Source organism: Sphingobacterium sp. UBA7855 (assembly GCA_002500745.1).
Lineage (GTDB): Bacteria > Bacteroidota > Bacteroidia > Sphingobacteriales > Sphingobacteriaceae > Sphingobacterium.
Window position 1 is genome coordinate 1 of sequence record DLST01000011.1, and the last position, 57,671, is coordinate 57,671.

At 39.5% G+C, this 57,671-nt stretch carries 54 protein-coding genes, 1 tRNA gene and 1 pseudogene (1 of these 56 running past the window's edge); 26 read left to right on the top strand and 30 right to left on the bottom strand.

Going from position 1 to position 57,671, the window contains the following annotated elements:
- Positions 1 to 134: 134 nt before the first annotated feature.
- Positions 135 to 893, bottom strand: a complete 759-nt coding sequence (locus tag B2107_RS08775; RefSeq protein ID WP_293955092.1) for a Mu transposase domain-containing protein — start codon at positions 891 to 893, stop codon at positions 135 to 137.
- A gap of 89 nt (positions 894 to 982) precedes the next feature.
- On the opposite strand from B2107_RS08775, the gene istA reads away from it, so the two are divergent.
- From istA to B2107_RS08795, 5 genes and pseudogenes are all read left to right on the top strand, one after another.
- Positions 983 to 1,921, top strand: coding sequence for an IS21 family transposase (istA, locus tag B2107_RS08780; protein ID WP_293955094.1), 939 nt, complete (start codon positions 983 to 985; stop codon positions 1,919 to 1,921).
- 23 nt (positions 1,922 to 1,944) lie between these two features.
- Positions 1,945 to 1,992: pseudogene (locus B2107_RS21900) on the top strand (hypothetical protein); the annotation flags it as partial.
- 66 nt (positions 1,993 to 2,058) lie between these two features.
- Positions 2,059 to 2,424: a hypothetical protein gene (locus B2107_RS08785; RefSeq protein ID WP_293955096.1), complete on the top strand. Its 366-nt coding sequence runs from the start codon at positions 2,059 to 2,061 to the stop codon at positions 2,422 to 2,424.
- 10 nt (positions 2,425 to 2,434) lie between these two features.
- On the top strand, positions 2,435 to 3,259 hold the full coding sequence (istB, locus tag B2107_RS08790; protein ID WP_293881655.1) for an IS21-like element helper ATPase IstB: 825 nt from the start codon (positions 2,435 to 2,437) through the stop codon (positions 3,257 to 3,259).
- A 92-nt stretch (positions 3,260 to 3,351) separates the two neighbouring features.
- Positions 3,352 to 3,957 carry an NPCBM/NEW2 domain-containing protein gene (locus tag B2107_RS08795; protein ID WP_293955098.1) on the top strand — a complete coding sequence of 202 codons (606 nt, stop codon included), beginning with the start codon at positions 3,352 to 3,354 and terminating at the stop codon, positions 3,955 to 3,957.
- A 300-nt stretch (positions 3,958 to 4,257) separates the two neighbouring features.
- Here the strand turns inward: B2107_RS08795 and B2107_RS08800 are convergent, their stop codons facing one another.
- The 4 genes from B2107_RS08800 to B2107_RS08815 all read right to left on the bottom strand — a co-directional run bounded on the left by B2107_RS08800 (position 4,258) and on the right by B2107_RS08815 (position 8,937).
- Positions 4,258 to 4,695, bottom strand: a complete 438-nt coding sequence (locus tag B2107_RS08800) for a hypothetical protein (RefSeq protein ID WP_293955100.1) — start codon at positions 4,693 to 4,695, stop codon at positions 4,258 to 4,260.
- A gap of 379 nt (positions 4,696 to 5,074) precedes the next feature.
- Positions 5,075 to 5,647: a glutathione peroxidase gene (locus tag B2107_RS08805; protein WP_293955102.1), complete on the bottom strand. Its 573-nt coding sequence runs from the start codon at positions 5,645 to 5,647 to the stop codon at positions 5,075 to 5,077.
- Positions 5,648 to 6,342: 695 nt separating this feature from the next.
- Positions 6,343 to 7,809, bottom strand: coding sequence for a sigma 54-interacting transcriptional regulator (locus tag B2107_RS08810; RefSeq protein WP_293955104.1), 1,467 nt, complete (start codon positions 7,807 to 7,809; stop codon positions 6,343 to 6,345).
- 6 nt (positions 7,810 to 7,815) lie between these two features.
- Positions 7,816 to 8,937 carry a vWA domain-containing protein gene (locus B2107_RS08815; RefSeq protein WP_293955106.1) on the bottom strand — a complete coding sequence of 374 codons (1,122 nt, stop codon included), beginning with the start codon at positions 8,935 to 8,937 and terminating at the stop codon, positions 7,816 to 7,818.
- Positions 8,938 to 9,373: 436 nt separating this feature from the next.
- Between B2107_RS08815 and B2107_RS08820 the strand changes: the two genes are divergently transcribed.
- Together B2107_RS08820 and B2107_RS08825 are read left to right on the top strand one after the other, a co-directional pair.
- Entirely contained in the window at positions 9,374 to 9,790 is a 417-nt protein-coding gene (locus B2107_RS08820) for a hypothetical protein (RefSeq protein ID WP_293955108.1), read from the top strand.
- A 106-nt stretch (positions 9,791 to 9,896) separates the two neighbouring features.
- Positions 9,897 to 10,955 carry an alpha/beta hydrolase gene (locus B2107_RS08825; RefSeq protein WP_293955110.1) on the top strand — a complete coding sequence of 353 codons (1,059 nt, stop codon included), beginning with the start codon at positions 9,897 to 9,899 and terminating at the stop codon, positions 10,953 to 10,955.
- Positions 10,956 to 10,981: 26 nt separating this feature from the next.
- Here B2107_RS08825 and B2107_RS08830 read toward each other — a convergent pair whose 3' ends face one another.
- From B2107_RS08830 to B2107_RS08880, 11 genes are all read right to left on the bottom strand, one after another.
- On the bottom strand, positions 10,982 to 11,485 hold the full coding sequence (locus B2107_RS08830; protein ID WP_293955112.1) for a 4'-phosphopantetheinyl transferase family protein: 504 nt from the start codon (positions 11,483 to 11,485) through the stop codon (positions 10,982 to 10,984).
- The gene (locus tag B2107_RS08835) at positions 11,482 to 11,736 is read right to left on the bottom strand and encodes an acyl carrier protein (protein WP_293955114.1); all 255 of its coding nucleotides are present in this window, start codon (positions 11,734 to 11,736) and stop codon (positions 11,482 to 11,484) included. Before B2107_RS08835 ends, B2107_RS08830 begins: the two co-directional genes overlap by 4 nt.
- A 4-nt stretch (positions 11,737 to 11,740) precedes the next feature.
- The gene (locus B2107_RS08840; protein ID WP_293955115.1) at positions 11,741 to 13,012 is read right to left on the bottom strand and encodes a beta-ketoacyl-[acyl-carrier-protein] synthase family protein; all 1,272 of its coding nucleotides are present in this window, start codon (positions 13,010 to 13,012) and stop codon (positions 11,741 to 11,743) included.
- Positions 13,009 to 13,452 carry a 3-hydroxyacyl-ACP dehydratase FabZ family protein gene (locus tag B2107_RS08845; protein WP_293955117.1) on the bottom strand — a complete coding sequence of 148 codons (444 nt, stop codon included), beginning with the start codon at positions 13,450 to 13,452 and terminating at the stop codon, positions 13,009 to 13,011. The genes B2107_RS08840 and B2107_RS08845 overlap by 4 nt, the downstream gene beginning before the upstream one ends.
- 10 nt (positions 13,453 to 13,462) lie before the next feature.
- Positions 13,463 to 14,515: a type III polyketide synthase gene (locus B2107_RS08850; protein ID WP_293955119.1), complete on the bottom strand. Its 1,053-nt coding sequence runs from the start codon at positions 14,513 to 14,515 to the stop codon at positions 13,463 to 13,465.
- Complete coding sequence (locus B2107_RS08855; protein WP_293955121.1) at positions 14,512 to 15,225, bottom strand: methyltransferase domain-containing protein; 714 nt, start codon at positions 15,223 to 15,225, stop codon at positions 14,512 to 14,514. Before B2107_RS08855 ends, B2107_RS08850 begins: the two co-directional genes overlap by 4 nt.
- A complete protein-coding gene (locus B2107_RS08860; RefSeq protein ID WP_293955123.1) occupies positions 15,216 to 16,349 on the bottom strand; it encodes an NAD(P)/FAD-dependent oxidoreductase in 1,134 nt (377 codons plus the stop codon). Before B2107_RS08860 ends, B2107_RS08855 begins: the two co-directional genes overlap by 10 nt.
- Before the next feature lie 199 nt (positions 16,350 to 16,548).
- Positions 16,549 to 18,192 (bottom strand): carboxylesterase/lipase family protein, encoded by a 1,644-nt coding sequence (locus tag B2107_RS08865; protein ID WP_293955125.1) that lies wholly within the window; start codon positions 18,190 to 18,192, stop codon positions 16,549 to 16,551.
- 333 nt (positions 18,193 to 18,525) lie between these two features.
- Positions 18,526 to 19,275 (bottom strand): SDR family NAD(P)-dependent oxidoreductase, encoded by a 750-nt coding sequence (locus B2107_RS08870; RefSeq protein ID WP_293955126.1) that lies wholly within the window; start codon positions 19,273 to 19,275, stop codon positions 18,526 to 18,528.
- 108 nt (positions 19,276 to 19,383) lie between these two features.
- A complete protein-coding gene (locus tag B2107_RS08875; protein WP_293955128.1) occupies positions 19,384 to 20,004 on the bottom strand; it encodes a hypothetical protein in 621 nt (206 codons plus the stop codon).
- A gap of 200 nt (positions 20,005 to 20,204) precedes the next feature.
- Positions 20,205 to 20,504, bottom strand: coding sequence for a hypothetical protein (locus B2107_RS08880; protein WP_293955130.1), 300 nt, complete (start codon positions 20,502 to 20,504; stop codon positions 20,205 to 20,207).
- Positions 20,505 to 20,639: 135 nt separating this feature from the next.
- Here B2107_RS08880 and mazG point away from each other — a divergent pair, with 135 nt between their 5' ends.
- From mazG to kdsB, 4 genes are all read left to right on the top strand, one after another.
- Positions 20,640 to 21,452, top strand: coding sequence for a nucleoside triphosphate pyrophosphohydrolase (gene mazG / locus B2107_RS08885; RefSeq protein WP_293955132.1), 813 nt, complete (start codon positions 20,640 to 20,642; stop codon positions 21,450 to 21,452).
- 75 nt (positions 21,453 to 21,527) lie between these two features.
- Entirely contained in the window at positions 21,528 to 22,526 is a 999-nt protein-coding gene (gene trpS / locus B2107_RS08890; RefSeq protein ID WP_293955134.1) for a tryptophan--tRNA ligase, read from the top strand.
- A gap of 12 nt (positions 22,527 to 22,538) precedes the next feature.
- Positions 22,539 to 23,156 (top strand): deoxynucleoside kinase, encoded by a 618-nt coding sequence (locus tag B2107_RS08895; RefSeq protein WP_145327418.1) that lies wholly within the window; start codon positions 22,539 to 22,541, stop codon positions 23,154 to 23,156.
- A gap of 88 nt (positions 23,157 to 23,244) precedes the next feature.
- A complete protein-coding gene (gene kdsB / locus B2107_RS08900) occupies positions 23,245 to 23,988 on the top strand; it encodes a 3-deoxy-manno-octulosonate cytidylyltransferase (protein ID WP_145327419.1) in 744 nt (247 codons plus the stop codon).
- Between the two features lie 6 nt (positions 23,989 to 23,994).
- Here kdsB and B2107_RS08905 read toward each other — a convergent pair whose 3' ends face one another.
- Genes B2107_RS08905 through B2107_RS08915 form a run of 3 tightly spaced genes read right to left on the bottom strand, consistent with a single transcriptional unit; the run spans position 23,995 to position 26,611 of the window.
- Positions 23,995 to 24,900, bottom strand: coding sequence for an aldo/keto reductase (locus tag B2107_RS08905; RefSeq protein WP_293955138.1), 906 nt, complete (start codon positions 24,898 to 24,900; stop codon positions 23,995 to 23,997).
- Entirely contained in the window at positions 24,887 to 25,618 is a 732-nt protein-coding gene (locus tag B2107_RS08910; RefSeq protein ID WP_293955140.1) for an FKBP-type peptidyl-prolyl cis-trans isomerase, read from the bottom strand. The genes B2107_RS08905 and B2107_RS08910 overlap by 14 nt, the downstream gene beginning before the upstream one ends.
- 6 nt (positions 25,619 to 25,624) lie before the next feature.
- Positions 25,625 to 26,611 (bottom strand): glycosyltransferase family protein, encoded by a 987-nt coding sequence (locus B2107_RS08915; RefSeq protein WP_293955141.1) that lies wholly within the window; start codon positions 26,609 to 26,611, stop codon positions 25,625 to 25,627.
- A gap of 177 nt (positions 26,612 to 26,788) precedes the next feature.
- On the opposite strand from B2107_RS08915, the gene B2107_RS08920 reads away from it, so the two are divergent.
- Together B2107_RS08920 and B2107_RS08925 are read left to right on the top strand one after the other, a co-directional pair.
- Positions 26,789 to 27,739 carry a zinc dependent phospholipase C family protein gene (locus tag B2107_RS08920; protein ID WP_293955143.1) on the top strand — a complete coding sequence of 317 codons (951 nt, stop codon included), beginning with the start codon at positions 26,789 to 26,791 and terminating at the stop codon, positions 27,737 to 27,739.
- A gap of 97 nt (positions 27,740 to 27,836) precedes the next feature.
- Positions 27,837 to 29,723, top strand: a complete 1,887-nt coding sequence (locus B2107_RS08925) for a TonB-dependent receptor plug domain-containing protein (RefSeq protein WP_293955145.1) — start codon at positions 27,837 to 27,839, stop codon at positions 29,721 to 29,723.
- A 154-nt stretch (positions 29,724 to 29,877) separates the two neighbouring features.
- Here the strand turns inward: B2107_RS08925 and B2107_RS08930 are convergent, their stop codons facing one another.
- From B2107_RS08930 to B2107_RS08940, 3 genes are all read right to left on the bottom strand, one after another.
- Positions 29,878 to 30,594 carry a ThuA domain-containing protein gene (locus B2107_RS08930; RefSeq protein ID WP_293955147.1) on the bottom strand — a complete coding sequence of 239 codons (717 nt, stop codon included), beginning with the start codon at positions 30,592 to 30,594 and terminating at the stop codon, positions 29,878 to 29,880.
- A gap of 121 nt (positions 30,595 to 30,715) precedes the next feature.
- A complete protein-coding gene (gene aroB, locus B2107_RS08935) occupies positions 30,716 to 31,783 on the bottom strand; it encodes a 3-dehydroquinate synthase (RefSeq protein WP_293955149.1) in 1,068 nt (355 codons plus the stop codon).
- A 50-nt stretch (positions 31,784 to 31,833) separates the two neighbouring features.
- Positions 31,834 to 32,040, bottom strand: coding sequence for an RNA-binding S4 domain-containing protein (locus tag B2107_RS08940; RefSeq protein WP_293880833.1), 207 nt, complete (start codon positions 32,038 to 32,040; stop codon positions 31,834 to 31,836).
- 95 nt (positions 32,041 to 32,135) lie between these two features.
- Here B2107_RS08940 and B2107_RS08945 point away from each other — a divergent pair, with 95 nt between their 5' ends.
- Entirely contained in the window at positions 32,136 to 33,329 is a 1,194-nt protein-coding gene (locus tag B2107_RS08945) for a proline dehydrogenase family protein (protein ID WP_293955150.1), read from the top strand.
- Between the two features lie 265 nt (positions 33,330 to 33,594).
- The gene (locus tag B2107_RS08950; protein WP_293955152.1) at positions 33,595 to 35,376 is read left to right on the top strand and encodes an AMP-dependent synthetase/ligase; all 1,782 of its coding nucleotides are present in this window, start codon (positions 33,595 to 33,597) and stop codon (positions 35,374 to 35,376) included.
- 184 nt (positions 35,377 to 35,560) lie between these two features.
- Here B2107_RS08950 and B2107_RS08955 read toward each other — a convergent pair whose 3' ends face one another.
- Positions 35,561 to 36,046, bottom strand: coding sequence for a hypothetical protein (locus tag B2107_RS08955; protein WP_293955153.1), 486 nt, complete (start codon positions 36,044 to 36,046; stop codon positions 35,561 to 35,563).
- A 181-nt stretch (positions 36,047 to 36,227) separates the two neighbouring features.
- Here B2107_RS08955 and mnmE point away from each other — a divergent pair, with 181 nt between their 5' ends.
- Positions 36,228 to 37,607, top strand: a complete 1,380-nt coding sequence (gene mnmE, locus B2107_RS08960) for a tRNA uridine-5-carboxymethylaminomethyl(34) synthesis GTPase MnmE (protein WP_293955155.1) — start codon at positions 36,228 to 36,230, stop codon at positions 37,605 to 37,607.
- A 164-nt stretch (positions 37,608 to 37,771) separates the two neighbouring features.
- Here mnmE and B2107_RS08965 read toward each other — a convergent pair whose 3' ends face one another.
- Together B2107_RS08965 and B2107_RS08970 are read right to left on the bottom strand one after the other, a co-directional pair.
- Positions 37,772 to 39,541, bottom strand: coding sequence for a RagB/SusD family nutrient uptake outer membrane protein (locus tag B2107_RS08965; protein ID WP_293955157.1), 1,770 nt, complete (start codon positions 39,539 to 39,541; stop codon positions 37,772 to 37,774).
- Between the two features lie 11 nt (positions 39,542 to 39,552).
- Positions 39,553 to 42,798 carry a SusC/RagA family TonB-linked outer membrane protein gene (locus B2107_RS08970; protein WP_293955158.1) on the bottom strand — a complete coding sequence of 1,082 codons (3,246 nt, stop codon included), beginning with the start codon at positions 42,796 to 42,798 and terminating at the stop codon, positions 39,553 to 39,555.
- A 627-nt stretch (positions 42,799 to 43,425) separates the two neighbouring features.
- On the opposite strand from B2107_RS08970, the gene B2107_RS08975 reads away from it, so the two are divergent.
- Complete coding sequence (locus tag B2107_RS08975; RefSeq protein WP_293955160.1) at positions 43,426 to 44,016, top strand: methyltransferase domain-containing protein; 591 nt, start codon at positions 43,426 to 43,428, stop codon at positions 44,014 to 44,016.
- 1 nt (position 44,017) lies between these two features.
- Here the strand turns inward: B2107_RS08975 and B2107_RS08980 are convergent, their stop codons facing one another.
- Positions 44,018 to 45,550 carry a SulP family inorganic anion transporter gene (locus B2107_RS08980; protein WP_293955162.1) on the bottom strand — a complete coding sequence of 511 codons (1,533 nt, stop codon included), beginning with the start codon at positions 45,548 to 45,550 and terminating at the stop codon, positions 44,018 to 44,020.
- Between the two features lie 101 nt (positions 45,551 to 45,651).
- Between B2107_RS08980 and B2107_RS08985 the strand changes: the two genes are divergently transcribed.
- Complete coding sequence (locus tag B2107_RS08985) at positions 45,652 to 47,184, top strand: DUF3943 domain-containing protein (RefSeq protein ID WP_293955164.1); 1,533 nt, start codon at positions 45,652 to 45,654, stop codon at positions 47,182 to 47,184.
- A gap of 47 nt (positions 47,185 to 47,231) precedes the next feature.
- Here B2107_RS08985 and B2107_RS08990 read toward each other — a convergent pair whose 3' ends face one another.
- Complete coding sequence (locus B2107_RS08990) at positions 47,232 to 48,674, bottom strand: L,D-transpeptidase family protein (RefSeq protein WP_293955166.1); 1,443 nt, start codon at positions 48,672 to 48,674, stop codon at positions 47,232 to 47,234.
- A 113-nt stretch (positions 48,675 to 48,787) separates the two neighbouring features.
- A complete protein-coding gene (gene fbp / locus B2107_RS08995; protein WP_293955168.1) occupies positions 48,788 to 49,798 on the bottom strand; it encodes a class 1 fructose-bisphosphatase in 1,011 nt (336 codons plus the stop codon).
- Positions 49,799 to 50,066: 268 nt separating this feature from the next.
- Between fbp and B2107_RS09000 the strand changes: the two genes are divergently transcribed.
- From B2107_RS09000 to B2107_RS09030, 7 genes are all read left to right on the top strand, one after another.
- Positions 50,067 to 50,300, top strand: a complete 234-nt coding sequence (locus B2107_RS09000; RefSeq protein WP_293955170.1) for a hypothetical protein — start codon at positions 50,067 to 50,069, stop codon at positions 50,298 to 50,300.
- A 246-nt stretch (positions 50,301 to 50,546) separates the two neighbouring features.
- Positions 50,547 to 50,825 carry a hypothetical protein gene (locus B2107_RS09005; protein WP_293955172.1) on the top strand — a complete coding sequence of 93 codons (279 nt, stop codon included), beginning with the start codon at positions 50,547 to 50,549 and terminating at the stop codon, positions 50,823 to 50,825.
- Between the two features lie 141 nt (positions 50,826 to 50,966).
- Positions 50,967 to 51,039 (top strand) — tRNA-Lys (locus tag B2107_RS09010).
- 100 nt (positions 51,040 to 51,139) lie between these two features.
- Positions 51,140 to 51,715, top strand: coding sequence for a Crp/Fnr family transcriptional regulator (locus B2107_RS09015; RefSeq protein ID WP_293955173.1), 576 nt, complete (start codon positions 51,140 to 51,142; stop codon positions 51,713 to 51,715).
- Between the two features lie 74 nt (positions 51,716 to 51,789).
- Positions 51,790 to 52,608 carry an alpha/beta hydrolase gene (locus tag B2107_RS09020; protein ID WP_293955175.1) on the top strand — a complete coding sequence of 273 codons (819 nt, stop codon included), beginning with the start codon at positions 51,790 to 51,792 and terminating at the stop codon, positions 52,606 to 52,608.
- Positions 52,595 to 53,485 (top strand): EamA family transporter, encoded by an 891-nt coding sequence (locus B2107_RS09025; protein WP_293955177.1) that lies wholly within the window; start codon positions 52,595 to 52,597, stop codon positions 53,483 to 53,485. Before B2107_RS09020 ends, B2107_RS09025 begins: the two co-directional genes overlap by 14 nt.
- A 464-nt stretch (positions 53,486 to 53,949) precedes the next feature.
- Complete coding sequence (locus B2107_RS09030) at positions 53,950 to 54,540, top strand: riboflavin synthase (protein WP_293955179.1); 591 nt, start codon at positions 53,950 to 53,952, stop codon at positions 54,538 to 54,540.
- A 69-nt stretch (positions 54,541 to 54,609) separates the two neighbouring features.
- On the opposite strand, the gene B2107_RS09035 is transcribed toward B2107_RS09030, so the two are convergent.
- Together B2107_RS09035 and B2107_RS09040 are read right to left on the bottom strand one after the other, a co-directional pair.
- On the bottom strand, positions 54,610 to 56,409 hold the full coding sequence (locus B2107_RS09035; RefSeq protein ID WP_293955181.1) for a chloride channel protein: 1,800 nt from the start codon (positions 56,407 to 56,409) through the stop codon (positions 54,610 to 54,612).
- Between the two features lie 6 nt (positions 56,410 to 56,415).
- Positions 56,416 to 57,354 carry a hydrogen peroxide-inducible genes activator gene (locus B2107_RS09040; RefSeq protein ID WP_293955183.1) on the bottom strand — a complete coding sequence of 313 codons (939 nt, stop codon included), beginning with the start codon at positions 57,352 to 57,354 and terminating at the stop codon, positions 56,416 to 56,418.
- Between the two features lie 226 nt (positions 57,355 to 57,580).
- Between B2107_RS09040 and B2107_RS09045 the strand changes: the two genes are divergently transcribed.
- A protein-coding gene (locus B2107_RS09045) for a S46 family peptidase (protein WP_293955185.1) crosses the window boundary here: on the top strand, positions 57,581 to 57,671 show its beginning. Its footprint extends 2,072 nt past the window's final position; the window shows 91 of its 2,163 coding nt (coding positions 1-91); it begins with the start codon at positions 57,581 to 57,583; its stop codon lies beyond the right edge, outside the window.

The window sequence follows — 57,671 nt, forward strand, 5'->3', positions numbered from 1 at the left end:
CCGATTTTATTTGCAAGTCCAAAATTCAATGTAACCGATCTTGTGCTGTAGCGCGTACCTGTTACGCAGCTCGAGGTTCTGACAGATGGCCGCGAGTTTAAGAGTGCGGAGCTGTGTTTTTAGATTTTCCATATTTATGTCCAGTAATTTGTAAGAGTGTCATAATAACTGAGTTCGTGCTGAAATTCGTCCGAGAAGCCCATTGTTAGCACATCTTCCCGGGGCAGGTCGTACATCGCATTCTCGCATATCCGTTTGACCTGCTGGTAGCTTATGGCGTGAAAGTGCAGTGCGCGGGCACATGATCTTTCTATCTGGCCCAAAGTGAAGCGCTTTCTCAGCGCAAGTATACCCTGGGTCATCTTGCCCCAGTGCCTCGGCACTTCTTCCACAAGTCGATCGAACAGAGTGTACGCATTTGGACCTATCTGCCCCATCATTTCACGGTATTCTTCCTTGCTGACCATTCTCTTTTCCCTGGGGCGGTGCGCCGCAAGACTGACAAACATGCCTATGCTGCCGGATAGCTGGTGCATGGCGATCTGTCGTGAGCTGTCATAGATGCGAAGTATCGTACCGTTACTCTCCAGCCTTACATTCATGCCCATATAGTCAGCCGGAACCGAATAATAATTCTGCTTATAGGCGACATGTCCCATACGGTTTACCCTGCGGTGGCTGACATCCTGTATCTGGAAACGTCTGGAAGGCAGGGGCTGCAGCGCAGCTTTCTCCGATTCAAGAAAGATATCATGAGGCCGGCGCCTGGTGGTACCGTGGACACGTTTATTGCATATTTCATCATTCCATACGCGCAGACCACAGATCAGGTCCTCATAGCTTTTGCTTTCAAAGGCTTTCAGAAAGTTGTTCCTGACATTGTTAATTCTCACTAAAACACCCCCATATATTCTCACTAAAATGCCACCACCTTAAGTTTTTAATTAAGGTTTAACTTGTCGGAGTATTAAAGTCCGACATTATGTATAAAGTGGCAATGTATAATACGATAAAAACACTGCTATCCCACGGGAAATCGATACGGGAGATAGCATCAGAACTTGGGATGTGCCGCAAGACCGTTTCCCGGATACAGAAAGCCCTTGAGCGTGGGCTAGAGGAACCTTTGCCTCAGGTAAGACCAAAGCTGCTGGACGATTATCTCGATGACATTCAGGTATATAAGGAGATGGGACTGAGCGCTATACTTATCCACCAGCGCCTGCATGAGCAGCACGGTTTAGATATATCTTATCCCAGTGTCGCCAGAAGTATCGAGAGATTAAAGAAGCAGGAGGTTTTTGTGCCGCTGCACAGCGATCCGGGAGAAGAAGCGCAGGTGGATTTCGGATATATGGGTACTTTCCGCAGGAATGGCCGCCCTGTAAAAGTATGGGTGTTTTCCATGGTTCTCTCCCATAGCCGTTACAGCTTTTATAAACTGGTGACCAGCCAGCGGGTGGACGAATTTCTGGACTGCCATATCAAAGCTTTCGAGTATTTTGGGGGTGTTCCGCGAACTGTCAAACTTGACAACCTGAAATCTGGGGTGACCATTCCGGATCTTTACGAACCGGAGCTCCAGCGCCAATATTCTGAATTTCTTTCCTACTACAGCTGTGCAGGAATTGCGTGCAGGCCACGCCGTCCACAGGACAAGGGCAAAGTTGAATCATCTATCAAATATGTAAAAAACAATTTTTTAAAGGGCTTCGATGGCAATGGCTATGAAGATCTGCTGTGCGGGCTGAAGGTCTGGAACGAAGAGACATGCAATAAGCGCGTACACGGAACCACGCGCCGTATCCCTCTTGCCGTATTTGAACAGTATGAAAAGCATGCACTGCTTGCATTGCCCCCGGTGCGATATGAAATCCTGGAGGTCGGATCCAGAAAAGTCACCCGGCTGGCACACGTGTGAGCTACCGCCATAATTACTATTCGGTGCCCGCTGCCTATGCGGGCAGAACCGTCAGGCTCGAAAGCAACGGTACCTGCCTAAAAATATTTGACGGCAGCACCCGCATTGCACTCCATCAGGTAAGCGGACAGATGGGCATGTACGTTTCTCTGGAGGAACACCGTCCGGATTATAAAAAGAATATCAGCAGAGAAGAATATAAGCGGCTAATGGGAAGTATCGGACCTTCTGCACTGCTTTTCTTTGAACATCTTCTGGCGGAGGTGCCTACCCACTGGAGCCCGATGACCCGCGGGATACTTAAATTAAAAAAGCGGTTTACCGACGTGCAGATCGATCTGTCATGTAAGCGCGCGCTCCATTACAGAGCCTTCAGCTACCAGCAGGTCAAACGGATCTGCGAGAACGAGCTTTACAAGCAAAATTACGAGGAAATGTCTCCTATGGTGTATTCCAGCGAATACGAACACGAACTCGGACTATACGACAGATTAACAAACTGAAATAAATAATATGGAAACATTATTAGCAAATTTACGCCAGCTAAAATTGGCCACGATGGCCCAGAACCTTGAAATGAGGAATAGGCATGCCCTGGAAAAACAGATCAGCTACCTTGAATTTCTGGAGCTGCTCATCGAAGATGAAATAGTAAAAAGACAGTCCAATGGCTATCAGTCCAGGCTAAAGGAATCCCGGCTGGATACGCAAAAGATCCTGGACAGTTATGACCTGAGTTACCAGCCGGACCTGGACAGAAGGCTATTATTTGACCTGGCTTCCTGCCGGTTCATAGAACAGCGCTCCAATGCTATATTCATGGGGAAACCCGGTGTCGGGAAAACCCACCTGGCCCATGCGATCGGGCTTGAAGCGGTCAAAAGAGGTAAAAAAGTACTGTTTGCACACACAAATGAAATGGTCGAAAAACTGTTCGCATCAAGGGCAGACGGAAGTTACCAGTCCGTATTGCAGCGTTATCTAAAGCCTGACCTCCTGATACTTGATGAGCTGGGCTTCAAAAAAATGCCGCAGAACAGTCTGGAAGATTTCTTTGAGATCGTTCGCAGGAGGTACGAAACGGGGTCTATGATCATCACCACAAACCGAAACTTTGAAGACTGGGGAAACCTCTTCGGTGACAGGGTAATTGCTTCTGCTATTATAGATAGGATTGTCCATCATGCAACAATTGTAAAACTTAATGGGAACAGCTATCGCGTAAAAAATCTTATCGAACTACAGGATCTTTTTCCTGGTGAAGATACCGCAAGGACTAGAAGAGGGCGCCCTCGAAAGCAGGAAAACGAAATCTCAGATGATCAGGATAATGAATGATTATTTTTGCATATTAGTGGGGGCATTTTAATGAGAATCAGTGGGGGCATTCTAATGAGAATTAACATGGATCAGTTAAAGAATACCGAAAAATGGTTACTCAAGGTGATGGGGGGCATTTTTTCACAGTTAATAACTTCGGTCAGCCGAGCATAAATGACTTGATTAGGGTAGTTGAAAATGACAGCCAAGATAGCCAAAAGCACGTGAAGTTAGGCATATTAAATGAGTTGTTACGCGACAGCAAGCCAATCAATCTTAAAACCACCCAAATGGATAGCGTATTTCTTTCTGATGCAGCATGGAAAGAAGCTTTGGTTGGTTGGGAAAATCCCGCTCGGAATTATTACACGGCCGAATCCAATAGTTTATTTTTTTTAGAAAGTATGGGCAACCTATATCGAAAAGGTTTGTACGCCCATACGCCATCCCTATATGCGTATAAGCTCTCAAAAAAGTGGCGGAATTTAAAAATCATAGCAGCATTGCGTGATGGAGCGCTAAAACCAGAGGGTATTAAATTTATTATCAAGGGTAATGGGAAAACCCTTTCTTCTCGTATCGTTAGACCTAATCAACAGCATATTTTTGATATAGATATCACAAATATAGACGATCTTGAGCTTCTCACACAAGATCCAGTCGGAAACAACTTTAATGCCTGGTCAATTTGGTGCAACCCATTGCTAACTAAATAAAAATAACAGCCAATAGTCATCAAGCTCATACAGGTATTTTCAGTAAGTTAGATACTCCAAAAGCTGACCGGGCAGCTTGGTCTCATTTATATTTTCTTTGCGATTCATAAGCTCATCAAAATCTTTATGCATTACTAAGAAGCATACTTTAACTTGATTAATGCGTGCAACGTAATGTAAAAACCCTTACTTATTTCTACTGGTGTCTCCTGATCACTCAATAGTCAAGTACAGAATATTTATCCGTCTCGCCTGTACTGTGATAATAAAGGTTAATGCGAAATGTATCTTTGCTCACCACTATTCCTCTTTTTCAATTACATTTCTAAAGGCGATAAATTCTAAAATGGTACAGCCTAAATAAATAAACGTAAACAAAAGGAGCGTTTTTAACGGTTCAATGGCCATATTAAACTTGTACACTCCCACCAATATATAAATAATTAATATAACTAAGCATACAGCAGGTATTCCTGAGAAAACCAAAAAGCATAACGTTTTACTACTTCTGACTTTTTCTATACGATTTAGAAAAAACAGTAGAGAACACAATGCTATAGCGAAAAGGTAAACAGCTGAAAAAACAAGATTAACACTAATGTCCATTATAACAATAATCGTATTCAGAAATCCTGTATCAACCGTATTTTTTTCCGCAATAACAAGTCGATATAAGATAAATAGCAAAATACTTACAAGCACATTGACAAACCAAAATTTCACGATGATTTTCCCCATTTTTAACACTTTCTATGACCACTAGTAGACATTGCTCGATTAGTCATCGATTATTCTTTCGCGTTCTCTTACAAAGATATTAAGTTATTTTTCAAGAGTAATGCACGAATATTAATTTTGTTTTGTCGAATAATGATTGCTTTGTTCGTTAAAAAGCAAAATTGTAGCGAATACCACTAAAAAAGTCAATTCACCTTATATTAACTTCTGTCTACAGAGATAGCACATGCTCTACAGATTAATGTTCTATAAATTCAGGATTATTAGAGAAAGTCGTAGAGATAATTAAAACGGATATGTTATGCGCAACAATATAGGGCATATATTTTAATTCATAGGATCTGTTGACTGAATTCCTAAGTTGAATAAGAGTCGGCTTCTAATTGATAAGAGATATAATTTCATTAGCTTCAGGGTCAGTTTTTGGTGAAAAATGCTTTATAAGCTTACCATTTTCATCAATTAAATACTTCTGAAAGTTCCATAAGACCGCTGAACTTTCAACACCGTTCAGGCTTTTATTGGTCAACCACTGATAGATAGGCGCCTGTCGCTTTCCTTTCACATCAATCTTTGCCGCCATCGGAAAAGTTACGCCATAATTTCGTTGACAAAATGCTGCTATTTCAGCGTCCTTACCTGGCTCTTGATCTAAAAAATCATTTGAAGGGAAGCCTATAATAACTAGCTTATCATTGAATTTATTATATAGACGTTCAAGACCCTCATACTGTGGCGTAAATCCACATTTGGAAGCGGTGTTTACAACTAAGATCTTTTTACCTTTAAATTTCGCAAAGTTTATGGTAGAGCCGTCCAGCCCGTTTACTTTAAATTCATGGATAGTAGCTGATTTCAATGCCATATCTACTTCAACGTTACCATTGGTGAATAAATAATAGGCTACAGCGGCTCCGACTGCCGCCACAATAAATAAAACTATAAAGACCATTTTTCTCATTTTTTTCAGACATGCCAATCAATATGAACCACTAGAAATCTGACAAGGTCAAGTTAAAGGTACTAAAGTTCAAAGAAGAAATCAACTCTATTATATAGTAGCAAAACCGTATTCATCCAAATTCTGTTCTCCCAGCAGTCTCGAATGCCTCACTCTCAATATAACACAACACTAAGATCTCTCTAATCAATTTATAGAGATTCTAAAAGCAAAGAACTTCATATTACCAATGCGGTCGCTTTCCACCCCAATACAGCTGCACTACTTAATAAATTAGATATGGAATTATACATTTTCTAAAAGAGGTATGGATAAAGACATTAAGGCAATAGGTTTTACATACAAATTAAATATTCCCATTTTCACATAAAAAAGGACGATTTTCATATTCTTTATGTATCTAATCTAAGTTACATTTGTCAACAAATAGAATTGATTCGATAGAGGTAATTGCTGAACTGTTTAAAGATCCATATCTCACATTTCGATTCCTATTGATTCAATAAAGAATACTATAAACTCCCTACAATACTACAATGAAAAACATGATGTGGAACGAGAATGTCGTTCCACATTTTTAATTAACCCTACTATTTTCTATTGATCTAATACACTCAACACCTGACACTTCCTATGCCGAAATTCGTAACCCATTTTCGGAAACGAAACAACATTATTATAAAAACTTACAGATTGTTTCTTAGATATCCTTGAAAATTATCCTGAAACTGCAGTCCCGTTCCAATTCTATATTTACTTAATTTATTGTTTAAAGTGAGCCCCCATAAAACAAATTCGGTTAAAAAATAGACATCCGCAGATTTCGTTTCTGGCTGATATTGCTGAATCAAAGCTTTAATAGGTACCACTTCATCCAAAACCCTAATATATTCCATATCACTAAGCTCATCAGATAATTCAATACCTTCCGATTCTGCAAACCAACGCACAATATCATCGTAGGGATAACGATCGCTTTCTCTTTCCAGCTTCTCAATTTTTGGGAATAAGACGGGAAAGATGCTTTTTATAGCATTTTCAATCAGTTGCAATGCCACAATATCTGCTCCTTCCTGCTCACCTTCATAAACAAGCTCAACCTTGCCAGTTATTGCAGGTATAATGCCCATAAAATCACCCAATCTCACTGCGGTTGCTTGCGATCCGTTTTTAAGCATACGCAATTCAGCGGTGCTTACTAAGTTTTGAAATGCCGTAATACTCATACGTGCACTAACGCCACTTTTATCATCAACATATTCGCTATTTCGAGCTTCGAAGCTTATTTGCTCTATTAATTCTCGCGCTAATTCTGGGATATAAATTTGCTCTTTCTGCGCTATTTCCAAGTTAGATTCCTGAGCGGTGATTGTTTTTGCTATCTCAACAGAAGTCGGATAATGGGTAAGTATCTGCGAACCAATTCGATCTTTCAACGGCGTCACAATGCTTCCCCTATTGGTATAATCCTCGGGATTCGCTGTAAATATAAATTGTATATCTAATGGCAAGCGCAACTTAAAACCACGAATCTGTATATCCCCCTCCTGTAATATATTAAAAAGGGCGACTTGAATTCTCGCTTGAAGATCCGGAAGTTCATTAATAACAAAAATAGATCGATTTGCCCTTGGGATCATACCGAAGTGAATCACACGATCGTCTGCATAGCTTAGTTTTAAATTTGCGGCTTTGATGGGATCTACATCACCAATCAAATCAGCGACGGTCACATCGGGTGTAGCAAGTTTTTCTGCAAAACGATCGTTTCTACTAAGCCAAGATATTGGGGTATCGTCACCTTCCTTCTTTAGTCGTTCTATCGCATAACGCGATATCGGATTATAGGGATCATCGTTAATCTCCGAACCTTCTACCACTGGCACATATTCATCCAGTAGATTGACCATAAGTCTTGCCAATCGCGTTTTCGCTTGGCCGCGAAGCCCTAATAAATTAATGTTGTGCTTGGAGAGAATAGCCCGCTCAAGTTCAGGAATAACCGTATCTTCGTATCCGTATACTCCATTGAACACGGATTCACCCGCCCTTATTTTTGTAATTAGATTCTGACGCAATTCTTCTTTTATTGTCTTAGGTTTATAACCCGAAGTTTTTAATGCACCAAATGTTTTAATCTTCGTATAATCCATATATTTTTATCGTATTCTTTTTTTTCGGTTTTCTTCATAATCTTCAAAAATCATTTCACCTAAATTGCCAAGGCCCGTATAATAAGCCTTTCCTTGATTCGAAGCTGTAAATTCGTCGACAAATTGTTGTAAATAGGGATCGGAAGCGATCATAAAAGTAGTTATCGGTATTCCCAACTTGCGAGCTTGCGCAGCCATACTATAACACTTGCTCGTGATGAACGGATCCAAACCCATGGGATTCTTATAATAACTACCATCCGGCATATTTAAACAACTCGGTTTGCCATCGGTTATCATAAATATTTGCTTATTTGCATGCCTCTTTCGCCGTAGTAAATCCATTGCTAGCTTTAAGCCTGCGACAGTATTGGTATGAAAAGGTCCTACTTGCAGATAAGCAAGATCTTTAATCGCTATTTGCCAAGCATCGTTTCCGAAAACAATAACGTCAAGAGAGTCCTTAGGATAACGCGTAAGAATAAGCTCAGATAGGGCCATGGCTACTTTCTTTGCTGGTGTAATCCTATCCTCTCCATACAAAATCATACTGTGGCTAATATCAATCATCAGCACTGTACTCATTTGTGATTTGAACTGCGTATCCTCAACGACAAGATCATTTTCAGACAACGCAAACTCTCCTATTCCATGATTAATTTGTGCATTTTTCAAACTCTCTGTCAAAATTATCTTTTCTAGGCCATCGCCATACTGATAGTTTCGGAAATCCCCCATATTTTCATCGCTCCGCCCTTGGTGATTTGTTTTATGACTGCCAGACATTCCCTTGCGCATCTTTCCGAAAATTTGGTCCAACGCGTGCTGCCTCAGGGCTTTCTCAAGTTTTGAGGTAATATCTATCCCCCCTTCACCATCAAACTCAACTTTTTCTCTGATGTATCCTTTATCTTTCAGATCTGTAATGAAATCGTCTATCGTGTAGGCAGGGGTCGTTAGCTTAAACTCTTTATCCAACTGCCTAAGCCAATCAATAGCTTCATCAAAATCACCGGAAGTATGGGTAATCAGTTCTTTGAAAATGTCAAATAATTTTTCAAAAGGCGTCTGAAATGGTGCTTCAAATTGCCTAAAGAGAAAACCTTTATTTCGTTTCTTGCTTTTCATCCATTCCTTTTATTTAATATAAAAAAGCGATCAAAAATTGCTATCGAACGCTTTGTAGTATGAATTTACAAAATAATAATCCTTATGCACGCTAAATGTAAATTTAACTTTAAAAACTGGCTATAGTATGACTTATAGCAGCTATTCTTCGAAAGAGATAAAGTGCTAAACCTATATCAAACACACTAATCCCTAATTTTTCCACATGTGGCTGTAGGGATATCTTTAAAATAAAAGCTTGAGTAAAGAATTTGATCAAGAACTGTTTAAAAAAGTATAGTGTCACATACATTCATTTCTGCAAAAGAGACATAACATCTCAAGCCATAGAAATAAGTTCCTCAAGCAATCACTACAGAATTAGCCCAATGTTTTTATAGACTACATTAGTAAATTGAAGAAAATTTAATATTTTTAGCGAACAACTACAGCTTTTATGGACAATAAAAAATTAATGGAGATCGATCAATATATTGCTAAACTTTCGGCTACTGAACAAGAAGTAATCCATCAATTCCGAAAAGCAATAGTAGAAAATGACCAAGCTATTTCCGAAGACTTCGGAAAGTTTATGTCAAATCCAAATGCGTTTAGTTTTAATGAACAAGGCGTATTTAAATACGGGTTAACAGTCGCGAAGAATTATATTTCATTCCATTCCTTGGTCATCTATACTAATCCCGAATTAATGGAAGAACTAAAATTAAAAATACCAAAGGCCAAGTTTCAAAAAGGCTGTATTAATTTCAAAACTTTGGATGAATTTCCAGTAGCTGTATTAGCAGAGCATATTCAAATTTCTTCCAAAAATGATTTCAGTCCTATGATCAATCGTTATCTTAAAAAGAAATAAGTATACTGTCTCTTCTGGAACCCATGAGTTACCTTTTGAAGGTTACAATTCATGCCATTGGATTCATATTAAAGGTAAAATTCTAGAATAGTAGAAAATTAATCATATGAACAAAAGGTATTTTTTCTATATTATCATCGTTATCAGTTTGTTCACTTCGTGTGGCCTTATCCATAATCTTCCCGATTCGGCTTCCCCAAACACTGGCGTAGATCCTAACCTGTGGTACTCATTTGTCGATCAAAACGGTAATTTCTACCCCGATAACTGGAAGAAAAACTATGGCATTCCGTCCAATAAAGCGGCTCGAGATCCTTATTCGCTTATGAAAATTGCCACAGACAGAGGTGATCGCGAACAATTACTCGCTTTTGAACGTAGTAACATGCTGCGTCTGTCAAAACGTATTGCTCCAAAAAAACGTGTGTTTATTTTAGTTCACGGCTTCAATGCTGACGAAGAATCAGTTGTAAAACAATATAAATATATTGCCAATCATATCGTTACAAACCCTAAAACCGATGAAATCATTCGATTCTATTGGGATGGTTTAAGATCTACCTCCCCTTTTCGTTCCGCAAAAAACTGGTTTTCAGCAGCCTCTTTTAGCCAGATGGCCGGTGAATTTGGTTTAAGGAGAATTCTAAACAATATGGCCAATAAGGATGTTTATATTATTTCACATAGTCGGGGCGCATCTGTAGTGATGAGTGCAATTTCGAATCCTGAATTTAATAGCTCATTTTCCGCACAGGCAAAAGATATTCACAATGTCGATATCGAGCGGGCAAAGCCTTTGCTGGAAAACAAAAACAGAATTACATGTATTATGCTGGCACCGGCAATAGGACTCTCCGAGTTTCAATATACAGATACACTAAGCGGGACAAAAAAATTTGTCGAACTGAGCCCACAAGTTAAGAAAATACATATCACGATAAACGGTACCGACAAGATGTTGAAAAAATTTTTCGGATTCTTATCTAACAAACTTAACCCAACTGATCTTGGATATAAAGCAGACAGTTTTAATGCTCTTAAGAAAAATTACACCATTTTTTCTATGACCGATTTTACTGGAATGTCGAGTCATGCCTTTAGTAGCTATATACGAAATCCCAAGTTTAAACAAATGCTAAGAGCAGAGTCGATTCAAGTACAATAAGGTGTTTACTGGTCTGATTAAGTCGATCAGGTACAAATCGCAACTATTCTCTCAAAACGTCCGTGGTTACTAACAGACACCGGTAAGACAGCATCCTCATCATTTATGCTAATGCCTGGAATTCCTAATGAATCTTTAACAATTTCACTAGCCGTGATTTCTACAATATTGTCCAAATGAGCTAATTCCCCAACGGCTACGGTATGTATAAAATCTGGGCAAACAGTGGTCTTAGTATAATACCTCTTACCTTCGCAGATGACTTCTCCCCTTGCGGTAAAAAAAGACCGTTCAATAACTGAACATAGCAATCTTTTAGGCATAAATTTCCGAATTCCTGTCTCTCGATTCCATATTTTATAGGCAGCCTCTTTCATGCTCCATAAGAGCCAAACAGTAATTTCGGTATCTGCACTGTTCACAATCAACAGTTGTTCCTGCTCAGTAAATAACTTTGAAACAAAGCCTTTACGTTTCCAATTACTATCTTTTCTGGACTGAACCAGGTCGATAACGTCATTACCAATCATTTTTCTTGTAACTTGCTCTCGATTATTTCGACTGCAGCTCCGACATTAAGCATACGTTCCATATCAGGATTTTCAATTACTATATCGAACTTTTCTTCAATATCTAGAACAATATCAACCAGATTGGCCGAGTTGATTTGCAGATCACGAATAAAATCGGTCGCCTCATTAAGCTTTCCGAAAGCTTCCTGGTTTGTCGTATATGGTGATATGATTGGTTTTAAAGCATCGATCAATTCTTCTCTATTCATTAGTTTAGTTATTAAAATTCTTAAATATTAGGCAAGCATTAACATCCCCAAATCCAAAACTTGCTTTGGCAATGATGTTAGTCTTGGCCTCAAGAGTCTTTAAAGGAATACGTGATGGATGTATCAATGCAGCAATCTCCGGATTTAGATCAGAGCAATTACAGTTTCCAAATAAAAATCCATGATATAGCTGCAAAACCGTCGCCACGCTTTCTATACTACCCGCCGCACTGAGACAGTGTCCAGTCATTCCCTTCAGTGAGTTTATCCATGGAAAATCTTTACCTTTGCGATTCAGAGCTATGGTCCAGTTTTCTATTTCAAAAGCATCTTTGGCAGTTGCTGTCAAATGTCCATTTATCGCATCGATGTCTAAGCCCGAGATATTTGCATTTTTTAGCGCCTCCTGAATACATTTCCGCACAGCATAAGCATTAGGTGCTGTCATACTTCCTGTTCCGCGTTGTCCGCCAGAATTTACCTGGCCACCCAATAATTCTGCATATATAGTTGCCTTTCGCGCTAGTGCACTTTCCAGATCTTCCAACAATAAAGCTCCAGCCCCACTACCAGGAACGAATCCTGCGGCGGTTGCACTCATAGGTCGGGAACCCGCCCCAGGGTTGGCATTATATTGTGAACTACAGACACGCAGTGCATCAAAACCGCCCCAAATGTAAGGCCCACTATCTCCTGTACTCCCTGCGAGCATCCGTTTAGCTCTTCCGGATCTAATCCGATCATAACCCATCAGGATTGCTTCAGTTCCCGTAGCACAGGCAGATGAATTCGTTGTCACCTGATTACCAAGACCCAATTTTCCTCCTAAGTAGGCACTAACCCCACTGTTCATCGTCTGGGCTACAACCGTACTCCCCAATTTGCGGGTTTGCAAATCATCGATTTTATAAATGCTTTCCCGCAATTTATCGATACCCGAGCTTCCTGAACCAAACACAGTTCCACTATCCCAATCAGGAGCGGAATTTAAAGTAGTAGGAAGCCCCGCGTCTGCCCATGCTTCCATTCCGGCGATCACACCATATAATATTCCTGTACTATTAAATCCTCTTAATTCTAGTTCGGTGAAATATTTCTCTTTTAGCGCTTCCGACAGTTGAGGCATTCCAGCAATCTGGCAAGAAAACTGCAATTTTTCCAATCTCTCATCATGTCTAATTCCAGATATACCCTCCCTAATCGCCTGTGTAAAAGCGGGTACTCCCACACCATTGGGAGCAACAACACCAATTCCTGTAATGACTACTCTTTTCATAGCGCTTCGGTGATCATGCCTGCCAATATTCCTTTGCAAACGTCCTGCCCAGCTTCATTTTTCATGATTACCTCGCATTTTAATTTACCAAACCGGAGATATATTTTTTTCGAAAATACTGTAACTCTCTCCTTTGGATACACCGGTTTTAAAAATTGTATCTCGGTAGACGTCAATGCTATTGCTGAGCCGTGCATCAAGTTTTTATTTAGTAGAAAAATCCCCAAACAAGCTAAACCTATCTGGGCCATTGTTTCGATCAAAATAACACCTGGAGTAATCGCTTTTTCAAAAAAATGGCCCTTATAAAAATCCAGATCTTCATTAAAAGTATAGCTACCCGCAATACCTTCTGAATCTACATAGATCAATTCATCGACAAATAAAAAGGGGGCTCTATAGGGCAATTTTGATAGTATATCTTTTAAATCCACATTCATAATTTTTAGGTTACCATTGTAATAAAACGCGCTGAGCCGTAAACCCCGGTCCAAAACTCAGCATCAATCCCAATTCACCAGGCTGAGGACTTCGTTTCATGATACGTTCAAGCACATATAGCACAGTAGCACTGGACATATTGCCATATTCCGACAATATTGCTTTAGTATCGTTAATATCTTTATCAAATTCAGCAAAAATCTGTTCAATTGTCGCAACGATCTTTTTTCCACCGGGATGAAAAATCATGTAATTAATATTTTCGATTTGCAAATTATTTTTCTGAAGAAATGGATGTATTACTGCTCCGAAATGGGAAGCAATCACATTAGGAACTTCTACATCAAGTATCATCTTCATACCGGTATTTGTTAGCTTAAACCCCATAATATCTTCGGTATCATAAAAATGGTACATCTGTTGGTCCAAGATTGCAGGCCCACAGTCCGAATCGTACGAGGAAAGCAGGCAGCATGCTGCACCGTCTCCAAATATTGCGGCACTAACGATATTCGACATCGAAAAATCTTCCAGTTGGAAGGTTGCTGTTGGCGCTTCTACCGAAATTACCGCAGCACGTTTACCCGGGTTGGCCTGAAGGAAATTTTTAGCATAGATTATTCCTGAAACACCGGCAACACATCCCATCTCGGTGACTGGTAAGCGCACAATATCCTGGCGGAGTTTCATCTTGTTAATGAGATAAGCGTCTAGCGAAGGGATCATAATCCCAGTACAGCTCACTGTAATGATATAATCTAGTGATTGTGGATCCCATTCTACTTCCTCAAGCGCTTTGCGCAGCACGTCCTCGCCGAGAACCGTTGCTTCACGGCAGAATATGTTATTTTTTTCTTCAAAGGAAGTTGACGTAAAGACATCGATTGGATTCATAATGGCGTATCGCTTTTCCACGGCCGAACCTTCGAACAGCTTCTTAACTTTCTTAATAAAACGGGCGTCCTGTCCCTCCAGCCAACCATCTAACATTGGCAGTATCTCTGCTGTAACACAGGAGTAATTAGGCAGTTGTTTTGCAACATGTATTATCTTAACATTCATATATTGGAAATAATCCACTGGTATCGGAAAGCCCATTTCCATTGGACGGTATATTTTTCTAAATGTAATTTCTTTGCGAATTCTACGAGCTCATCCTTTTTAAATCCGCGTCGTATGGAGATAAGTCCATCCTCTCTTGTCATTCTGTTTAACCTAAAAACAACAGCAATTGTTTGAAAAAGTCGATAAGCAATTTTACTCCTATGTAAGTCGTTGATGATAATTCCTAATTTTGAAATTTTGATCATTCTCCCTATTAATTCCAGTATGTTTTCATCGTTAAAATGGTGGATGGTTAACGTACACAAAACGATGTGAAAACTAAAGTCCTCAAAATGCTCTTCAAAAATATCAGCGCATAGATACGTTATATTGGTATAATTTTTCGATAAAGACCTAGCATGATTAATGGTATACCGATTTGCGTCTACACCATATAATTCAAAGTGAATACCCTTTTTATAGGCATAATTACTTAGCATACGGAGCATATCCCCATTACCACATCCGATATCCACGATCTTTATTGGTTGGATCGAATTAACATGGGAGAGCATTTTTTTTACTCCATCTAGTGTGATACTGTTTCCTCCTAGAAAGCGATTGATTTTGGAGATCTGATCCAGTGCGCCACGAAGTTCATCTCCTTCGAGTTGAAAATCGTCCATGATTTCATTCTCCGAGGTTCTCTGTGTTATATCTATTGCCATTTTATTTCGCTTGCATTGCCATGTGTCTGTTTAATCATCAAGCTTAAGAGTTTAGGGAAAAATAGCGCAGTTTTCATTAAAATAGCGAGACCTGCTTTATGACGTAATATACGCGATAAAAGCCTTCCGAAAAATAAACGCTTTCTAAAGGTCCGATTCCATTGGCTGACGTACGCCCTCTCCAATTGATTGCGTGAGTGAATATGACCATGGTAGTAATCTACAATGAGCTCGGAAGCTATTTTAGCCCCATGTATTGCCATTGCCATCCCATTTCCGCAGAATGGATGAATAAGACCGGCTGTATCACCAATCATAAGAATGTGGTCTTCTACGGCTGATTTCTTATCAAATGAAAACTGGCTAATGGTCAGTGGTTTATCAAAAATTAATTTGCTGTGTTCAAAAAAACACTTGAGATATCTGTTTTTAGATAAGACATACTTTTGGAAGTCTTCGATATTTTTGTATCGTTTAAAGGTATCCAAATCGGCCAAATAACACAAATTTACCTGGCTATCCTCCACTTTAGAAATACCGCAATATCCGCCTTTAAAATGATGTAATGCAATAAGGTCACTTGGAAAATCCGCGAAATAATGTGCTTTAACAGCTATCCACGGGGATTTTTTCCTCATAAAATCACGAGATAAAAGCTGATCAATATTACTGCGTTTCCCAAAAGCTCCCAGTACAATTTTAGCATTTAAACTATAATCCTGACAAGAAACATTAAATATGTCGTCATTGAATGATATTCCCGTAACAGTTGCAATAATTATCTCACAGCCATTTCGCTTTGCCTGTTGATATAACAAATCGTCCAATACATAGCGACTTACACCAATGCCACCCACCGGTAATTTGATCTTATTCATCTTTCCGTCTGCGGTAGTGAATTTAAACGTTTGAATGTGAGTGGGTAATAAGGTTTGCACGTCGACTTCCAACCATTCCAAATAAGGTAAAACCTCATTAGACAAATATTCGCCGCAGACTTTATGACGCGGGTAATCGTATTTTTCAATTAACGTAACCTTCAATCCTTTTTTAGAGAGATGTAATGCACTTGTGAGTCCCGCCAGGCCACCTCCAATAATAACCACATCAGGATTTATGTTCATACATCAAAATTTGTTTAAGAAGAAAAAATTAATACCATAATAGCACACAAATTATGGACTGGCTTTACGGAAAAATATCGTTTTTGACTAAAATCTTCAATGATAACAGCTAGTAATGATAAATAGTTTTTTACCTCGTCTGATTATTTGTCAGAAAAATAGATTTATCTGATCCCATAAAATTAGTGGATCTATTAATCTACCTCGATGTATGTTTATGATCAACAAAAAATTTATCAAGGAAGAGATATCTATCCCTAAATTCTTCGGTGGATGATTTAATATCGATATTTAGATTCAAGATATGCATACGTTTATCTTTTGCAGTGGTTTTTGGCCAGATAGCAAGACCCTTACCGTTTGGATCTCCCGTTTTTATAAAATTAATGAAATACTGCTGACCAATTGTAGACACGCTATAGTCAGCGTCAGACCAGGCAAACACATCATTGCTCTGCAGATTTCCCAATAAATATTCGATATCACTCGCGTGAAATGCTCCGGATAAAGGCGGAGGATTGTTATCCTTCTGTTCTTGATTCGATTTTTTGGTGATTCCTCCAGCGAGTCCAGATTGCACATCACTGTAGATGGGTTTCATAGGTGGACGCGGCTTATCGAATATATAAACGTAGGTTGGCTGTCCACTACTTTCTCTTTGCAGGTCAAGCCATTTCCACGTGCTATAAACAATAAAATTATCACTAGCTAATGCAGTTGCTGACCGAATGACTTGTGTCTCAGTCTTACCAGGATAAAGCGCTAGCGCTTCGTCGGCATTAACGCCATATTGCGCTCTCACCAATTTCTCATAATTCTCGGGAGATGGATAATATTTACCCATGTACGCTGTATATGGTACTTCCGTAGATGTCCATCCGGCTAGTAGTGGAACTTTTGACTGTTCCCCTGCCTCAAAAATGGCCAAAGGAGATTTAGGCAGAAAATAGCCATCAACAATCAAACGAGTTGTAAAAGCCCCCGGTTCACTGGCTTTATCAAGTAGTTCAGCGGCGGGGATTTCCCTAAGCTTATCAAGTCTATCAACATTTATACGCGTCGCGAAGGCCACCCCCTGTTGCTCCTGCTCGGCAATAGAGGCCGTACCATACTTCAAATTAAAAATACTCCCACTTTGGCCTATCGCACGCTTAAACAGTCCTTTAGACAGCGGACTAGCCATTTGAGCAGACACAGACATGCTACCAGCAGACTCGCCGCCAATGGTAATTTCATCGGGATTCCCCCCAAATGCAGTTATATTCTTTCTGACCCAAACCAAAGCGGCATGCTGATCAAGTAATCCATAATTTCCAGATGCGTTTGTCGGCGACTCTTCTGTTAATGAAGGATGGGCAAAAAAGCCAAAAATACCAAGGCGATAGTTGACAGTAACAACAATCAGCCCTTCTTTTGCAAAACTTTCACCATCATAACGACTTTCTGACCCATCGCCAGCATTGAATCCACCACCATAAAAATAAACTAAAACTGGAAGCTTACCTGATCCTATGGAAGTTGGGCGCCAGACATTCAAATAAAGACAGTCTTCGCTTATTCCTGGCGACCGAAAACGCATATCCCCATAGATCGGCTTCTGCATGGGAGAATAACCAAAATGATCGGCCTTTCGAATACCAGACCAATGTTCAGCAGGCTGAGGTTCTTTCCATCTGAGAACACCCACTGGCGGTTTTGCAAAAGGAATTCCTCGAAAGGACTGTACCCCACTTGGAAGGACAATACCCTCCAATATTCCTTCTTCCACCTTTACCCTCGGCATCTGAGCAAGGAGAATTGAAGTAGTTAATAAAGCAAAAAAAGTAAAAAAAATTTTTCTCATGATGACTTCCATTTATAACGGTATGGTGTTATTCCTTATTAAAATACAAAATAAATCTATAACAAGGTGAATATGTATCATTTATTAATAGATAAGTTTTAAGAAAATAGTAGCATTTTGAATAATGTCGATTTACTGGATTGAAAAATCAGCAACACTTTAGGGCATGATTGAAAAACTGTCTATCGCTTTAGCCAATAGTACTTAAATGTATTAAATAAGGATCAAAGCGTTTGAAATTTAGACTATCTGTGGTTAGCTTACAAATAGATGCCCCCAGAAGTTATTCACTTTTGAGGGCATCTATTTATGTACTTCTGTTCGAAAATAGTACTAAATCGAAGTATAACCGCCATCGATTAAATAATATCCACCAGTCATAAAGGACGATTTATCCGAACTTAAAAATAGAACAAGTTCAGCCACTTCTTCCGCTTTTCCTAGACGTCCAATAGGGTGTTTGCCTATCAATGTGTCGATATGTTCTTTATCCAGCTGAGCTAATAATGGAGTATCAATATATCCAGGCCCGACGGCATTACATCGAATGTTTTTTTGACCATATTCAGCACCAATATTCTTTGTCAACCCCACTACTGCATGTTTTGCAGATGTATAGGCACTCGACATAGGAGCAGCAACAGTGCCGTGTATCGACGCCATATTTACAATCACACCACCACCGCTCTTTTCCATCGCCTCGATTTGATATTTGCATCCATAAAATACGCCGTTGAAATTAATATCAATCACTTTTTTCCATCCATCCAAACTATAATCTCCAGTGAGAGCAGCCTCACCGCCAATACCAGCATTATTGCAGGCCACATCAAGCCTACCAAACTTTTCAATAGCAAAACTAACCAACGACTCATTATCAGCCGCAGAGGAAGTATTTGCTTTAAAAAATACAGCAACCCCACCTACCGATTCAATTTGTTTTACAGCCTCATGCCCTGCTTGCTCGTTGATATCCGAGACTACAACCTTTGCTCCTTCTTTACCATAGGCCAATGCAACGGCTAGTCCGATCCCCGAACCAGCTCCCGTTACTATAGCTACTTTATCCGCTAAAACTTTCATATGATATAAATTTATGATACAGACAATTTACTAAAAGCAATGCGGAATCAAGTCAAAAAGACCACTTACTTCAATTAAAACGAAACTAAAATGACATTTCTTGCAAACTTAACCCTGCAGCTGTGGATATTTTTTATATAACCTGTCCAAAAACAAACGCCCCATCAACTGAAGCCTCGCCTGTGTTTCAAACATACCTGAACCTGGAGAAATAATATCATGTGGCATACGCTGAACAGTGCCGTAATAAATAATATCGAGCCCATTTCCATTAATATCAAAATGCATTTTCTTTGGTTTTAAGCCCATCACAGATCCCATGCGCGTTAATTTTTCAGAATTGCTAATCTGAGCGTTCTGAGCACTAATTAAGGATTGATGGTCAAATACAAAATGATCCCTAGCTCGCCCTTCGTCAAAAAATACGTAATGCAATTCGTTGTCACTTAGCACGAGATAAGAAGCATTATCCCGCTCATTATAACGAGCCTTCACACCAACAGCTGCCCATGCTACAGTTTTCGCCGCTGTTGCCGCAGCTCCGGCAACCTTATCACCAACTGTCGCTATATAAGCACATTGCGTAAAAGCCTCTATCGGAGCACCATTCAGCTGCTTTTTTAATTCTACGAATTCATCCTTTAACAACTCATCTCTTACATCTGGCCCTAGGTTAATTCCAGATTCACCTTCGTACTTTCTAGCAGTCTCTTTTTGTTTTTTCATCATTATTAGAGAAAATATTACGCAGACCGCGACGATAATTGCGAAAATGCCGATATAAAAAATCATAGTATAGAATTTAAAAGGTTTTATTCATTATTAATAAATAATAAACAAACATTAAATTATTTTTTATAATTCAACCTTACGAAATCAATTTTGCTAACTAAAGGCAACTGTTTTGAAATGCTTATTTTTTGATAAAGTTACCGCTCGCGCTCCTTTAGTTCTAATTGAAGGAGAATATCACGCTTTTTGCCCTCTATTAAAGATAGGTTGCCAGCAACAAAAACGCCTTTCTGCCCCGATTCATTGCTGATACCATAAACGGAGGATTCATCATCAGGATCAGATGCACCTTCATAACGAAATAAATAATCAATTTTATACTGATCTGCATGAGCTAACAGATCATCAAATTCAATATTATAGTCAATTGTATAACCCATGTTGCTTAATTTTTCTAAAGCAACGCTGGCAGAGGAGTACCCGTGCATTCTTTCCATAGTTGAGTGTTCTAAATCCGATCTAAACGTTAAATTTTATTATAAAACGACTGACAAAACGGTTTTGTTTTCCGCAATTTGAAATAGTTTATTCAAAATCATATTTCTACTTTTGTGCTACCAACACGATGAAATATGGCAAAACTAGCAGCACCGACGTATCAACACACACCTCAATTGGCGTTTCAACGATTACTCGATGTCTTATACACCTTAAGGATCGAATGCCCATGGGATAAAAAACAGACCATGGAATCACTTCGACATTTGACTATGGAGGAAATGTATGAATTAACAGACTCCATTTTGGAAAAAGATTATCCAGAAATCAAAAAAGAACTTGGTGACGTCTTGATGCATCTGGTATTCTATGCCCGCATTGCCGAAGAAGAAGGATATTTCAACATGGTCGACGTACTTAATGCGGTCTGTGATAAGTTGATTACGCGCCATCCACACATCTATGGCGACACCAATGCTGATACAGAAGATCAAGTCAAGTCCAATTGGGAAACAATCAAGCTCAAAGAAGGCAATACATCTGTTCTTGCTGGTGTCCCAAAAGGCCTACCCGCTTTGGTAAAGGCCTATCGTATCCAAGATAAAGTTCGCGGTATCGGATTTGACTGGGAAGATAAGAAACAAGTATGGGAAAAAGTAGAGGAAGAGCTTGCCGAATTCAAAGCAGAATTTAATCTGGAGACAGCACTTCCAATGGATCAGGAAAAAGCGGAAGGCGAATTTGGCGACCTTTTATTCTCCTTAATAAATTATGCACGGCATATTGGCATAAATCCCGAAAATGCACTTGAACGCACCAATAAAAAATTCATTGAACGGTTTACCTATTTAGAACAAAAAGCCGCTGAAAATAAGCAACAACTGCAGGAAATGAGTCTAGAAGAAATGGACGTTTATTGGAATGAAGCTAAAAAATTAAAAAAATAACGCAGTCCCTAAAAAGGAAGTCACGGACCGAATTTAATTCGACTTTGTCAAATTTATGCGTAAATTCGCAGGAATATGGAAACAGTTGTTAGCGGTATCAGAAGTACCGGAAAATTACATTTAGGAAATTACTACGGCGCATTGAGCAATTTTGTGAAAATGCAAAACGAATATAATTGCTTTTTTTTCATTGCAGATTTACATTCACTAACGACTCACCCCACTCCCCATGGGCTTCAGGGAACGGTTCGCCAAGTTATTGTTGAATATTTAGCTGCAGGAATAGACCCCGAAAAATCGACTATTTATGTTCAGTCAGATGTTCCAGAAGTTTCGGAACTCTACCTATATATGAATATGAACGCCTATCTCGGCGAGCTTGAACGCGCTACCGCATTTAAAGATAAAGTTAGAAGCAGTCCAGACAATGTTAACGCAGGTTTACTGACCTATCCGGTCTTGATGGCCTCTGATATATTGATTCATCATGGCACAAAAGTGCCCGTAGGAAAAGATCAGGAACAGCATTTGGAGATGACGCGGACTTTTGGCAATCGCTTCAATCGCTTATACAACGTAGATTATTTTAAAGAAGCGTTTGCGTTCTCCTACGCTGACAAATTGGTGAAAGTTCCCGGACTTTCAGGCCAGGGAAAAATGGGTAAATCCAATGGTGAAGCAGATTGTATTTATCTATCGGACAGTGAAACCGTAATTCGTAAAAAAGTGATGCGCGCTGTATCCGATTCTGGTCCGACGGAAATGAACCAGCCTAAGCCTGAAGCTATCCAAAATCTTTTTGATTTAATGAAGGTCGTATCTACTGCAGATACGTTACAGCATTTTGATGAACGCTATAACAAATGCGAAATTCGTTATGGTGATTTCAAAAAACAATTGGCAGAAGATATGGTCCTTGCAACCAACGATGTACGCTCCCGTATAGAGGATATATCAAACGATGATGCATACATTGCTAAAGTTGCAAAAATGGGCGCTGAAAAAGCAAGCGAATCCGCGCACAAGACGCTGAAAGAAGTTCGTGAGATTATTGGTATTAAAAGATTTTATTAAGCTAGAAATAATATGCACATCGCTATCGTTGGAAATATAGGTGCCGGCAAAACAACATTGACCGAAATGTTGGCCAGTCACTTTAAATTTGAACCTCAGTTTGAAGCTGTAGACAACAATCCTTATCTGGAAGATTTTTATTCGGACATGAAACGCTGGGCATTCAATCTTCAGATTTTTTTCCTCAACAGCCGCTTTAGACATATTGTAAAACTGCAGGAAACTGGCATTGATATGATTCAGGATCGTACCATTTATGAAGACGCTTATATCTTTGCCGAAAACTTGTATGATATGGGTTTAATGAGCGCACGTGATTTTGAAAACTATAGTAATATTTTTCAAAGCATTATCCATTATATCAAACCGCCAGATTTATTGATTTACCTCAAAGCCTCTGTCCCTACGCTGGTGAATAATATCCAAAAAAGGGGGCGTGACTATGAATCCGCAATTCGCTTAGATTACCTGTCTAAGCTGAACGATAAATACGATAAATGGATCAATAATTACAAAGAAGGTAAGGTCATGATTCTGGACAAGGACAACCTGGATTTCACCACAAACCCAGAGGACCTCGGCAATATCATTCAAAAAATCGAAGCCGAATTATACGGATTATTCGAATAATTGCGATATCAAAAAGCCTGTAAGACACTTAATTTTACAGGCTTTTTGATAAACTCGCATTTCCTCAGCCAACGATAAATAGTAAAAAATGAAATTTTTAGGTATTATTCCTGCCCGATATGCATCGAGCAGATTCCCTGGAAAACCGCTGATCGACATCGAAGGAAAAACGATGATTCAGCGGGTCTACGAACAGGTCAAAAAATCAACAAAATTAAACGATGTTGTTGTAGCAACTGACGACCAACGCATCGCAGAAACTGTACGTTCTTTTGGTGGCGAAGTTGTCATGACCGCAGAGCACCATCAATCGGGAACTGATCGTTGTGCTGAAGTCATCACCAATATAGAAGGTTATGATGTTGCCATCAATATCCAGGGTGACGAACCCTTTATAGACCCCGCACAAATTGATCTTTTAGCACATTGTTTTGAAGATACCACTACGCAGATAGCGACCCTAATCAAGGAAATTACTGCGGAGGAGGAACTATTCAATGTAAACATCCCTAAAGTTGTCCGAAACACCAAAGGAGAAGCCATCTACTTTAGTAGGCAGACCATTCCTTTTTTAAGAGCTGTGGAAAAAGATCAATGGTTACAAAGGCAAACATTCTATAAACATATCGGAATATATGCTTACCAGGTAGATACATTAAAAGCCCTGACACAACTTCCTATTTCTATGCTAGAAGAAGCAGAGGCTCTGGAACAGCTACGCTGGTTAGAAAATGGCTACGCCATTCAAACGGCAATTACAACGCATGAAACTGTCGCCGTAGATACAAAAGAAGACCTCGCTAAAATATTAAGACTATTTTTCAATAAATAGTAAAGCTTACCGGTGTTCGGTATAATATAACGACCGGACACCTTCCAATAGAACCTGCTTATCCAAATCACTTAATTTGATCATCTGCGCTTTTGCTCTGATCAATTCATCCAATTGCAATTTGGTACTCACACCAACGAGTGCCGTAGCAACAGCTGCGTTAGAAAGCACATAAGAAAGTGCAACAACCATATTGTCTTTCCCGATACGTTTGGAAAGGTTTGCCAAGTTTCTCACAATATGGGCCACCTCTCCCGAACTATACTGAAGAAAAGGTTCTATTGGCTTGTTGATGAGAACGCCTTTGGCTAATACACCACGTACGACGATACTTATACCCTGTTCATCTAACAAGCGACTTATTTCTTCTTCTGGTCTTCTATCCAATAGACTGTATTGCATCATTACTGAAGCAATGTCAGATTTGGACAAAAATGCCTTGATAACATTTGGGCGAATGGATGAAAGACCGTAAGCACGAATTTTCCCCTGTTGCTTCAACAGCTCAAACGCTTCAACAATCTCCTCTATCGGATCTTCTATCGTACCACCATGTAACTGATAGAGGTCGATGTAATCCGTTTTTAAACGTGACAACGAACCTTCCACAGCTTTGATAATATAGTCTTTCGAAGCCTTCCAATCCCAGCCGGATCCATCTGCACGCCAGAGGTTACCAACTTTCGACGCCAAAACAATATGCTTGCGAAAGCTTTGCACACTCTCCCCGACGATCATCTCGTTTAACCCTTTATCGTAAAGATCAGCGGTGTCAAAGAAAGTGATTCCGTTCTCGTAAGCTTTTTGAATAATATCTTTGGATTGTTTGGACTGATTACTTTTTAAAGACATACAGCCCAAACCTATTTCCGAAACGATTAAGCTTGTATTTCCTAATTTACGTTGTTCCATTTGCACCAATATCAAGCAATTCTACCTCAAACACCAATGTGCTGTTTGCAGGAATTTCACCTGTCGCCCGTTCGCCATAGGCTAATCTACTAGGTATAAAAAATTTATACTTTGCCCCCTTGGACATTAACGGGATGCCAATCTGCCAACCTTTGATCACTTGACCCAAGGATAGTTTCAATGGCTCCTTACGGTCGTATGAGCTATCAAATTGCTTTCCATTAAGTAAGGTACCTTTATAATGCACAGTTACCTCATCGTCACTTTTTGGCTTTGGGCCTTCCGCCTCATTTAGAACAAGATATTGAATCCCTTCAGCCGTAGATTTCATCCCAACAACCTTTGCATTTTCTACGAAAAATTTATCTTCTTCAGCACGGCTAGCAGCCTCTTTTTTAGCACGAACGTCCATGATCGCCTGTTGGATCACAGCTCTTCCTTGGCCTTCTTCCAATAGCGATTTATCCCCTTTCAAGACATCCGAAATCGCTTTTGCAATCACATCAGACTTCAAGTAATCGATCTCAATAGATTTTAGAGAATTTCCTATATCGGCACCAAATGCATAAGAAACAGAATCGGCCTTCGTTTTCAGTTGATTTGTTGTACTTGGTTTAGTTGAGACGACCTTCTTCTTCGCCGTCGTGTTCGTTTTTTTTTGTTGAGCAAATCCTGTGACTGTTGTCAAGGATAATAGGGCTAATGCAATATATTTCATCTTTGTTTAACGGTGCTTCTGCACGATTTCATTTATAATTTCCTGTGTGATATTAGGGTAATCAACTTCAACCCTAGATTTACTGTTGAGCCAGGCTTCTATCGCCAGCATGTTTTTCTGTTTTAAGCTCGAAATTACAGGCACTCCCATTTCTTCCAACGATGCAGCATTCAAATGCTGTTCATATTGGTTCTTCATTGGGATAACTAACAGTTTCTTTTTCAAATATAACGCTTCTGCCGGTGTTTCAAAACCTGCCCCACATAAAACTCCAGAAGAAGATGCCATACTATTTATAAAAGATTGGTTATTTATAGGCCTAATCGTTACATTTTTCATTTCGAATGCCTTCGAATTATGTTTACTAAAAACGTCCCAATGCACATCTGGAAACTTCATCAAGTGCTTCAAAAGATGTGCATCGTCGTATGCTGGTAGATAAACCGTATAATGACCTTGATCTGTTACAATCAAATCACGAACAGCGTTACGGATAACAGGCGGATAAATATTCTTGCCATAACGCTTAAAATGGAAACCGTAAGAATGTGTGGAGGGTGCATAGTTTTTCATGATGAACTTACCCAGCATATCGCTCTCTTCTGGTTTAGGACTCGACGGATCTAAGGCAGCAATCTGATGGCTCAATCCAATGCATTCTAAATCTTTAGAATGACAAGCCCAAGCCGAGATCGGCTCAAAATCGTTGATCACCAAATCATAGTTTTCAATTGGCAAACTCTTAATTTCATTTGTAAATTTACGAATAGTCGAACTCATAAAGGTTTTCCACAAATCTACCCCACCAGACTTACCAAAAATAAAACTCAACCCGTGAAAACGATATTTAACCTCAAAAGGAAGTGATAGATCTGCTTGAATTCCACTCACCAAAACATCAACTTCTCCTAACGCTCTCAAACAGGGGACAATATCCATCGCACGGCTAAGATGTCCATTTCCTGTCCCTTGTACGGCATACAATATCTTCATAACGACTGTATTTTGTGTCGGCAAATTAATCAATTTTAACGATTATCAATATTATTTTATTGTTTAGTTAGGTTAAGAAAATATAAATTAACATCAAAAAAATCTATTAATCTCTTTTTAATCCTCCTTTTTGTATATTTATTATCAACAATTATTTAATAGCCAGTTCAATAAACCATGAAATTTCTGTTGTATACGATACTTTCACTAATTTGGATACCGATTTTTACCTCATGGGGATTTTTTGCACATAAAAAAATTAACCATTATGCCGTATTCGCATTGCCGGCGAAGATGGCGAAATTCTATAAAGACAATATCGATCTGATTACCGAGAAGGCTGTTGACCCAGATAAACGCTGCTACACCGATAGTGCTGAAGGTCCCCGGCATTTTATAGATATAGAAGATTATGAAGAAGATGGAAAAAATGATTCCATACCCATTCATTGGTCAAAAGCGAAAGAAAAATATCAGGAAAAACAGTTGTTAAAAAATGGTATTGTTCCGTGGCAAATTTATTTAACCTACCAAAAGCTAGTGAAAGCTTTTCAGGCAAAAGATTATAATCTGATCATCAAACACTCGGCAGAACTAGGTCATTATATTGCAGATGCCCATGTTCCATTGCATACGACTAAAAATTACAATGGACAATTCACCAATCAATTAGGCATACATGCATTCTGGGAAAGCCGATTACCGGAAATGTTTTCCGAAAAATACAACCTTCGCGTCGGAAAAGCGAGCTATATCAAAGATCCTCTGCAAGAAGCCTGGGCTATTGTTTACGAAAGTAATCGGCTTGTGGATTCTGTCTTAACAATTGAAGCCGATGTCAATCGTCAATTTAAGGCATCTCAAAAAAAATCATTTATTGAACGAAACAATCAACTGGTATGGACCTACTCTGATAATTATGCCAGAGCCTATCATGAAGCCATGAACCGAATGGTGGAAAGGAGAATGCAAAAAACCATCTTACGTGTTGCCTCCTATTGGTATTCCGCTTGGCTTGAATCTGGGCAACCAAATTTAAGCAACATCGAGAAAATAAAAATCAATAGCAAACAAGATCAAATCGAAATCATTGATAGAAAGCCGATCGGCCGTGAAGAGTGGATGTAAAAACACACCATACAACTGGACTATTTAAATTATTCATACCGGACCACTTGTGTTGTGGTCAACTAAGCTACTTTTGCAGTGTAAAATGTATAAGAGCATGTTGAATAAAAAATTTACGTTGACAAACCTTGCAATAACTTTAAGTATTGTATCTGCAACTGCACAGATTCAAGATACAACAGCATTAGGAGAAGTTATCATTAATCAAAATCGTTTACAAATCCCTTTTTCCAAACAAAGCAAAAATATCCAAATATTGATGCAGGAAGATATACAAAGACTTCCTAATCGATCGATAAATGAATTACTCAGCAGTATCCCGGGAGTTGATATTCGGCAACGCGGACCATTTGGTTCACAGGCAGACATTAGTGTGGATGGCGGTTCGTTTGAACAAACAGCAATTCTACTCAATGGCGTTAAAATTACAGACCCACAAAGCGCTCACCACAACATGAATATACCGGTTCCGCTCGACGCGATTGAACGTATCGAAATCATACGAGGACCAGCATCAAGAATTTTCGGCATTAACGCACTCACAGGAGCCATTAATATCGTAACAAAGAGAATTGAATCAAATCAGATTAGTTCCCAAATATACAGCGGATCCTCATTCAAAGATAATGAACAGACAACTACAGGAATGTATTATGGTAAAGGCGTTCAGCTTGGATCACAGTTTCTAACTAAAAAAACCAGCCACGGATTATATTTTGGCCACGAAGATTCGAATGGACAACGTTACAACACTGCATCTAACAGTAATAAATTATATTACGACGGGACCTATAAACCTAGTACAGGCAATATGGTAAACGCGAACATTGGCTATATCAACAATCAATTTGGTGCTAATGGTTACTATGCTGCTCCTAGTGATAGGGAAGCTTATGAGCAGGTTAAGACCGCTTTCGCTTCCCTGCAGTCAAAGCATCAAATAACTTCGACGTTTTCTCTTAGTCCACGTTTCAGCAATCGTTATAATGAAGATGAATATTGGTATTTAGGAAGGGAAACGACAAAAGGAAGAGCCAAACACTATAGCAATGTTTTTGGTGCAGAAATTAATGCCGCGTTGGAGCAGCATTATGGAACCTTCGGCATAGGGCTTGAAGGTAGATTTGAACACATCAATAGCACCAGTATTGGCCGTCATAAGCGCGAGAATTACGGTGGCTATCTAGAATTCAAGACTGAAGCGATAGAAAAACTGATGATCAATGCCGGAGCCTATATCAATTACAACTCGAAATTTGGCTGGCAGGTCTTTCCAGGTCTCGATTTAGGTTACGATATTACTGAGCATTGGAAGATTATCGTTAATGCAGGATCAAGCCAACGTATTCCTTCTTTTACCGATCTTTACAATAATCAAACGGCCAACATCGGAAATCCAAACCTTACCTCCGAAAATGCCTATCAGATTGAGGGGGGGATCAAGTACCTATCAAATCGAATTGTTGCCCAGGCGGGTTATTTCCATCGGAAAATAGACAATTTCATCGATTGGCAAAAAGATGATGCCAATGCCGGAACTGGAACAATTATTCCTTGGAAACCAACGAATATCGGAAAAAACAAAATCGATGGATTGAATGCATCATTCCGATACAATTTAAATGACCCCAGCGCTACAACACGCTATTTTACCACCCTCAGCTACAATTATCTTCATCCCAGTGTGACATTAGCCGATGGAATACTGTCTAAATATGCCATAGAGAGCCTACGGCACCAAGTTATAGTCAATTTTACAATAAATCACAAAAATTGGATGTTAACCAGTTCCAACCGTTTTAATGAACGTATAAGTTACAAATCTTATTTTATTGCAGATATAAGGGCGGCCTACCAATTCCATGAATTAAATATCTTTGCAGATGTGCAAAATATACTGGATAAGCGCTATATTGAAGCAGCCGCCGTTCCAATGCCCGGGCGTTGGTTTAGTATCGGTGTAAAATATAAACTGGACTATTAACCCCGATCAAATGGCAAAATTGGTTCTCTTGCCATTTCGCTATCCATTATAAAAAAGTTCCAAATGGAATAACCATTTGGAACTTTTCGTTTTGATATGGACAAATAGAATCATGTAACATGCCCTAGTTAAGAAAACGCCAACGATAAATAAGTTACTTTTTCTTGGGAAGAACAGATAAAATTCCTCCAATTAAATGTTTTTGGAACTCAGGTTCGTCATAAGACTCATCAGTATGTCCAAGCCCAGTATAGAAGACTTTTCCTCCATCGTAGCTTTGGGTCCAGGAGATTGGATGTTGATCCCCCATTTTTCCACCTTGGTAGCTTTTTTCATCCAAATTCATCAAAACATGTAATCCGTCCTTCACGTCCTTGAAATTATACCATTCATCCTTGTGCCACCAGATCGGATCAAGGTGCTTGGTGGCCGGATGTTTTCTGTCCAGCACATCAATTTTGGCTTTTTGTACAGCAGGATGAGACGCAAAATAGGCGCCTACAAGGCCGTTATACCATGGCCAATCGAACTCAGTATCCGTCGCCGCATGGATACCCACAAAACCTTTTCCTGATTGGATATACCGCACAAAAGCTTCCTGTTGCACATTATCGAGAATATCGCCAGTTGTGCTCAGAAAGATAACAGCGTCATATTTTTTCAATCCTTGGTCTGTAAACAATGCAGCATCCTCTGAATGATCAGATTTTATCTTTTCTTTCTCTAGCAATTGTTTAAGTACCTGTGCACCCTTTTCGATGCTTCCGTGCCTAAACCCCTTTGTCTTACTAAAGATCAATACTTGCCTTTGTGCCTGAACAGCAGCTGATATCCCCAAGAGAAGAAACAGAAAAATGAAGATTCTATTCATGATATAAATGGTTATTATGATGATTTAAGTTTAGGTTTACTATTTTCCGCAATGAAATTGCGATAAAAATAGCTGTAAAGAAAAGCCGTGCATACTCCCGTTCCACGGCTTTTCCATTTTATTACTGTGTGATTAGCTCACGGTAAAAATCAAGACTTTCAATAATATCTTCCTCAGAAACGTAGATATCATATTGACAACTGCCAATTTGGTCAAGCAATGCGAAACCGATCTGATTGGACAGGTTTTTCTTATCATTTCGCATCAGATCCAACAAGGCTGTATCAATCGAAGAATGAAATGTGTAGTCGTTGAAATATTTTCTAAAAGTTTGGATCAAATCGTTTAATTCATCCAAAGGCAATCCATTCAATTTATGCGATAGATACCCCTCACAAATCATTCCTACTGCAATAGCTTCTCCATGTAATAAAGGTGAAGCATCGTTCAACAACGAATAACCCTCAATAGCATGACCAATTGTGTGGCCAAAATTTAAAATTTTACGCAGCCCCTTTTCTTTCGGATCCTCAAGGATGACACGGTTTTTGATCGAAACAGAATGTTTGACCAAAGAATTATCGATTTGATCGATCTCCAGTGTTTTCACTCGCTCATAATAAGCCCGATCGAAGATCAGTCCATGTTTGATGACTTCAGCAAAACCTGAGATTAACTGACGTTGATCTAAGGTCTTCAAAAACTGGCTTGAAATAAATACAGCTTCGGGTTGTGCAAAAGTGCCAATAATATTTTTCACACTTCCCATATCAATACCGGTTTTACCTCCAACTGATGCGTCTACCTGGGAAAGTAAAGTCGTCGGAATTTGAATAAAATCCATTCCTCTTTTGAAAGTCGATGCGGCAAATCCTCCCATGTCAGTCACCACACCACCACCAAGATTGATCATCAATGAATGTCGATCGGCTCCGAAATCGAGCATATTATGCCATACACCAATACAGAAATCAATATTTTTATTTTCTTCGCCCGGATCTACTTCTATCACATCATAATTCGCTAAATTGGGTAAAGCTTGCTGAAATAGCGGCAAACAATTATCCAAAGTATTGGTATCCACCAATACGATGATCTTTGAGTAATTGCGCTCAGCTAAAAACGCCTCTAAAGAGGCCAACGTATCATCAAAATATACCTGATAGCCCAAACTTTCTATGACTTCCATTCTACGATTCTTTAAGGTTTAAGTTTTCTATTTACCAATATTGTTTAATATTACACCAATTTTATTTGCATCCCATCAAATTCAACAACATCTCCTGGTCTTAATTTGAGTCTTTTCCGGTAATCAACCTGCCCGTTATATTTCACATACCCTTCCGACACAACCCACTGAGCCATAGCACCATGCTCTACCCAATTTAAAGCTTTAAGTAATTGTATAAGCTGTATATATTCGCCCTCGATTTTAAATTCTTGCATTTCACAAAAATAGCGGTTTAACTGGGTAATACAAGAATAATCATCGTTTTAATGCCTACTAAATTGCTACATTTGCCTTATTGCAAATAAAGATTATGATTGAGAATTCTGAGCCCAAAACATTATCCTTTGATAATACAGAGATTGCTTTTAAAAGTAAAAGCGATAAGGATTTGGAAAGAGCGTATTGGTTATTCAAAATAATAGCGAATAACTTCTTGACAAAAGTAGGTCCGTCAATGACCAATTTTGCCCTGAACATTGGATTGCCTATCCAGGGCATCATCCGCAAAACAATCTTCAAGCATTTTTGTGGGGGAGAGACTATCGAAGGTTGCGAAACAGCAATTAACGAATTGGGAGAGAACGGTGTGGGGACGATCCTGGATTATTCCGTTGAAGGAGAAGAAACTGAAAGAGCATTTGACGCCTGCTGCAACGAGGTATTACGCACCGTAGTCGCAGCCAGTAAAAACAAATACATTCCATTTTCAGTATTTAAACCAACTGGATTAGGACGTTTTGAGTTATTTGAAAAGGTCAATGCCAAAGAAACTTTAACAGAGGCAGAACAAGGAGAATACCAACGGATGTTGGATCGTACTGACCGCATCTGTAAAGCATGTCATGCAGCAGGTGTAAAAGTTTTGGTGGATGCTGAACATTCATGGATTCAAGATGCCATTGACGATATCGCTCGTGAAATGATGGAAAAATACAATATGGAAAAACCTATTGTTTATAATACTTATCAATTGTACCGTAGTGATAAGTTGGCATCTTTGAAAGCTGACTTTGAATACGCAAAAGTTAGAGGATTTCACATGGGTGCTAAAATCGTTCGTGGCGCCTACATGGAGATCGAACGTGCTCGCGCCGCTCAAAAAGGTTATTCCGATCCTATCCAGCCAAATAAAGAAGCGTCCGACAGAGATTATAATGAAGCTATTGAATTTATCTTGGATCATTTGGACAACTTTGGACTTATGGCGGGTACACACAATGAGGACAGCAGCATGTTACTGGCAAAGGAAATTGACAGACGTGGTATCGACAGATCAATCGACCGCATTTACTTTGCCCAATTATTGGGCATGTCTGATAATCTGAGCTTCAATTTAGCTGCACATGGCTACAATGTCGCCAAGTACATGCCCTATGGACCGGTTAAGGCAGTCATGCCATACCTTTTCCGTAGAGCGCAAGAAAATACTTCCGTCGCAGGAGCGACAGGTCGAGAGCTCGGGCTTCTGATCAAAGAAAAACAAAGAAGAAAAGCTAGTCGATAACGACTAGCTTTTTTTACAATTGGTGGGCATCAAGTCCATCTGCTTAAGAGCCTATACGCAAATAGTCTCCAAGAAACATCCTACTTTTGATAAGCGCAAAAGCACGCTAACTATCACTCGCCCACTTCGTCCTCTCAAAACAACCTAATTACAAAATTTCATTCCATATTTTTGAAACTATTATTTATGTTTGCAAACTTTTTCCTTAAAACAAAGTTCATACTGGAAGGGTGCTCCTCCGGAGCTTAAAAGAATACAATTTGAAATGGAAGAAAAACTTAGATTATTTGATCTTGCACGTCAACAGGTCGACAAATACCCCAATCTTGACATATTTGCACGCAAAGTGGACGGCAAGTGGAATTATATCAAAACAGCAGATTTTCTTGAACAAGTAGACAGTCTCTCAAAAGGGCTGATTGAACTTGGCGTAAAACCCAACGAAAAAGTCGGTCTCATTGCCGGCAGCAGTATGGAATGGCATTTGATTGACTTTGCAATCCAGCAAATTGGTGCAGTAGTGGTCGCCATCTATCCAAATATTACGGATACAGACTATCAGTATATCTTTAATGATGCGGAAATCGGAGTTTGCATCGTTAGTAACAAGAGCTTGTACGATCGCCTGATGAACCTAACCGACTCAATCTATACATTGAAGTATATTTTTTGTATCGCCGAACAGGAAGGAACCCGTAGCTGGAAAGAACTTAACGATATAGGGTCCAATTGCTCTCTAGAAAAACTAGCAACGCTACGTGACCAGGTTAAACCTGAAGATCTCGCTACCCTGATTTATACTTCCGGTACAACAGGCAAACCAAAAGGTGTTATGCTTTCGCATAATAATATATTTTCCAATGTATTGGGTGCTGCAGAAATTACGCCCTGTAAGGCATACGACCGAGGTCTAACATTTCTCCCCCCTTGCCATGCTTACGAACGTATGGTCTTATATACGTATATGCACCTTGGTTTTACGATTTATATAGCAGAATCTTTTGATAAGATTGGTGATAATCTAAGAGAGGTAAAACCTCATATCATGACCGTTGTCCCCCGTATTCTAGAGAAAGTCTACGAGAAAATAATGAAGACAGGCCACGATCTTACCGGCTTCAAGAGAAAGTTATTTGACTGGGCAGTTTACATTGCAGAAGAATATGATCCCAATCCCAAGAAAAGGAGCTTTGGTTATAATATCAAATTGAAACTGGCCAAACAGCTTGTTCTCAATAAATGGTACGAAGCGCTCGGCGGAGAATTGCTCACTGTAGCTTCGGGATCAGCTTCCCTGCATAGTAAACTGACACGCGCTTTCCTTGCTGCTGGTATCCCCTTATATGAAGGCTATGGTATGACCGAGGCCTCGCCATTAATTTCCGTCAATCACTACATCAAAGGAATACGTATTGGCACTGTTGGGCTTCCCGTCCGTTTTGTTGAAATAAAACTAGCTGAAGACGGCGAAATACTTGTTAAAGGGCCTAATGTCATGATGGGATATTATAAGAATAAGACCGAAACGGATAAAACTATCGTTGATGGATGGCTGCACACCGGGGATATTGGGAAGTGGGAAGACGAGATGTTCTTGAAAATCATCGACCGAAAAAAGGAAATGTTCAAAATTTCAGGTGGAAAATATGTCATTCCTCAGCCGATAGAAACGAAACTCGTTGAATCTAAATTTATTGAACAGGCAATGGTGATTGGTGACGGAATGAAATTTGCCTCCGCCTTTATTGTTCCAAACTATGCTCATTTGTTAGACTGGGCCAGAACAGATGCTCCTGAACTTGCAAGCATGACAAAAGATGATTTCCTGACTGACCCGACTATTGTAAAAAAAGTCAATCAGGAGGTACGCCGTGCGAACCAGCATTTTGGCAATTGGGAGCAAATTAAGAAACCAATTATTTTAACAGATGAATTTACCATTGAAAATGGGGAGTTAACGCCAACCTTGAAAATGAAACGTAAGGTGATTCTCGAACACCATCAAGAGGCGTTCAATAACCTCTATCAGATGGAAATGGACGAATAGGCGGCGAACAACACGTTAACACAGCATACAGCATTTTTAGGAGTTAAACATAGTATATTAAAGGATACTCGTCCTGATTCTGCTGCGCTATTTTTTTACGGTTACTTTTAAGCAATCGAAGAAAAAAAGAAAAGCCTCATCTTCCAAAGATTGAGGCTTTTTATATGAAAAAGATAAATTATAATTAATCCCAACGATAGTCATTATAAAAGTCTTCGGGATGCCTACTGATTGGCACCTCTTTAACCACACGAATATTAGCTGCTCCCAGATTGACGTTCAACATAAATGAAGGTACACGTGTTGAAAAATTCCAACGACCATTCCGCATATAGACATAACCTCCCCTATAAGGGTCGTAGAATGTTTTGTAATCTCTAAAGTATACATGATGTCTACTATCGTAACGATGTGCACTTGCCCAGGCAGGCACTCCATAACGGTATCCTTTTCGATAAGACTTAGCAAATTCTCTATGATATTTACGATCTTCTTTTTCGCGTTTTTCTAAATATTTTCGATATTCCTTATCCCTTTTCTCTTCATATTTTCTGCGCTCTTTGTCCTGTTTCCATTCACGTTCATGTCCACGATGTTGAGCTGAAGATTGCTGGGGAGCCATGAAGACCAAACCGCCGATTGCCAACGCAAAGTATATTATCTTTCTCATAACAGTATAATTTAAATTTAAAAATTAACCATGTTCGGCCTGTGTTTCAATCTTGTTTTTCACAAGCGCTTCTATGGGTATGACTTCAATGTTTGAACAAAGGTTTAATCGATCATACCGAATTTTAATTTGTCGCGTAATATATAGAATCCATTACTTCAATTTAATGTATCTTTGCAGCATGTCAAATACGGGATATAACACTGAAGATACAATTGTTGCATTAGCGACATCTTCCGGAACAAACGGAGCAATTGCAGTCATACGCGTTTCAGGTCAGCATGCCATAAAAATTACGAACGAAATATTTAAAGGAAAGAATCTGCTTCAACAAGCCTCTCATACGATTCATTTTGGAACCATACGCGATGGTGAAGAAATTATCGATGAAGTACTTGTGTCCTTATTTGTCGCCCCGAACTCTTATACCAAAGAAAATTCGGTAGAAATATCAACACATAACTCCAAATACATTATCGAAAGAGTTGTTAGCTTACTGATCAAAAAAGGAGCACGTGCAGCTCGTCCGGGAGAATTTACTTTACGTGCCTTCCTCAATGGCGGAATGGATCTATCCCAAGCGGAAGCAGTCGCTGATTTGATTGCATCCAATTCGGCAGCATCCCACCAAGTAGCCATGCAACAGATGCGGGGAGGGTTTTCCAATCAGCTTAAATCCCTTCGCGAAGATCTCATACACTTTGCATCACTTATCGAATTGGAGCTTGATTTTTCAGAAGAAGATGTTGAATTTGCGAACAGAGATCAGCTTAAAAATTTAATCCATAAAATACAGGTCATTGTTCAAAAATTAATACAATCTTTTGAACAGGGAAACGTTTTAAAAAACGGTGTACCAGTCGTCATTGCCGGAAAACCTAATGTTGGAAAATCAACGCTACTGAACGCCTTTTTAAATGAAGAACGAGCTATTGTTTCCGACATCGCAGGAACCACCCGCGACACCATTGAGGATGAAATTAATATTCATGGTGTAACATTCCGATTTATTGACACGGCAGGCATACGGGAAACTGCAGATATAATCGAAGCTAAAGGAGTTGAACGTACACGCGAAAAGATGAAACAGGCGCGCTTGATTATTTACCTTTTCGATCCAACACAGGACAAAGTTGAAGAAGTACAAGCTCAGTTACCTGAGATTGAGAATCTCCAAATTCCTTTTGTCACCATTATAAATAAATCTGATCTACTTTCTAAAGAACAGAAAGCGGCTTATCAAGTGCTTAATCCGCTTTATATTTCAGCAAAAGAGCAGACAGGTGTAGAGGAATTAAAGGATGAACTCATCAATCGGGTACAATTAGGAAATCTCAATACAGATGACGTGATGGTGACAAACATACGCCATGTGGAAGCACTACAAAAAACAACATATTCACTAGAAAGGGTGATATACGGTATAGACAATCCGGTCACATCCGATTTTCTCGCAATGGATATTCGCCAAGCCTTATATCATCTTGGTGAAATTACAGGCAGTGTCTCTACTGACGATTTATTAGATAATATCTTTTCTAAGTTCTGTATCGGAAAGTAACTCCGAGAAAAAGAATACCAATAAAACCACCTTCTTCACCAAAAGTCAGAAGGTGGTTTTATTGGTATTGAACACTCCATAACTCCTACATCGGAATAGCCCCATTCTTAGGAGGGACGAATACTTTTGAGGAGTTTTCTGCCATACTATATAGAGTGAATGAATTAATCCATGGTTGGATTAAATGCTCCGCCCCAATCTTTATTCTGCTTGATATTTGGATTCTTGTCAATGACAGATTGTGCAATTGGAAAAAAATAATAAGTATCGGGCACCAAATTTACTTTGTTCCCTGTACTTGGAACCTGCAATACGCTATATTTAAACTGATTTTCTCTCAACGTATATGTTTTGGCCAATGCATTCGCATCATCCAGATTCATCTCCGTTCCATTGGAATTTATGGCAATAGCTTCAACCCCATGTTTCGTTGTATTGTTTAGTATATTGAGTTTACGCAACCTTCGCAAATCCCAAAAACGATGCCCCTCAAAGCAGAACTCAATATTGCGCTCCGCTAAAATGGCTTCTCGCAATTGCTCTTTTGTCGTCGCTGTTATCCCATATTTATTATCTGCACCGGGCTCAATTCCCGCCCTTTTTCTTATTTGCGTAACCAAGTCTAGTGCTGTTGCAAAGTTTCCTGTCTCATTAGCTGTTTCAGCATAATTTAATATTACTTCGGCATAACGCATTAACACAAAGTCCACATCATACTGCGTCTCCACTTCTGTTTGCTTCAATGATAATTTAGAATTTTTTAAGATAAAGAATCCACTATACCGATCTAAATTGGAAGAAGGTGTTTTTGCTTTGGGGTTTATACCAAAATCGTCCAACGCTGGAGCAATACCCACCGAAGTGTATTGCCGTTTGCCGGTCTTGCCCGACACTTCATAAACCTTTGCATTCCATACGATAGATTTGTCAAAACGTGGATCGCGGTTTTCCCAATAGGATTGTAAAAATTGTTCTTCTGTTTTATGATATTTACCTGCTTGATCGGAATATAACTTTCCATCTTTCATTGGAAAAGCTTTAACAAATTCCCAGGATGGAACGGAACCGGCCGGCCCCCTACTTTCGGATCCCGGACGTACACCATTATCCCAATTGGCCACTTTATTTGGATAGGCATTAATAACAGCAAAAACAACCTCAGGGCCTTTTTCAACCAGCGCAATGTTAGAATAATCTGGAGTCAAACTATAGCCATCCGCCTTAAGCTGCTCATAAGCTAATTTATTTGCGGTATTGGCCTCCTGCCAATAGGCATTTCCATAAGGATTGGAAGGATTAAACTGTGGTGAAGCTTTGTATAGCAATACCTTAGCTTTAAAAGCGGCTGCAAAATCACCATCAATTTTCCCATAATCTGCAGTTCCTTTTGCTATTGTATTAGGTAATTGCGAAATAGCCTGATCCAAATCTTTAACGATCAGCTCAAAACATTCTTTTGTCGAATTACGGGGCACATTAAGATCATCATTTTTTAGATCTTGCGGTACCGTAATATAAGGAACACCGCCGTGTATCCTGACCATATTGAAATACATAAAGGCACGCATAAACAACGCCTGGCCAATCACCGTTTTTTTAAACTCGTCTTTTAGTGAGGTACTTTCATTGACCTTCTGTATGGCCGTATTGATTTTTCGGATGGTTGTATAATCCCACGATTTGTAAGAAGTATTGTTGACGGTAACCGCATCCAATGGAAAAGCGATGCCGATCAGTTGTTCCGAATTTCCATCTGCACCAGCATTCCAGTTACCAAATAATGGATATAAATTGGCAAGATATCCGTTGACTAGATTTGGATCAGCCCATACCTTAGCTTCATCCAGCGAATTGAGGTCCTCAATATCCAATACATTTTTACAGGAGGACATACACAAGGCCAATGCAATTAAAGGATAATATATTTTTTTCATCTTCTTTTCATTTAAAATTTAACATCAAGTCCAAACGTAAAGGTTTTCATAACTGGATAAGAATCATACAGCTTTTGTTCGGGATCATGAAACTCTTTCATTGGCGAAAAAACAAACAAATTGGTTCCATTAAAAAACAGATTAACATCTTTGACACGCAGTTTCTCTGTCATGCTCTTCGGCAATCGATAAGAAACATTAATGTCACGTAGGCGTAAATAGGCTCCATTTCTTATCCAGAATGATGAAGGAGCCGCACCGGATTCGGCCCATCCGGAGTAACCTGTTGGCCGAGGATATTTGGCGTCGGTATTATCCGGTGTCCAGACGTCAGAAGCCCAAATTGGATAATATGGGCGAAAGGTATCACCGTGCTGACGCATTCCACCGCCTTCTTGATTACTGATCATCCGATCGTAAGCAAGAACCCCCTGAAATAAAGTCGATACATAGAAGCCCTTCCAGCTGGCATTGAATCCAAATCCATAATTGATGCGCGGAGAATTATTGTCCGACAGCAGCTGCAAATCGTTATCGTCAATTTTTCCATCCGGACCACCTGAATAGTTGGCTCCCTGAATATCTTTATATAAGATCATCCCAGGAAAAGGATCCCTTCCGTAGGTCTTAAATCCTTTTGCTTTCAACGCATCAGCTTCGGCCTGCGTCCTTACCAGACCCAGTGCTTCAAAACCAATAATTCGATTTTCAGGTCGTCCAATTCTGGACCGAAAATACTGAGGCTGCCCATTGGTATATGCAGGTTCTTCATCAAAGATGTCCCAACGGTCTTTGGCATACCCCAGGTTGGCATTGAGACCATAAGCCACCTCACCAACCTTATCATTCCAGTTAAAAGAAATCTCGCCGCCTTTATAACTTCTCGCCGCATAATTTTCGGGAGCAAGCAAACGTCCATAATTATCTGGAACTTTCAGTGATCTTCTGCCAAGAATATTGGTTTCTTTACGTGAAAACAGATCAAGACTACCGGTCAGTTTATTATTAACAAATCCAAAATCTAGGCCCAAGTTGACACTCTTAGAAGTCGTCCAAGTGAGGTTCTGCGTTGGTGTTGCGCCATACGCTATACCATTATAATAGCGATCACCAAACATATAGCCGCCCGAAGTGGTATACTTCTCTAAATAACCAAATTGCCCGATCCGATCGGCATTGACATCCAAATCATTACCCGTTGTACCATAAGAGGCTCTAAACTTCAAATCCGATATCGTATTTTTTATATCCGTAAAGAAGTTTTCGTCCGATACACGCCAGGCTGCTGATACTGAAGGAAAAAATCCCCAGCGCTTATCTGTCGGGAATAATGGTGAACCATCGTAACGAAAAGAAAACTCCGCAATATATTTATCCGCATAATTGTAGTTGGCACGCCCTATAATACCACGTCTCGAATCGATCGTTTCATTGGCCGTTGTCGACCTAAAATTGCGATCTGTAGGATAAATAAACATTTGATCCAGGGCTGTAATTGGATTTTCTGCCCGTGAAGTGACATAAGTCCCTCCTTTTTTGGACTGTTCATACACCAATGTTCCGTCTACGGAATGTTTACCAAACTTGCGGTTATAGTTTAAAAACCAGTTTACCTGATATTCCCACAATCGTTGTGGGTTGTAATCCATGAAAGGCTGGCTCTGACTAAACGTAAAAATATTAATATTAGCTTCTGATGGTGGAGCTGGTATAAAGCGGTTGTCATTCGGGTTTAAGGCCGTAAAGGTATAGTTCTTTTGAAAACTCATATAACGCTTGCGCATATAGTCTTGAGCAATGTAACTGCCTACAACTTTTGTCGAAAGGCCCTGTACCAATTTATCCAGCTTCAAGTTTAAGGTCATAATAGGATTGACCTGCCGCACTTTACGGTCTATATAGCGATCTCCGATGACCTGATCGATCACATTCCACGCCTGCCAGCTTCCCATAGGCGTCTGTACAGGATAAGCCGTTGGTGTATTGCTCGGCGTTCCGTCTGCATTTAGATAAAATGGATACATCTTTGGCCAGTTGAATGTAACACGGTAAAAATCAGACACATCAAAATCATCATCATTAGAAGATGTACTGAATGGCCAAAAAAAGCGATTCGAATTCGTCTGGTTGGCTGAAATATTAAAATCCATGCTAAAATCTTCGGTAATCTGCGCGGAAATATTGCTGCGCAGGTTAAATTTCTCATGATCCAAAGATTTATAAGATCCATTTTCTTTACGGTAGCTCAGCAAACTATAATAAGTAATTTTGTCGCCACCTCCATTGACCGATATTGATTGTCGATGTGTAAACGGATTGCGCCAGATAACGTCATTGGCATTGTAATTTTTGTCCTTGAAATAATCAAACTCTTTTTGTCCATTTGGGATGGAAAGAGCACGAAATTCGGCTACCCGATTTTGATAAGTGAGTTCATCTTGCGCAGTCGTTAAATTAGCAAGGAGCTCCTGTGTTGGCATATTGAAAGTATAATTACTTTGTACATTAAAAACAGGGGCTTGCGCTGTTCCTTTCTTTGTCGTTACCACCACTACACCGTTACCGGCCCGGGTGCCATACACTGCGGCAGTTGCAGCATCTTTTAAGAAGGTCATTTGGTCAACCTCGTTCGCTTCAAGCACATCGAAGGCAGCTTTATCGCGAACGACGCCATCAATTACATAGAGTGGCTCGGCAAAACTCCCCCGGATACGTAAGCTCGACGATGCTCCGGCCATCCCCGAAGTATTGGTGACATTGACACCCGCGGCTCTACCGGCAAGTGAATTGGAAAGATTTGAACTGGGGATGTTTTTTAACTGCTCTGCATTGACGGTAGCGACAGAACCGGTAATGTTCCCTTTTCGTTGCTTACCATAGCCAATGATCACGACCTCTTCAAGCGCTTGATCTCTTGATACCATAACTACGTTCAGGTTACTTTCGGAAACCGCTACCTCCTGTTTTGTAAACCCTTGATAGTTCACGACCAAAAAATCACCACGCTTAGCGCGAATAGAAAAAACACCTTGTTGATCGGAGGACGCTTGAACGGATGTTCCTTTGACAGTGATCGTAGCACCGGCTAACGCCTGACCTTTCTCATCTTTGATGATCCCTGTGACCTGATCTTGATCGACAATAGCATTGATCGGATCCAGATTGAGCGCGTAAGAATCGGGCTTACTAAACAGCAGGCAGAGCCCCAAAAGGCTAATGGGTCTCGCCTTTCCATGAAGAAAAAAATTTCTCATCATAATTACAAATTGGTTTAAAATAATAAAGAACCGTGGGGTTCAACCTTGGTTTATTCAATTAGCTAGCTTTTCTTTTTATAAAAAACAGTAAAAGTATATTAGATTATGTATTAAATTTAGATAACGAAATCCTATTAAAGAAATAAAAAGTATTATTTAAATCAACGTGCACATAAACGTTACATGTAGGATAGGTAATGGAACGTCTTAAAAAATTGAATTCCGCAGATAACCTAAAAGCATTTCTTGGGATATATTCATCTATTCCTTTGAAAAAATGACCTCCTTCCGCAACAATACCATAGGAGATCAATCCATGGGCACTATCAATTCGCTATATTGATTTTTTTTAAAAAATGACACCTTTCACTTGATTCCGAAGATCTTACCAAGTTGATTTGTGCGAATGCGAGTACCAGAAATAAAAAAAGTAAAATCAGTATAAAATAAAAAACAATACATTTCTTGAAGTCGATCATTTATTCTTTATCTATTTTATGGTAAGCAAGGATAATATTACTTTAGCAAGTAAATAGCGCGGCATTGCAAATACCCGTGGTTATCGACGGACTTATTTCGATACTGACATAATATTTATTTAACTTGCGTATGTACAAGCAAACAGATATGAATTCTTTATTGTTAGATGAAAACTATTGGGATGAACGTTATAAGAATGAAGCAACGGGCTGGGATATTGGCTACGCATCTCCTGCTATCATCAACTATGCTGCAGCGTCTATTGCCAAAGATGCATCTATTCTAATTCCCGGTTGCGGAAATGCTTATGAAGCAAAGGCTCTACTTGACATGGGGTTCCATCAAATTACCTTACTTGATATCGCTCAGACCTTAGTTGCAAAGGTAAGAAAGGAGTTCGCCAATAGCCCTCAGACCCAAATTGTATGTCAAGATTTTTTCCAGCACCAGGGCCAGTACGACTATATAATTGAGCAAACATTTTTTTGTGCACTGGATCCTTCATTACGACCCAACTACGTACAACACATGCATACTTTGCTCAAGCCTCAGGGTATACTGATGGGCTTATTGTTCAAACGGGAATTTGCGCAACAAGGCCCACCTTTCGGTGGCGATCAAACGGAATATCAACAACTATTCGCATCGCAATTTGACATATTACACTTGACAGATTCAACCAATAGTATTCCCCAAAGACAGGAAAATGAACTATTTTTTGAGCTGCGCAAAAAATAGTCTACTTGCCAGGCATGACCCGATAAGTTGGATCGTCCATGATATTGACCTTCACAATTCCCGCAGCATTTTTTAACAAAGAGCGACAATCTTCACTGAGGTGCCACAATTCGATTTTTTTCCCTTGTGCCGCGTAGCGTTCGGTAATTTTGTTGAGTGCATCCACTGCGGACATATCTACCACACGACTTTCCTTAAAATCTAAAATGACACGCTCGGGATCTTCCAAAACATCAAATTTATCCAAAAAATTAGCTGTCGAACCAAAGAAAAGAGGTCCATAGATTTCATAATGCTTGATGCCCTCGGCATCCAAATACTTTCTTGCCCGAATGCGCTTCGCATTATCCCAGGCAAATACAAGTGCGGATACCACTACACCAATAAGCACCGCAAGTGCCAGATTATGTAAAACCACGGTAATTCCAGCGACAATAATCCCAACGAAAATATCTGATTTGGGAAATTTATTTACAATCCGTAAGCTCACCCATTGGAAGGTTCCAATGGCTACCATCATCATCACACCGACCAGCGCAGCCATGGGTATCTGTTCAATAAAAGGAGCACCTATCAAAATAATCACTAAGATGGTCATTGCTCCAATAAAAGAAGAAAGCCGCGTGCGTGCACCTGCATTTAAATTGACCAGGGTTTGAGCAACCATGGCACAGCCCCCCATTCCCCCAAAAAATCCATTGATTGTATTGGCTATCCCCTGCGCCATGGATTCGCGGTTTGCATTTCCTTTACTCGCCGTTATTTCGTCCACCATGTTCAGTGTCAGAAGCGACTCCACCAACCCTACTCCAGCCATCACCAAAGAATACGGAAAAATCAGTTGCAATGTTTCCCAGCTCAGGGGTACATTAGGCAAATGTAGATGGGGCAATGTCCCACTAACAGAGGCAATATCCACTACTTTTTTGGTTTCAATACCTAAAACAGAAACCAAGCCAAATATAATCAGAATAGCGATTAGAGAAGCCGGGACAGCCTTCGTTATCCGAGGAAATCCAATCACAATCAACATCGTCAGCAGCGTCAGTCCCCCCATAATGTATAAGGTACTCCCCGACATCCACTCAGCACCCTGCCCGGTATTCACCTTAAATTGGACTACCTGAGCCATAAAAATAATAATGGCCAGTCCGTTCAAAAAACCGTACATAACGGGCTGCGGAATTAAGCGTACAAATTTCCCCCATTTAAAAAGCCCAACTAAAAACTGCATGAACCCCGCCAAGACGACAGCAGCAAACAGGTAATCAATACCGTGACTTGCCGCCAGGGCCATCAATACAACAACTGTTGCGCCAGCACCTCCAGAGACCATCCCTGGTCTACCGCCCAAAATGGAGGTCACCAAACCCATTAAAAAAGCTGCGTAAAGTCCAGTCAACGGTGGTAGCCCGGCTAAAATTGCAAATGAGAGTGATTCCGGAATCATTGTCATTGCGACCGTTAATCCTGCAAACAGCTCATTCTTAAGATTAATCGATTTTATATTCAATATTTCAAAGGTATTGTTCATTTTTAAATTACTTGAACAGGATAATTGCCGTAAAGGTAGTAATCACATAAACACTTTTCTTCTATATTTGTTATTCTTTACAAATTTTATCGCAAAACAGTATGTTCAGTTCGATCAAACAACGTATTAACCATCGTCATCCTAGTCTCTTTATAGTTATCTTTTTTGGGCTTGTCCAGCTGGGGAGTATAGGACATAGTAAGGCTGCATTCCTACCAGCTAGAGATTCCTTAATGACTTCAGATAGCCTATTTCGAGCGAAACCTGTCGAAAGATATCCCATGCACCACGATGAGCAACCACGACTATGGAACAATCATCTTATCAACGTAAAACAAACGGACAGTCTATTTGATTATCAGAAAAAAAACTTTTTAAGAGCTGGAATTGAATGGTTTTCCATCCAGGCTATTCCTGCTTCGGTTAATTACTTCATTCGCAAAGATCCTGTTTCGCATATTTCCTTTAAAAACTTCTTTAGCCATTTAAAACTGTCAGCCTGGACCTGGGACGACAATCTTTTTGCAACAAATCAAATAGCGCATCCTTATCACGGTCAGTTTTATTTCAATTCGTTCCGATCCAACAACTATAGTTTTCTACAATCGACAGCAGCAACCGTTGCCGGTAGCTATATCTGGGAAACTGCAGGTGAAACAGAACCACCATCCATCAATGACATCATCAACACAAGTTTTGGTGGTACTATTTTAGGTGAAATGACCCATAGACTATCGCATCATATTCTTTCGCGCCCGAGTCTGACCAAAGGACAACGTAATAAAAAAGAACTATTGGCCATGCTGATCAATCCGATAAACGGCGTCAACCGTCTGCTTGATGGGCGCTGGGGAGATAAGGTAAAAGGTGCGGTGGTCGACAGTTCTTTAGTACACACCGAAGTTGAATTGGGGCTAAGACGGTTTGATGCCAAGGAACATGATATCTTAAATAAAGGAAAGAATGACATCTATGCCCGTATCAAACTGATTTACACCAACGATGATCTAGACAAAAAGAAACCCTTCGATGACTTCTTCCTCAATTTGGAACTTGGATCAGATGATAGTTCCATCGTCAATGCGGTCAATGTGTATGCCTCGTTATACGGTAACCGGATTTTATCCAATTTAACAGGACGTCATCGTGGTATCGTGTCTGCGCATTTCGACTTTCTACGCAATGAAGCCTTTTATTACGGATCACAGAGCATCAATTATAATGTTTTTTCAAACTTCAATATTGGTAGCCGTACCAAGCTGACAACCATCCTTGGTGGTGGTCCAGTGGTATTGGCCGCTGTACCCGATCCTTATCTCCATTTTGGTGAAAGCCGCACATACGATTATGGCCCCGGGGCCGATTTTAGGGCTTCAGCCACATTGAGCACATTAAACCGCTTTAAATTTGGCGTAGATTACCGTGGCGGATATTTTGTCACAATCAGTGGTAACAAATCCCACCATTTTCTACACGCGGTATCCACAAGTGCTTCAATGCGTATCTGGAAAAATTTCGGTGTCAACCTTTACTCCGGTTACTTTAGATTGGAAGGTCATTATCAAGACCATAACAATGTCAACAAAGACTATCCTTTTGTCCGGATAGCACTAGCCTACAACTCTGAATACTAGCGACAAAAAAAGGCTTAACGACATGAGTTAAGCCTTTTTGATTAATTTTACCAATATTTCTTTAACGCTTCCTTCAAACGCGGATCATAACCATATATATCCGGATAAGTAACAATTTTCCCTTCGTCATCCAACCAAGTGGTATAATAAGTGATGTAAACTGGCATCTGGCGTTTAAGGGTGACCCAACGCGACTTCGAAATCGAATCTGTCGTAATTTCCTTCGCAATTTTTTCGGCCTGTTTCTCATTATTGACGAGGTAAGATGCTAAATCCACGGGTTTTTCCACCCGAACACAACCGTGGCTAACGGCTCGATTACTTTGCCCGAACATTTGTTTCGCCGGCGTGTCGTGAAGGTAAATGGAGTATGGATTCTCAAATAAAAATTTCACATTCCCCAAGGAATTATCCGAACCGGGATTCTGTTTGAAACGAAAGTTCTCGACAGAATCGGAATTCCAGTTAACAGTGGCAGGATCCACTTGTTTACCTTTGTAGTAAGCAACCATATTGCGCGATGCAAGATAGTTCGGATTATTCCGCACGCTTGCCAATATTTCCTTTTTAACAATACTATTCGGAATATTCCACACCGGATTAACCTGCATGGCATCCAACATGCCCTGCATCACCGGAGTTTCATGGTTCTCCCCCTTACGTGAATAGGCAGGATTTTCTGTTTCACCTACACATACATTCATTAATTGGCTAGTTTTTCCATCTTCGATAATATGTAGACGCTGTTCAGGGATATTAACAAAAACATATTTTTCTGGAAAATCTTGTCCCATCCAACGTAATTTTTCCAATACCAATAGAACCTGGCTCCGCTGCGTCCCCGATAAATTTCCACTGTGCAGCAGATTCTGAAATTTGAGGTAGTATTGGTTTTTTGGTTGGATATCGTTCAAAACAGTTCCAATGTTCACACTGTCCAGCAAGTGCACAACTTTACTGTAGGTCATACGCTTTTGAGGAACAAAATATCTACCATAAAGACGCTTGGGGTTGACAACACCATATTTTAGACAACTTACATAAGCTACCAGTCCATCTGTACTTAATAGATCAAGCTTAGCTAATAAGGGATAGGCCGCTGCAACATCTTTAGTTTTCAGCTTCCGCAAAGAAAACAAAGTTTCTTTAATGGCTGAAGTATGGAAATAACTACTACGAATACCATGCTCCTCACTTCGTCCAAAATACGCCAGCAATGTATCGATGCTACCATCAAAGAGATGCTCCGAAATTAAAGTCATCCCTTCCGTGGAATCGGATAATTCCTTCATCCAACTTGGATTATTCAACTTCGATTTTTCCTTATTGTACACGTCATGGAAGATTTTGACATACGCGGTTGAATCAAAATCCTTATAGGATTTATTTTCAAAGCCCTTCGCCAAAACATCGCCATATGTAGGAGGATTCTCTTTACAAGAAAAAAATACTACTGAAACAAACGAAATAAAAACTAAAAAACGTAACATACGACAGATCTTGACAAGAAATAGCTTTGCAATAATGAAGCCATTTTCTGAGTGTAAAGATAAATAATTCTTGTGTTCCAAAGAATCTTACCCGTCATTGAATTACTACAGATTCAATCAATATACTTTTGTAAGAAATCTTCCAGTAGTTCGACCATATCGGTATTGCCTAAAAAAGCAGCGGATCGTTGATGCAAAGTTTTAGGTTCAATATCGAGTATACGCTGAGTGCCATTGGAAGCTTTGCCCCCCGCCTGCTCAACAATGAACGCAATGGGGTTGCATTCATACATTAATCTCAACTTGCCATTAGGATGTGCAGATGTAGTTGGATAAAGAAAAATACCCCCTTTAAGAAGATTGCGGTGAATATCGGCCACCATTGAGCCAATATAGCGCGACGCATATGGACGCTGCGTAGCACTATCTTCCGTTTGGCAATATTTAATATACTGCTTTACCCCGTTCGGAAATTTAGAATAATTACCCTCGTTAATCGAGTAGATCTGACCTGAAGCAGGAATTTTCATATCTGGATGAGATAAACAAAACTCACCGATCGAAGGATCTAATGTGAAGCCATTTACGCCCTTGCCTGTCGTATATACTAACATTGTCGAACTACCATAGATTACGTAACCAGCCGCAACCTGCTTTGTACCGCGCTGTAAAATGTCATTGCTATTGCACGAAACACCGGTGTCAGATATCCTCCTATAGATGGAGAAGATCGTCCCGACAGACACATTTACATCAATATTGCTTGAACCATCCAATGGGTCAATACATATAATATATTTGGCATTTTTGGAAATCCCGGATTGGATGTAAACTGGATTTTCATGTTCCTCTGAGGCAACTACACAGCATTCTCCTCCACTTTGAAGCGCTTTGATAAACTGCTCATCGGCATAAACATCCAGTTTCTTTTGTCCCTCGCCCTGCACATTGACCCGGCCTGCATCGCCTAAAATATCAACCAATCCCGCTTTATTAACCTCTCTATTTACAATTTTTGCTGCGATTCCAATATCGCGCAGTAGTCTAGAAAGCTCCCCTTTTGCATACGGAAAATCGGCCTGTTTTTCAATGATAAATTGACCTAGTGTAGTTATACCACTCATAATGTTGTTTTCTTGGATATTTGTTGCACAAAGCTAAAAAAGTTAAACAAACTTTAGCAAACACATCCTTCTCATATGTAGCATTTTAGCAGACTAAATACGCAATCGATTGCGCTATGTTTTGAAATCTCTTCTTTGCTAAAACGATTATTAGCTATTAAAAAAATAATAAAAGGTTGAAAGCACTGGATAAATTTCAAATAGCAACGATTAGAAAAAAACAATAAATGCTAAGTATTTGGTAATTTTGGCTAAATATTCTGATACAATGCAACAACTCATACAACTCATCGAAAAAGAAAAATTAGCCAATCAGCCGGCAACACGGTACACGTTGATCATCGACGATAAGCAAGTGATTCATGGTGCTCTTTTCCTGGTAAAAACCGCCCGAAAAACATTTAAATTGATGATCCCGGCCCCTTTTCACGAAGCAGTTCTGAAAGAACAAGTAACCATTTATACGTTGATCAAACATCCCCAAGCAATGCTGCTATCTTAACCTTATACATCCCTAATATACTGATCACCTCATCGACAATACGAAAGCGCCTCTATTCTGTATACTATAGGGTGATTTCAGTAAAACGCTTTTTACGTCGCAATTCAGCAGACGCTGCAATGAGTTTAAGTTCCGCTTCTGTTATCGCGAATGCTCTAAGCTTAAATCGTGCAAAGATCGATATCCATTAAAAACAGATATTCCCTATATTCGCTGTTAGAATAACGACATATAGTTTAAAGTAACATGCGTAATATCTTTTTAATCTTGATAACGGTTATCATCACGGTAGTGTGCGTCAAAAATCCGCAATCGGTGCAGCTCAATTTTCTTGGGGAATCGCAAGTGGCACTATGGAAGCTATTATTGGCCTTTTTTATTGCAGGAATTGTATTTGTATTCGTCCTAAAAGTTGGAAAGAAGAAACAGCAGGTGTATGAACAGGACAATATTGAAGAAGCTGATGAAGAGAGCAGCGAACGAAGGTCCCTTTTATCCGATGAAGACCGGGAATTCCTTTCCTAAAACAAAAAATAAATCACTTAAAATGAAGCCCTAAAGTGCTAGAAAGTATTTTTATGGCCTAAATACTTGTGAGAAATAAGGATAAACCCTATCTTTGCATCACTTCAAACAAGGAACGGTAGTTCAAAAATAAAGAAGTAAGATTCCGTAGCTCAGCTGGTAGAGCAATACACTTTTAATGTATGGGTCCTGGGTTCGAATCCCAGCGGGATCACAAAAGAAAAGCTAATCTTGCGATTAGCTTTTCTTTTTTTAAGCTTGCCAGCATTCGTAATTGACTTGTCCTGACAAACTAAAACTAACAGCCACTCCTGATGATAGAAAAACTCCTCTTCGAAATGAATAGCTATGCACCACTTAGCCCGGCTACAACAGAAGTTTTGAAAACGATCTTTCATGTAAAACAGTTCAAAAAAAACGAACTCATCCTGCAGGCTGGAGAATACGCTAAATACTATTATTTTGTTTGCAAGGGGCTATTAGGGTATTATAAACTGGATGCTGATGGCAACATTATCTACAAATTATTTTTCGACGAAAACAGCTTTTGTGCTTCCACTGCTGCAATCATCGAAGAAAAACCAAGTAAATTCAGTATCGTTGCACTCGAAGATGTTCAATTGATCCAGTATTCCGCTAAAGTTTTTCGCGAACTTATAGCGACCCACCATGATCTAGCACTTTTTCAGCTTGCCTATCTCGAAAAGAATTGGGTAGTAAAAAAAGAACCACTTGAAATTGAACTCAAATGGAAATCTGCCAGAGAGCGATATATGGAACTTTATAAAAATCAATCGCTTTTTAAAAGACTGAAACAGCACCATATAGCGTCTTATTTAGGAGTAACGCCAACACAGCTAAGCCGCATCCGTAAAGAATTAAAATCATAATTCCATCAACATTTGTACATGTTTTCCAGTTTTAAACTTTAGAATTTCGTCCTATAAAAACAAATTATTAGGACATGAAAACAATATGCACACTCCTACTCTCTGCTCTTATCCTACCGCTAACAGCTCAGCAGATAATCAGAACCAAAGTCCATAGTAAAAAGATGGACAAAAATATCGAGACCATTATTGTCACACCCGACATCCAACATGGTGTTCAATACAAAACCGTCTATATTCTCCATGGTTATAGTGGCAATCCAGACCGTACTTTGCAGGACGATATCCCCGATTTACTTCAAAAAGCAAACACATTTCAGACTATTTATGTCCTGCCCAATGGAAATTTCAATTCCTGGTACGTGGATAGCCCCATAAATCCTCATTCACAATATGCCTCTTTTATCGGTACCGAACTCGTTAACTATATCGACCGTCACTACCCTACCTTAGCGTATAAAAGTGCGCGAGGAATCCTCGGCTGGAGCATGGGTGGTTATGGAGCGCTCCACATCGGTATCGCTTATCCCCACACGTTTTCAATTGTCGGAAGCTCCTGTGGGGCCATAGATTTCAGTCGCTTCGGAAAAGGATATCAAGGCTATCAGGTAGACCAAGTACTGGGAGATTTAAAAACTCTAAAAGACAGCGAACGGATTTACAGCAATGAGGATAGGATGATGCAAAATAAGCAGCACTATATTGTCGATTGTGGAACGGAAGACCAACACATGCTGGAAATGAACAGAACATTCCATAAACATCTGACAAGCAAAAACATAGAACACTTATATATAGAATCAAAAGGGGGACATAATACATCCTACTGGAGCAAATCACTATCACAGCAATTGGCTTTATTTCAAAACTATTTTCAAAATGAAGGACTATAAATCAACACTCTATGTTGCTGCTGGTGCTTGTAGTTACGGACTTCTTGCAACAATTGTAAAATATGCCAATCATTTAGGTATACATACCAGCTTATTGACCTTTTTGCAATTTATGTTCGGATTTCTCGTTTTGCTGGCATTGAATCTTTTATCAAAACGCAACGTAGAAGAATGTAACGTCATCAAATTCTCATCGAAGATTAAATTGATGGCCTGGGGCATTTCTCTAGGTCTGACCACAACACTTTATTATCTATCCATTCAATACATTCCAGTATCCATTGGGATTATTCTACTGATGCAGTCTATTTGGATTAGTCTAGTCGCAGAAGCATTGCTTTTAAGAAAATTCCCTTCACGTGTAAAGATAATAGGTGTTATTATTGTCCTACTCGGAACAGCCTTTGCTACTAATATAGTGCAAAATGATATCGCCCTTAACTACAAAGGAATACTATTAGGCTTCGGTGCCGGGATAAGTTATGCTCTGGCAATTTATGCATCAAGTTCTGTAGAGAAGCAATTACCAAGTCCATTGCGCAGCCAATTCTTAGTTCTGGGCGGACTATTACTCATCGTAGTGTTTTGGAACATTGATATCGTACGGTATATGCAAATTGGAGCATTACCTTGGGGAATGCTTATTGCGATTTTTGGAACGATCCTTCCTCCCTTATTATATACAAAAGGCATCCCTAAAACTGGAATAGCTATGGGTAATATAATTTCAAGCCTAGAGATACCTATTTCAATACTCTCTGCCATGCTTGTTTTGCAGGAAGTTGTATCGGGATTTCAGTGCTTTGGCATACTGCTTATTTTAATAGCTGTAATAATCATCAATCTACGCGAGCAGCACGAGCTAACCAACGCGTAAACCTGTATATCCCCATACTTTTATTTAATAAACCTTGGAGAATCCATGCTACGCATGATAAGCACAAGGTATAGATAAGATAAAATAAAAAAGTAATAACGTACTACTCAGATGAGATGGAATAAAGATAAAAAGTAGGTGCTAAAAAAAAGCTTAGCATTGGTCGGGCGACCTGCTAAGCTTTTATAAATACCTCTTTGTAGAGGCAATCAACCTAAACCTATGACAAAGATAATGGTTCAAATGATATAAACAAAAATTTTGTTATATTTTTTTTCAACTCCCATAAATTTGCTTTGGGACAGCCTTCACAAAAGGATTAGTAAGTGTAAAATGTACACTACAATCTTTTCTCATTTTTTTAACGCTAGAGACATGATCTTTTACGGCCCATTTTTGTAGGATCTAAACTTAGGTGATTGATTTAATTATTTAGTAACTTTGAATCAATCAAAAAAAGCATCATGTTTACTGGAATTATAGAAACGCTAGGAAAAATAGAAAATATCGAACACGACAAAAGCAATATTCATTTTTATGTCAGTTCCGCTATTTCCAATGAACTTAAAATAGACCAAAGTGTGAGCCACAATGGAGTATGTCTCACTGTGGTTGGATTAAACAACGATCTCCATCAGGTAACGGCAATTGACGAAACGCTGCAAAAGACAAATTTAGCACAATTAAAAGTGGGAGACTTGATCAACCTGGAACGCTGCACCTTGGCTGGTGGCAGATTCGATGGACATATCGTACAAGGGCATGTCGATCAGATTGCCAGTTGCATTGCCAAGCGGGACGAAAATGGTAGTTATGTTTTTACATTTCAATATGATATCTCCAAACAAAATATTACCGTAGAAAAGGGATCAATTACTGTAAATGGTATCAGCTTGACAGTTGTAGATTCAAGAAACGATCAATTTTCCGTCGCGATCATTCCCTATACACTCGAACATACCAACTTGCAACATGTCGAAGTAGGTAGCACAGTCAATCTCGAATTTGATATTATCGGGAAATATGTCAGCAAGATCATGGCTTTGCGTAGTTAATAAATTTTTTAAGCATCCTTGGGTCTAAATCCATCCGAGGATGCTTATCCCAAAGATGACGCGGTCTAGCTATTCCAAATAATGCCCCTGGCGTATTAGTAGTGCCCGGTACTTGTTAAATACACTCGATTTGGATACAAAGCCCATATATTTGTTTTCGGCTCCTAAAACCGGAAGTATCCAAGTATCATCCTTATTCATTTTGGCCATCACAATTTCCATATTTTCATTGATTCCTACAGTATCATTTGGCTTCTGAGCTAATTTTTCAAAGGTCGTATCTCCCCCCTCTACTTCTCCCAATAACGCAGAAAAGAGAAACTCGCTGTAAACAAGACCAATAAATTTACCCTCGTAATCCACTACCGGAAAAATATTACGCTTACTGTGGATAATGTCCGTCTGCCTCGTTTTAGGTGTTTCATCCGGACGCAGGATGACAAAATTAGTTTCCAACACATATTTTATTCGCATCATACTGAGTACCGATCGATCCTTATCCTCATAAGAAATCAGATCTCCCGATTCCGCCAATACTTTAGTATAAATGGAGTGTTTCAATACGGTCCGATTAATCAAGTAAGAAATTGAACAGACCAACATCAAAGGAACCATTAATGTGTACCCCCCGGTCACCTCTGCAATCAAAAATATACCAGTTAACGGAGCATGCATAATGCCACTCAAAGCACCAGCCATTCCCGCTACCACAAAATTAGGTACATTTAACTCGGCAATCCCAGTCAAGTTTATCCCGTATGAAAACGCAAAGCCCAACAGTCCCCCCATTACCAAACTTGGTCCAAAAACGCCCCCGTTGCCTCCCCCATTCAATGTAAACAGTGCAGCAAACGATTTTCCAAATAATGTCAATATCGTATAACCAAAGACCACTAAGCCAATGTCCTTATAATTCGAAAACAAACTGTTTTTAACAATCGAGTTAAACTGCCCGTTGAGAATTTGCTGTATGGTAATATATCCCTCACCGTAAAGTGCGGGAAATACAAAAATCATCAAACCTAATGAAATACCACTCACCCAAACTTTGTTATAGGGATTCTTAATGTTTGCGAACCATTTTCCTACCGTTCTGGAAACACGCGCAAAATAAATGGTATAAAGACCAATAAGCACCGCCAGCAGCAAATAAAATAGTAACGCCGAAACCTGCCAATCGGAATTAAACGTACTAAAGAGAGGTTCATTGTACAAGACTCGCGACACAACTGACGCCAGAGCCGATGAAATCAATAAAGGAATAAAAACAGGAATAGAAAATTCAGGCAGTAAAATCTCGATCGCAAAAATCATTCCCGCCAAAGGACTGTTGAACGCCCCAGAAATTCCCGCTGCGGCTCCACAGGCCAATAACATAGTAACTTCCTTATACTGTAAACCAAAAAAGCGGGCTATATTAGAACCAATAGAAGATCCGCCCAAAGCGACTGGAGCCTCCAAACCACAAGATCCACCAAAACCCACGGTAATTGCCGAGGTGACTACCTGCGAATAGATATTACTTGGGTCTAACCGGCTTCCTTTACGACTAATGGCATAAATGATTGGAGTAATGCCGTGCTCCATCTTCTTCCCTTTTAAAAACTTACGAACAAAAAATACACTAAGCAAGATCCCGATCAACGGAAAAATCAAATAGACCGAGTACTTTACCTTCCAATCAATATCATCTTGTATGGTTGCCGCAATAAAATGGGTCAGCCGCTTGAGCACAGATGCCATGATACCACCAACAATCCCCACCAAAAATGCCAATAGAATGATAAAATTTCTGTTCGAAACTTTTTTCATCCGCCATTGGTTAATCTGGTCTATCTTTCTAAAAAAACGTCCTTTGAGGTTTTCCATAACAACTTATTGAAAGCTCAACACTTCCTTCTTCTTTTTTGTTTTAAATTTATCAGGCACTACAGCGAGTATTTCTTTTTCTAAGGCCTGGATTGCATGTCTCTTAACATAATTTTGGGTCGTTACCAAGGATATTTCACGTACCGGTTCTGGCGATTTGAAATAACGGATTCGATCCAATTGATCATCAGAATAATCCCAAATCGATAATTCCGGCAATATCGTGATTCCATCGTTGACATCCACCATGCGCTTTAACGTCTCTACACTACCCGTATTGTACTCAAATCTTCCTGTAAGATCTTGATTGTGCTTGTGGTGACAAATATTAAGCACTTGACCGCGCATGCAGTGGCCCTCATTAAGTAACCAAAGCTTATCGTCAGCGATATCATCACCACTAAGTATTTTCTTTGAAAATAGCGAACTATTGGTTGAAATATAAGCAACAAAATTTTCATAAAACAAAGGCGATTCCAATATTCCAGGGTCATTTAACGGCGTTGACAACAATCCACAATCCAAAAGTCCGACTTTCAATTCATGAACAATTCGTTCTGTCGTATATTCCCATATCTGCAATTGTAATTTCGGATACTTCTCCATAAATGTGGCCAACACATTCGGAAGTAAATAAGGGGCAATTGTTGGAATGACACCGACCTTTAAGGTGCCCTCAATTTCTCCTTTTTTATCTTGAACAATTTCATTGATCTTGCGGCTTTCTGTTAAAACGAGTCGGGCCTGAAGAATAATTTTCTCGCCAATTTCTGTTGGAATAACAGGCTGGCGACTGCGATCAAAGATTTTCGCTCCTAAGGACTCTTCGAGTTTTTGAATTTGCATACTTAATGTTGGCTGCGTCACATAACATTTTTCGGCAGCTGCCACAAAACTTCGGTAGGTATCAACAGCTACAATATATTCCAATTGGATTAAGGTCATCTTACTATCTTTAAAGCACAAAACTACGAATCCTGTCGTAAACCATAGTCAAATCCTTTATAATTAAAGTCAACATAAGTATTTCTCCTGCATATTATATAATAAATACCTTGCCAAAAAAGCCCTATATATCCACTATTGTTACATTTGTTCACATAAAAAATTGATTTCATCAAAATGCTTTTCTTAAATTTGAAGATTTACAACAGTTGATAGTTAAAATCCTATGAAGTTTATAAATCATACGACAATTGCGCTAGCGTTATTCTTAACCGTGGCGAATAGCTCCTATACCAAGGCGAATCTGGACGAAGGAA

Coding starts and splice junctions, on each gene's coding strand:
- istA (WP_293955094.1), top strand. CDS start 983: ATGTATAAAGTGGCAATGTATAATACGATAAAAACACTGCTATCCCAC.
- B2107_RS08785 (WP_293955096.1), top strand. CDS start 2,059: ATGTACGTTTCTCTGGAGGAACACCGTCCGGATTATAAAAAGAATATC.
- istB (WP_293881655.1), top strand. CDS start 2,435: ATGGAAACATTATTAGCAAATTTACGCCAGCTAAAATTGGCCACGATG.
- B2107_RS08795 (WP_293955098.1), top strand. CDS start 3,352: ATGGTTACTCAAGGTGATGGGGGGCATTTTTTCACAGTTAATAACTTC.
- B2107_RS08800 (WP_293955100.1), bottom strand. CDS start 4,695: ATGGGGAAAATCATCGTGAAATTTTGGTTTGTCAATGTGCTTGTAAGT.
- B2107_RS08805 (WP_293955102.1), bottom strand. CDS start 5,647: ATGGTCTTTATAGTTTTATTTATTGTGGCGGCAGTCGGAGCCGCTGTA.
- B2107_RS08810 (WP_293955104.1), bottom strand. CDS start 7,809: ATGGATTATACGAAGATTAAAACATTTGGTGCATTAAAAACTTCGGGT.
- B2107_RS08815 (WP_293955106.1), bottom strand. CDS start 8,937: ATGAAAAGCAAGAAACGAAATAAAGGTTTTCTCTTTAGGCAATTTGAA.
- B2107_RS08820 (WP_293955108.1), top strand. CDS start 9,374: ATGGACAATAAAAAATTAATGGAGATCGATCAATATATTGCTAAACTT.
- B2107_RS08825 (WP_293955110.1), top strand. CDS start 9,897: ATGAACAAAAGGTATTTTTTCTATATTATCATCGTTATCAGTTTGTTC.
- B2107_RS08830 (WP_293955112.1), bottom strand. CDS start 11,485: ATGATTGGTAATGACGTTATCGACCTGGTTCAGTCCAGAAAAGATAGT.
- B2107_RS08835 (WP_293955114.1), bottom strand. CDS start 11,736: ATGAATAGAGAAGAATTGATCGATGCTTTAAAACCAATCATATCACCA.
- B2107_RS08840 (WP_293955115.1), bottom strand. CDS start 13,012: ATGAAAAGAGTAGTCATTACAGGAATTGGTGTTGTTGCTCCCAATGGT.
- B2107_RS08845 (WP_293955117.1), bottom strand. CDS start 13,452: ATGAATGTGGATTTAAAAGATATACTATCAAAATTGCCCTATAGAGCC.
- B2107_RS08850 (WP_293955119.1), bottom strand. CDS start 14,515: ATGAATGTTAAGATAATACATGTTGCAAAACAACTGCCTAATTACTCC.
- B2107_RS08855 (WP_293955121.1), bottom strand. CDS start 15,225: ATGGCAATAGATATAACACAGAGAACCTCGGAGAATGAAATCATGGAC.
- B2107_RS08860 (WP_293955123.1), bottom strand. CDS start 16,349: ATGAACATAAATCCTGATGTGGTTATTATTGGAGGTGGCCTGGCGGGA.
- B2107_RS08865 (WP_293955125.1), bottom strand. CDS start 18,192: ATGAGAAAAATTTTTTTTACTTTTTTTGCTTTATTAACTACTTCAATT.
- B2107_RS08870 (WP_293955126.1), bottom strand. CDS start 19,275: ATGAAAGTTTTAGCGGATAAAGTAGCTATAGTAACGGGAGCTGGTTCG.
- B2107_RS08875 (WP_293955128.1), bottom strand. CDS start 20,004: ATGATGAAAAAACAAAAAGAGACTGCTAGAAAGTACGAAGGTGAATCT.
- B2107_RS08880 (WP_293955130.1), bottom strand. CDS start 20,504: ATGGAAAGAATGCACGGGTACTCCTCTGCCAGCGTTGCTTTAGAAAAA.
- mazG (WP_293955132.1), top strand. CDS start 20,640: ATGGCAAAACTAGCAGCACCGACGTATCAACACACACCTCAATTGGCG.
- trpS (WP_293955134.1), top strand. CDS start 21,528: ATGGAAACAGTTGTTAGCGGTATCAGAAGTACCGGAAAATTACATTTA.
- B2107_RS08895 (WP_145327418.1), top strand. CDS start 22,539: ATGCACATCGCTATCGTTGGAAATATAGGTGCCGGCAAAACAACATTG.
- kdsB (WP_145327419.1), top strand. CDS start 23,245: ATGAAATTTTTAGGTATTATTCCTGCCCGATATGCATCGAGCAGATTC.
- B2107_RS08905 (WP_293955138.1), bottom strand. CDS start 24,900: ATGGAACAACGTAAATTAGGAAATACAAGCTTAATCGTTTCGGAAATA.
- B2107_RS08910 (WP_293955140.1), bottom strand. CDS start 25,618: ATGAAATATATTGCATTAGCCCTATTATCCTTGACAACAGTCACAGGA.
- B2107_RS08915 (WP_293955141.1), bottom strand. CDS start 26,611: ATGAAGATATTGTATGCCGTACAAGGGACAGGAAATGGACATCTTAGC.
- B2107_RS08920 (WP_293955143.1), top strand. CDS start 26,789: ATGAAATTTCTGTTGTATACGATACTTTCACTAATTTGGATACCGATT.
- B2107_RS08925 (WP_293955145.1), top strand. CDS start 27,837: ATGTTGAATAAAAAATTTACGTTGACAAACCTTGCAATAACTTTAAGT.
- B2107_RS08930 (WP_293955147.1), bottom strand. CDS start 30,594: ATGAATAGAATCTTCATTTTTCTGTTTCTTCTCTTGGGGATATCAGCT.
- aroB (WP_293955149.1), bottom strand. CDS start 31,783: ATGGAAGTCATAGAAAGTTTGGGCTATCAGGTATATTTTGATGATACG.
- B2107_RS08940 (WP_293880833.1), bottom strand. CDS start 32,040: ATGCAAGAATTTAAAATCGAGGGCGAATATATACAGCTTATACAATTA.
- B2107_RS08945 (WP_293955150.1), top strand. CDS start 32,136: ATGATTGAGAATTCTGAGCCCAAAACATTATCCTTTGATAATACAGAG.
- B2107_RS08950 (WP_293955152.1), top strand. CDS start 33,595: ATGGAAGAAAAACTTAGATTATTTGATCTTGCACGTCAACAGGTCGAC.
- B2107_RS08955 (WP_293955153.1), bottom strand. CDS start 36,046: ATGAGAAAGATAATATACTTTGCGTTGGCAATCGGCGGTTTGGTCTTC.
- mnmE (WP_293955155.1), top strand. CDS start 36,228: ATGTCAAATACGGGATATAACACTGAAGATACAATTGTTGCATTAGCG.
- B2107_RS08965 (WP_293955157.1), bottom strand. CDS start 39,541: ATGAAAAAAATATATTATCCTTTAATTGCATTGGCCTTGTGTATGTCC.
- B2107_RS08970 (WP_293955158.1), bottom strand. CDS start 42,798: ATGATGAGAAATTTTTTTCTTCATGGAAAGGCGAGACCCATTAGCCTT.
- B2107_RS08975 (WP_293955160.1), top strand. CDS start 43,426: ATGAATTCTTTATTGTTAGATGAAAACTATTGGGATGAACGTTATAAG.
- B2107_RS08980 (WP_293955162.1), bottom strand. CDS start 45,550: ATGAACAATACCTTTGAAATATTGAATATAAAATCGATTAATCTTAAG.
- B2107_RS08985 (WP_293955164.1), top strand. CDS start 45,652: ATGTTCAGTTCGATCAAACAACGTATTAACCATCGTCATCCTAGTCTC.
- B2107_RS08990 (WP_293955166.1), bottom strand. CDS start 48,674: ATGTTACGTTTTTTAGTTTTTATTTCGTTTGTTTCAGTAGTATTTTTT.
- fbp (WP_293955168.1), bottom strand. CDS start 49,798: ATGAGTGGTATAACTACACTAGGTCAATTTATCATTGAAAAACAGGCC.
- B2107_RS09000 (WP_293955170.1), top strand. CDS start 50,067: ATGCAACAACTCATACAACTCATCGAAAAAGAAAAATTAGCCAATCAG.
- B2107_RS09005 (WP_293955172.1), top strand. CDS start 50,547: ATGCGTAATATCTTTTTAATCTTGATAACGGTTATCATCACGGTAGTG.
- B2107_RS09015 (WP_293955173.1), top strand. CDS start 51,140: ATGATAGAAAAACTCCTCTTCGAAATGAATAGCTATGCACCACTTAGC.
- B2107_RS09020 (WP_293955175.1), top strand. CDS start 51,790: ATGAAAACAATATGCACACTCCTACTCTCTGCTCTTATCCTACCGCTA.
- B2107_RS09025 (WP_293955177.1), top strand. CDS start 52,595: ATGAAGGACTATAAATCAACACTCTATGTTGCTGCTGGTGCTTGTAGT.
- B2107_RS09030 (WP_293955179.1), top strand. CDS start 53,950: ATGTTTACTGGAATTATAGAAACGCTAGGAAAAATAGAAAATATCGAA.
- B2107_RS09035 (WP_293955181.1), bottom strand. CDS start 56,409: ATGGAAAACCTCAAAGGACGTTTTTTTAGAAAGATAGACCAGATTAAC.
- B2107_RS09040 (WP_293955183.1), bottom strand. CDS start 57,354: ATGACCTTAATCCAATTGGAATATATTGTAGCTGTTGATACCTACCGA.